Origin of the sequence: Photobacterium pectinilyticum (assembly GCF_024357955.1) — a bacterium.
Taxonomy (GTDB): domain Bacteria; phylum Pseudomonadota; class Gammaproteobacteria; order Enterobacterales; family Vibrionaceae; genus Photobacterium; species Photobacterium pectinilyticum.
Genome location: NZ_JANEYT010000037.1, coordinates 1 through 48,858 on the forward strand (window position 1 = coordinate 1; position 48,858 = coordinate 48,858).

Below are 48,858 nucleotides of genomic sequence, written 5' to 3' on the forward strand. Positions count from 1 at the left end.
TGATCAGTCTTGCAGGTTAAAATCGCTGTTCTCTGCGTTAGAGATTTTGTAATTAGAGCCACTAGTTACTGCAATATATGCCTTGATAACAACGATTATTCCAGTGCAAATACTTGATCAACTACTTATCCAGATTGGTATCATCAGTAAGTCTTGCAGCTAACGGCTTCGGGGCGGCAAAACATATCATCATGATCACTGCTGCACTGATTAATCACATTGCTTACCGCATGGATTGGCGTAGTAATGATTAGGCTGAGTGCCAACAGGGGGAGTATTTTCTTGAACATAGGTAGCTACTCTTATTAACTAAACGATGTTTTATTTTATTCTTATGTAGAAAAATACCCCCTTGGTTTGCAATGTTAAACACCCTGATTAGGTAGGCTAACGGGGTAGGATTGACTCTAAATTGACAAAAATAGCTGCGAAAAAGATGTGTTAGATGGTATCTTGTGGCTTTTTCAGGTTGAGTAAAATCGGAGTCACCATGCCGCACCTGCGTTTTCGAGCTGTTGAATTTGATCATGTGAAGGCGTTGTCGACCAAATTGGTTGATTATTTGGAGCCGTTAATGGCTTGTCCGCGAGAGGATTTTACTCTCGAGCATGTTTCAACCACTTTTATTTTTGACGGTGAGGTGTCGGATGCTTACCCATTTGTGGAAGTGCTGTGGTTTGATCGTGGCCAAGAGGTTCAGGATCAAGTCGCTCAGTTGATCACCGAGGCAGTCCGCGCTGAATTTGAAGAACCAGAACAGGATGTTGCAGTGATTTTCACTGCGCTGACAGCGTCAGCATATTATGACAATGGTAGTCATTACTAATACTCAAAGCGGCCGAAAGGCCGCTTTCCTTCATATCGTATCTCGTTAGTAATTGTTGTCAGTTAGGTAAGTTTGATGTCGCGTTATACCAAGGTTGTAGCAGGATTGGGGGTTGTCGCAGGAGCGCTGGGGATCAGTACAGGGGCCCTGAACTGGTCGTTTGAAGTGTCTGAAGTGCCTGAAGTTAGTGCCAATGTGTTGGCACCGCAGTTCTCGTTCAACTGTATAAAAAGCGATGTTGCACTGCCGCTGGATCAAGACGGTAATTTTTCGGTTTCAGTCTGGAACATCTACAAGCAACAAAAAGAAAACTGGCGATCAGAGCTTGAGAGGTTCAGCCAAGGTAGCGGGTTGGTTTTATTGCAAGAGGCTAGCCTGACCACGGAGCTGAAAGAGTATTTAGATGATACTCAGTGGAAGGTAAGAATGGCCAATGCCTTCAAATTCCTTAACACGCCGGCAGGGGTGATGAATTTGTCTTCGGTTAATGCCAAGACTACCTGCGCCTATCTGGCAATGGAGCCTTGGTTGCGCTTGCCAAAGTCCGCTTTGTTGTCCGAGTTCAACCTTTCGAATGGCCAAACACTGGCGGTAGTTAACCTGCACGGGGTGAACTTTGCTCTGGGGCTGGAAGAGTACAAAGAGCAGTTCCGTACTCTGAAACGGGTATTGGACAAGCATATCGGCCCAGTGATTCTGGCCGGCGATTTCAATACTTGGCGTCAGGCGAGATTGGATGTGGTAGATGATTTTGCCCGTAGTCTTGGTTTGGAGGATGCCGTATTGCGTCGTGATCAGCGGGTAAAGGTGTTTGGCAAGCCGCTCGATCATGTCTATTACCGCGGGTTAGCGCTGGTAAGCGCGGAGGCACCGACAACCGATGCCTCCGATCATAACCCGATCATTGCCAACTTTAGGCTGCAATAATCATGATTGGCCAGACGATCAGGGTCATCAGCCAAGGTAAGGCTGCGACGATGATACATTTGGCTCTATCATAGTCTGTCCAAGCAGCGACGGCGGCATAGCTCAGGGCGATATACCACGGTGCCAGCAGTGGCGCTGTGGTCGCAAAGGCAGACCAAGGATGATTCAACGGTAGCTTCAGGAAGCCATTGAGGCTGTTTAGATCAGCCGCATTAGGCAAGAAGTTACCGGTGTTGAATACGGCATTCAGATAGCTAGCAAAGTCACCGATAACCGCTGGCAGCATGATAAAGCACGCCGCAGCAAGCCATTTGCCGAAATTGTGCTTATATTTACTGCTCTTGGTGGACAGGTTAAGCCAAAGCGCCAAAACAAAAATAGCGGCTGTCCGGCCGAAGAAATCACTGAATACCTCACCGGCTAACAAGACTTCCTTGGTTAGCCAGGCCTCTTGTACTTGCTGCTCCACATTAGGCAGCTGCATCATCAGCGTTTGCTGCAACCAGTTCATATCGACATGATTGAAGTATCCCCCCCAAAAGAAGAACGGACCGATAATGATTATCAAGTACGGTAAGAACGCCCATTTGGGGCGTTCGTGAACGGCTGCAAAGCAGTCGATCGGTGAACGAAAGGTATCGAGAACCGCAATAAACGGGTTTTTGGAAGGTGTCATACACTTACCTTGGTAACATCAACATAAAGTTTTAATTGCTGTCCCGGCTTGAGGTACTTCTGGCTACTGATTTGGTTCCATTTTACCACATCGGCTACTTTTACCTTGTAACGCTGGGCGATAGAACTCAGGTTGTCCCCAGAGCGAACCTTGTAGAAAACCGTACGGATCACCCCACCAGTCTCACTTGACTTCCATAGGGTCAGTTTCTGGCCAACGCGAAGGGGAGAGCTTTTATTGATCCCATTCCATTTGGTGATTTCGTCGATTGAGACTTTTTGTTTGCGGGCAATGGTCCATAAGCTATCGCCGGACTGGACAGTATACGTTGTACGATAACCGCTGCCATGGCTTTGCTGGGTGTTGTTGGCCATACGGGCAGCAACAGTCTCCCCGTCCTGCATCGCGACGGGGATCAGAATATGGCGACCGACACGAATACTGGTACCGTTCATGTTGTTGGCACGCTGGATCTGCTTGGTTGTTGTTTTATGCTTATGGGCAAGTACACTCAGGGTATCGCCAGGTTTAACCTCGTAGCGGATCACTTTCATGCCACGGCGGCCATTTTCATCAAAGGCGTTGTTGAATTTGTCGACTTTACTGATCGGTAGCAGTAGGTGGCTTGGACCTTCCGGTGCGGTTGCCCAGCGGTTGTAGCCCGGGTTCAGGCGCTGCAGTTCATCCAGTGAAACATTGGCGAATTTGGCGGCCATCGCCAAATCCATCTGGGTCTTTGGCTTAACAAGTTTTACAGCTGGTTCATTGTCGATAGCAGGAATACTGATCCCATATTTATCACGGTTTTGAATCACGTCGGAAACTGCGAGTAACTTAGGTACGTAGTCACTGGTCTCTCGAGGTAGGTCCAGCGACCAGAAGTCGGTCGGTTTGCCAGCCGCTTTGTTATTTCTGATTGCACGGAATACTCTGCCTTCACCGGTGTTGTAGGCCGCAAGGGCGTGGAGCCAGTTACCATCAAATTTACGGTTGAGGTATTCAAGTAAGTCCAGCGCTGCGCGGGTAGATTCTACTACGTCACGGCGACCGTCATACCACCAGTTTTGCTCAAGGCCGAAACTGCGGCCAGTTGGCGCGGTGATCTGCCAAAGACCTGCCGCACGGCCGTGTGAATAGGCAAATTGGTCGAAAGAGCTTTCAACGACCGGAAGCAAAGCAAGTTCCAGTGGCAGATCGCGCTTTTCGATTTCCTCGGTGATCATATAGAGGAAAGGTTCGGCTCGTTGGGCGACGGTATTGAGGTGGCTTGGGTGACGGAGGTACCAGTCACGGTAGTGAATGACGCGTTGGTCATTGGGGATATCCGTCTTCAGCTGCATGCTGATGCGTTGCCACACATCCTGCTGTTCCTGAGGGGTAGGAACTTTCTTAGGAATAACCACCTGCGGCTCAGGTGTTGGTGTTTTAGTGGTTGTTGTCGGAGCAACTTGGGCCGCAGGGTTATTATTTGTTGTGTTTGTTTGTTCTTCTTCTACTGTATTTGTCGTTTTTGTAATTTGGCAACCAGCCAGAAGTAGCGCACTCGCCAAAAAAAATCGGGATTTCATGTGTCCAGCCTATAGCCAAAATAGTTGGAGATGATACTTGTCCAACCACCTTAGTGACAAGTGACACAGGTCAAAATTCGTCTTTCCAACGGCGCAGTGCTGCAAAGGTTTCGACATCGCTATCGTTAACTGCTTTATTTGCAACTGATTTTTTAATGCTTGGCTGGTCGCAGCGCAGGAATGGATTGATCAATTTTTCTTGTTTCAAAGTGCTAGGAATGGTGCTAATCCCTTGTGCTCTCATTCGGCCGACCTCTTCACGGTAACGCTGAAGGTGTGGGTTGTCTTGTTCGGCAACAAGGGCAAAGGCCAGATTGCTGCTGGTATATTCATGGGCACAGTAGACTTCAGTTTCATCGGGTAGGGCACTGAGCTTTTGCAGCGAGGCATACATTTGTCCGGCGGTGCCTTCGAATAAGCGGCCACAACCAGCAGAAAACAAGGTATCGCCACAGAATAGCTTGCCGTCCCCGACATAGGCAACATGGCCTGCAGTATGTCCCGGCACACCAAGGACCATGAAGCGCTCACCAAAAATTTCAACTTGGTCGCCGTCATCGACCGACTGTGACACGCCCGGGATTGGTTCGGCAGAAGGGGCGACAATATGGATATTCGGGTAGCGGCGCTTGAGTTCGCTGATCCCGCCTATATGGTCATTGTGATGGTGGGTGATCAGGATGGCGTCTAGTTCAAGCTCTTCCTTTTCGAGGAATGCCAGGACTGGAGTGGCATCGCCGGGATCCACCACGACGCAATGGTTATCCGGACTGTGAATCAGCCAGATGTAATTGTCATTGAATGCAGGTATGCTTTTAATGGTCAGCATCTTTGTTTCTCCGGCTTTTTTGCTATTGAGCATCGACTTAGTTTGGAATTGCTATGAAGCCAGCCCGCATATTAAAACATATCGAACCACCACATACCTGGTCACAAGTTGTCAACGGTGAGTGGGCAGCAGAGCTATTACAGGCCCAGCTTGATGAGTGGTGGCCCAAACTGTTTGGCTACCATATGCTAAAGCTGGGTGGGCTAAGCTGCGAATTGGCCAGTGGCCATTGTAACATCCAGCATCAGATTTGCATTGATAAGTTCAACCCTCTGCATAACGTAGTTGCTGATCCTTTTGCTTTGCCGTTTGTCGAAAAGGCGTTCGATGCCTGTGTTATTACCCATCAGTTGGACTACTGCAGTGATCCCCACCGGTTGCTGCGCGAGGTTGACCGGGTGATTGTCGATGATGGTTATATTCTTATCAGTGGCAATAATCCGGTCAGTGCCTTGGGGGTACGAGGGCTCTTGCCGTGGAACCGTAAGCGCTTTCCGTGGAAAGGGCGGATGTTCATGCCTATGCGGATAAAAGACTGGCTCGGGGTGCTTAACTACGAAGTGGTGTTTCACGAAAATTTTGCGATACTGCCTGCGACGCGTCACCAAGCTTGTTCGGCTTGGGTCGAGGGAATGGTGTCGGACAGCTTATCGTCTGTCGGCAGCATGTACTTGATTGTGGCGAGAAAGCGCACTGTCCCGCTAAAGCCGATAAAGCCAACCTGGAAACTCAGGCGACAGCTGACACCGCTGGGAGTGAACTGCCGCACCAAGGCTTCCCGTAAGCAGAAATGCTAGGCTTAGATACTAACTGGCCTGATAGCCGGTATCATCTTGGGTTGGTGATTCTGCCGCGGCACGAGCCAGCTCATCGCAGCGTTCGTTTTCAGGATGGCCGGCATGGCCTTTTACCCAGTGCCACCTGACTTGATGACGCTGGGTTTCATTGTCGAGCCGTTGCCATAAGTCAGCGTTTTTAACCGGTTTTTTATCGGCAGTTTTCCAGCCGCGCTTTTTCCAGTTATGGATCCATTGAGTGATCCCCTGGCGGACATACTGGCTATCGGTGGTGAGATCGACCTGGCAGGGTTCTTTCAGGCTCGCCAAACCGACAATCGCGGCCAGAAGCTCCATGCGGTTGTTGGTTGTCATGAAAAAGCCGCCGTTGAGTTCTTTTTCATGCTGTTTATAACGTAACACGGTACCATAGCCGCCCGGCCCCGGGTTACCGAGGCAAGAACCGTCCGTGAAAATTTCTACCTGCTTCGTCATATTTGGTAGTATTCGTCTTAGTTAAAACTTGAGTCTGACACAATCGTATCTATGAAAGCCACAAATGAACGCATAATCGTATTCGATACTGAAACAACGGGTATGAATATGACCGGCCCTCACTATGAAGGGCACTGTATTGTCGAGATCGGTGCTGTGGAAATTATTAACCGTAAGTTAACGGGCAATACTTTCCATGTATATATCAAGCCGGATCGCGAAATCGATGCCGAGGCGATTGATGTCCACGGTATTACCGATGAATTCTTGGTTGATAAGCCGACTTACGGTGAAATCCATCAGGAGTTCATGGATTTCATCCGTGGGGCCGAGCTGGTCGCGCACAACGCGTCGTTCGATACCGGCTTTATGGATTACGAGTTTAGGAAGCTCGATCCTTCAATCGGCAAGACAGAAGATTTTTGTAAGGTGACCGATACCCTTGCGATGGCCAAGCGGTTATTCCCGGGTAAACGTAATAACCTTGATGTGCTCTGTTCCCGTTATGGTATCGATAACTCGCACCGAACGCTCCACGGGGCATTGCTCGATGCCGAGATCCTGGCCGATGTTTATCTGATGATGACCGGTGGCCAGACGTCCTTGGCCCTAAGCAGCGGCAGTGAAGATAGTGATGTTGGTGCAGAAAATGCAATCCGTCGGTTAGCTTCTGGGCGAAAAGCACTAAAGGTTATCCGGGCTTCTGCCGATGAAATACAAGCGCATGAAGCGCGTTTGGATATTATCGACAAGAAGGGCGACGTTATGTGGCGTCAGTAAGGGTATGATGAAGCGATTATGGTTGCTAATGCTAGTTTGGCCGCAGCTGTTGTTATGGCCACTATTATCATGGGCTGACGACAGCACGGTAATGTCATGGCTGGATAATCGCTTCCGGGTTGACCCGACGGTGCAGCAAGTCTCTTTTATGGTCACGCGCGATCAGAAAAGTAATTCGGTGGTCTTGGTTCGCCCAGACGGCCACAAATATTATGCCTGGCGCCATCCTGAGAGCGTCTCTTGGTACGAAGAGGCGGGGATGGATATCATTTCTATTGAAAACCCTATGCCAGGCCCATGGCAAGCAGTGGGAAAGGTTAGCCCGAAAAACCATATTACCGTCCTGTCTGATTTAAAGCTCGATGTTGATAACCTGCCCGCCAGGCTCTATCAATCGGAAACCATCAAATTTACCGCTCGCTTGACCCAAGCAGGTCAGCCGCTGGCCTTGCGTGATTTTCTTGATCGCGTGAACTTGTCAGTGGTGTTCTACGAATATATCGAAAACCCTGATGACCTTCCGAAAGAAGCGTTACCTATGCCTATACCAATGGGGACCTTTGCCGATGATGGGTACGGGTTCGATGAGGTTGCTGGTGATGGGGAGTTTACTGTTGCCCTACCGATAGAGCTCCAGCCGGGTAAGTACACGGTTAAGATTAGCTCTGGTAATGGTATTTTTCTTCGTACGGTCGAGCAGGAAGTGTTGGTTTATCCACCCCCGATCAACGCTAGTTTTATTCAAGGTCGAGGCCAAACGGAAGATCATCAAGTGGTCGTTGCTGGTGAGGAAGGCACATTGAAAACAGGCTCATTGGCTGCTCATATTGAGCAAGTGAGTTTTGAAGGAGAGACCAGTATCAGCCAGCAGGCTGCCTTGCCGGATGAAGAAACCTTGACGGTGTGGCTGCCAAATGGTGAGCTGCCCGGACGATACACATGGTCCGGTTGGATTTATGCCACCGATAATTTCAGTAATCGCGAGCTTATTTTCCAAATTCCTGAAAGCCATTTTGCCATTCAAGCTGAGCTACAGCTTGACCGGAATCTTGCGACTTTTCGCGAGCAGCAAGAAGCCAAGGAACGACAGATTGAATTCGCGAGACTAGATGCGGAGCGACAAGCTGCCCGTGCCAGGGCCATGAAAATTATTGCCCTGGCCAATGTACTGGTAATAGTTCTTATCGTTGTGGTAGCGGTGCTGTGGCGTAAGCGTAAAGTGAAGAAGGCGATGGAAAGCGCCGAAATCAGTGTGCCAAGCAGTTAACCCAAGTAGCTAAAGACAAGTAAGCATCTCTGAGATAGCCATATATCAATTTTTATTCTTAGCAGATAACAAAAAGGGAAGCCAGATAGGCTCCCCTTTGTCGTGTTGCGCTGTGGTTAATTTAAGCCGCTATTACCTTTGGTGTCGGCTGGTAGGGCTTGGCCGCCAGCTCTTGCGAGTCGAAGTCATCGACATTGATAGTGCGTAGTCGACCTTCTTCCGCCCGGCATAGTAGCTCGGCTTCTTCCGGGTTTATCACATTAAGCTCAAGCCCTTTTTCTGCCACTTTATCCAATTGCATGAACGGCATGCGTTTACCGGCTGCTTTACAGACGCGATCGTAGATCGGCTCAGCAGCAAGGATATCATTAAGCGTTGCTTCAATCATACCGACCGCATTGTTGGCTGTTGCTTCCAAATATTGGTTGCGGCCAATACGGCTACGGGTTTCGCTTGGGGTCTGGATGATTCGTGCGACTTTATGATCCAGCCTATCCGATGGACGTACACGGCCTAGCCCTAAAGGGAACACTATGGTGCGTAGCACGGCTGCAATTGGGCGATTCGGGAAGTTGCGCAGAAACTCGTCCAATGCTTCCTGAGTCTGGTAGAGCGCATCTTGCAGGCCCCAGTGAACCAAGGGGAGATCTTCAGCCTTGGCCCCTTCGTCCGTATAACGTTTGAGTGTCGCAGAGGCAAGGTAGAGTTGACTCAGCACATCACCCAATCGAGCTGACAGGCGTTCTTTTCGCTTGAGAGACCCACCCAGTACTGCCATTGATATGTCAGCAAGTAAAGCCAAGTTGGCACTGTAGCGGTTCAGTTGCTGGTAGTAGCGAGCCGTTGGATCTTTTCTCGGAGCAGAAGAGCCACGGCCATCAGTCAGGCCGAACCAGAATGAACGCACCATATTGCTGATCACAAACCCGACATGACCGAACAAGGATTGATCAAATTCACGCAGTGCTTTTTCGGTATCTTCGTTGTAGGCGGCGTTTATTTCGTTAAGGACATACGGGTGGCAGCGGATCGCCCCCTGACCAAAGATGATCATCGATCGGGTCAGGATATTCGCCCCTTCTACGGTGACGGCTATTGGCGCCCCTTGGTAGCCTCGAGCCAAGAAGTTGCTTGGACCCATACAGATCCCTTTCCCTCCGACAATGTCCATCGCGTCAATAACACTGCGTTGGCCACGGTGGGTACAGTGGTATTTTACAATCGCTGAAATAACCGAGGGTTTCTCGCCGAGATCAATACCGGCCACGGTCAGATTACTGGCCGCATCCATGACATAGGCATTGCCGGTAATGCGAGCCAATGGCTCCTCGATCCCTTCCATCTTGCCGATTGGTAGTTTGAACTGGCGGCGGATACGGGCATAGGCACCAGTGGCCATCGCCGCAGACTTCAGCCCGCCAGTTGAGTTGGACGGCAAGGTGATCCCACGGCCGACCGATAGACACTCAACCAGCATACGCCAGCCTTGACCTGCCATTTCCTGACCGCCAATAATAAATTCGATAGGGACAAAGACTTTGTCACCTTGGGTTGGACCATTTTGGAACGGGACATTGAGAGGGAAGTGACGGCGGCCGATGTTGACACCATCAATGTCGGTTGGGATCAGGGCGCAGGTAATTCCTAGCTCTTCTTCATCACCCAAGAGGTGGTCCGGGTCAAACAGCTTGAAAGCCAAGCCAAGTACAGTGGCAATTGGTGCCAAGGTGATATAGCGTTTGTTCCAGGTCAGCTCCATCCCGAGCACTTCTTCTCCCTGCCAATAGCCTTTTTTGACGATCCCGAAGTCCGGGATAGAGCCGGCGTCAGACCCCGCTTCTGGACTGGTCAAAGCAAAACAAGGGATCTCCTTACCTTCGGCAAGTCGAGGCAGGTAATGGTCTTTTTGATCTTGGGTACCGTAATGCTGCAGTAGCTCACCGGGACCGAGTGAATTCGGTACCCCGACAGTCGAGGAAAGCACGGCAGATACGCCAGTTAACTTTTGTAGTACCAGAGACTGGGCATAAGCGGAAAATTCAAGGCCGCCATATTTCTTCTTGATGATCATGGCAAAGAACTTGTGATCTTTGAGGTATTGCCATACATCCGGCGGTAGGTCAGCCAGTTCGTGGGTGACCTGGAAGTCGTTGACCATGCGGCAGACTTCATTGACCGGTCCATCAAGGAACGCTTTCTCTTCGGGGCTCAGGCGCGGGGCAGGAATATCGTGTAGCTTATTCCAATCGGGAGCACCACGGAACAAGTCGGCTTCCCACCAAACGGTACCAGCGTCAATGGCTTCTTTTTCCGTCCGTGACATTTCAGGCATGACTTTCTTGAACGCTTCCAGTGCGCGGCGGCTCACTAACGAGCGGCGCAGAGACGTTATATTGAGCGGTAAAGCGATGATCAAAAAAGCTAACCAACTAAACTGGCCAGTAATATCGAGTAGGGTGCCCACAGCCAGTGTAGCAGCAATGGCGAGGGTGAAGGTGCGTAGGTTTGCCCGGTGGTAAGCGAGCACACCGGTTATACCAACCAGCCCCAGTAGGTACACAAGTGTAACCATGTTCAATCTCCTTATTTGGGCGTTGTTTTATTATATTTTAGGTACAATTTATGCATGGTAAGAGGTCTAACCACTTGAGCTAAGTGTAATGTGATCTTTAATGAAATGTAAAATAAATTTCTATTGTGATGGCGTGTGATTACGTAAACATGTCTTGTCACTTGTTGTAAAACAAGGGATTGATCGAGATTGGTGGGAAGGAAAAAACGCCTGAGTTAATTTGTCACATAATTAAGAACGCGTGATATAGTTCACGTATTACGACGAATGCGGCATTGACGCAGCATTTACGTGAATTTTTTGTAGTGCAAGCGAGGCCGTGCAGAGTGGCGTTCCCTCATTATTGCCTTTCCCTAACTCCGACTGACAATTGCCCGCCGGATCCCTATGTCGGGATGATGGTTACTTACAAATTGTTAACTTGATCTCACTAAATGATAACGATTGTGTTTGGCTTTTGTCGTTCCCGTTTGGTTTGTAAGGGGTTTACCGTGTTGTTATTTGATGCGCTCAGACAGGCGTGGCGCGAAGGCTTTTCTCTCCCGGTGTTGCGTGCTGATGTTGTCGCAGGCCTGCTGGCAGGGCGGTGGATAATGTTGCCTGTTATGCCTGTTATGCCTGTTATGCCTGTGCAGAGTCATTACGTGAGCATTTGGCAATAAAGACTCACAATGTTCAGCCGAAGGAGTCGACACTTCCAAGCGTTTCTTTGTACACTGCGAGTTGATAATAATTTTTGACAAGTCAGAGAAGGTCCTATGTATCAAGACAACATCCGCGCCGAGTTGACGGAAGCGGCAGAAGTCCTCAACCGTTTCTTAAATGATGATAAGAACATTGCTGATATCGAAGCAGCTGCCAAACTTCTGGCCGAGTCGTTTAAGCAAGGCGGCAAGGTATTGTCTTGTGGTAATGGTGGCTCTCACTGTGATGCGATGCATTTTGCTGAAGAGTTGACAGGTCGCTACCGTGAAAACCGTCCGGGTTACCCGGGGATTGCGATTTCCGATCCGAGCCATCTGTCTTGTGTCAGCAATGACTTTGGATATGAGTCGGTGTTTTCCCGCTACCTTGAAGCGGTAGGTTCAAAAGGTGATGTGTTGTTTGGCTTATCGACATCAGGCAATTCCGGTAATATCTTGAAGGCTATCGAGGCTGCCAAGGCGAAGGGGATGAAAGTCATTGCCCTGACCGGTAAAGATGGTGGCAAGATGGCGGGTCTTGCGGATGTGGAAATTCGTGTACCGCATTTCGGTTATGCTGATCGCATTCAGGAAGTGCATATCAAGATTATCCATATTTTGATTATGTTGATTGAAAAAGAAATGGCGAAATAACCCAGTGTTTTTTACTGGAACATAGAGGAAGGGCATAAAGGACTATGTGTGAATTACTTGGCATGAGTGCCAATGTGCCGACAGATATATGCTTTAGTTTTACCGGCCTGATGCAGCGTGGGGGCAATACTGGCCCACACCGCGATGGCTGGGGGATCACCTTTTACGAAGGCAAGGGATTTAGGACCTTCAAGGATCCGAACCCGAGCAGCAAATCACGTATTGCAGAGTTGGTACAGGAATACCCGATCAAAAGCTGTGCGGTAGTCAGCCATATCCGGCAGGCAAACCGTGGTGGCGTGAGTTTGGAGAATACCCACCCGTTTACCCGCGAACTGTGGGGACAATACTGGACGTTTGCCCATAATGGCCAGTTGACGGGTTACGATGAGCTCGATACCGGCCGATTCAAGGCGGTAGGTGATACTGACAGTGAAATCGCTTTTTGCTGGCTGCTCAAACAACTTGATGATCAGTTCCCTGATACCCCTGATGACTTGGATGCGGTGTGCCGAGTACTGGCGGAAAGCTGTGATACATTACGCCAGCTTGGTGTTTACAACATGTTGTTGAGTAATGGTGAGTATGTACTTACCTACTGTACTAACAACCTGCATTGGATCACCCGTCGCGCCCCATTTGGTAAAGCGTCATTAATTGACGAAGATGTGACGATTGATTTTCAGCAGGAAACGACACCTAATGATGTGGTAACCGTGATTGCAACTCAGCCTCTGACCAATGATGAAAATTGGCACAAAATGGAGGTCGGGGAATTCAATGTTTTCCATTTTGGTGAGCAGGTATTCAATCGAACGTTGTAATGCTTATCTGAATAAAAAACGCGACCTCAGGTCGCGTTTTTTAACGTTTTGATAGGGCTTCACGCCTTACTCATCAGTCGCATAGCCGGACAGAGGTAATGGCGAACCATCAAGTACCGCTTTTCCGCCGGTCATCACAACACGGCTTTGCAGGCACCAGTTGGCGACCATCGGATAGATACGGTGCTCTTGCTCTTGGACTCGGGCCATCACGTCATCGGCATTATCGCCGGCAAAGATTGGTACCTTGGCCTGGAGGATCACCGGTCCGCCGTCAAGCTCTTCAGTGACGAAATGGACACTGGTACCATGCTCCTCATCACCGGCATCGATAGCCCGCTGGTGGGTATTGAGCCCGGTGTACTTCGGCAGCAGGGACGGGTGGACATTGAGCATCCGCCCTTGGTAGTGGCGGACAAAGTCACCGCTGAGGATGCGCATGAAGCCGGCCAGGATCACCAGATCCGGCTGGTAGCTGTCGATGCGATCGGCCATGGCCTGGTCGAAGGCTGCACGGTCAGCATAGTCTGCTGCACAAAGGTGCAGGGCATCAATGCCAGCTTGGCGGGCACGCTCTAATCCGTAAGCGTCAGCCTTGTTGGACAGCACCGCACTGATGCGGGCGTCCTTGATGATGCCTGACTCGCAGGCATCAATCATCGCTTGAAGGTTAGAGCCGTTGCCTGAGATAAGAACAACGATATTCTTCATCGCTTACAGGATCTCCACCTGCTCTTCGCCTTCGTTGGCATTGGCAATGTGGCCCAGGAGCCAAGCCTGCTCGCCTTCGGCATTGAGGATGCTGATCGCTTGCTCTGCCTGTGCTTTTGGCAGGGCAATCACCAAGCCAACACCACAGTTGAAGGTACGGTACATCTCGTAGGTATCAACGTTACCGGCTTCTTGTAGCCAGTTGAACACAGCAGGCCACTGCCAGCTGTTACCGTCAACAACCGCTTTCGTGCCTTGTGGCAGAACGCGCGGGATGTTTTCCCAGAAACCACCGCCAGTGATGTGGGAAATAGCATGGACATCACAGCTTTCCATCATCTTAAGGGTCGATTTCACGTAGATTTTGGTTGGCTCTAGCAGGTGATCAGAAAGCGCTTTGCCTTCGATTTCCTGATTAAGGTCGGCATTTGAAACCTCAAGGATTTTACGGATCAGCGAGAAGCCGTTTGAGTGCGGGCCGCTAGAGGCAACAGCAATCAGGGCATCGCCTTCTGCTACTTTGCTGCCATCAATGATGTCAGCTTTTTCAACAACGCCAACGCAGAAGCCAGCAACGTCGTAGTCTTCGCCGTGGTACATGCCAGGCATTTCCGCCGTTTCACCACCGATCAGTGCACAACCTGACTGGATACAACCTTCACCAATACCGGCAACAACATCAGCTGCGGTATCAACATCCAGCTTGCCCGTTGCGTAGTAATCCAGGAAGAACAGTGGCTCGCCACCTTGTACGATTAAATCGTTGACACACATCGCAACTAGATCGATGCCAATCGTGTCGTGCTTGTTCAGATCCATCGCCAGGCGCAGTTTTGTACCCACACCGTCTGTACCAGATACCAAAACTGGCTCTTTGTACTTGGTCGGCAGGCTGCATAGTGCGCCAAAACCGCCAATACCGCCCATCACTTCAGGACGGTGGGTGCGTTTTACCACCCCTTTAATACGATCAACTAATGCATTACCTGCATCGATATCAACACCAGCATCTTTGTAGCTAAGAGAAGAGTTATTGCCGCTCACAGGAGTTTCCTCAACGTATTAAAGTAAAAAAAGCGGGGGTATGATAACAGCAGTCTGGGCGGAAAGGAAAACGTTTGCGTCAATATTTGTCACTGAGTATTTCCTGAGCAAATAACCGTTCCACCTCTACCAGAGCACAAATGGTCTAGTGTATAATGGTGCGATTTTTTGAATTTAATTTGCCTAGGAGTCAAAGATGAAAGTCGTTGAGGTTAAACACCCACTAGTAAAACATAAGATTGGTCTTATGCGCGAAGGTGACATCAGCACTAAGCGATTCCGTGAGCTAGCGACGGAAGTAGGCAGCTTGTTGACATATGAAGCGACTTCAGACTTCGAAACAGAAAAAGTTACCATTGACGGCTGGAATGGTCCAGTTGAAATTGACCAGCTAAAAGGCAAAAAAGTAACAGTCGTGCCAATCCTGCGTGCTGGTCTTGGCATGATGGACGGCGTGCTTGAGCACATGCCAAGTGCACGTATCAGTGTTGTTGGTATCTACCGTGACGAAGAAACGCTTGAGCCAGTTCCTTATTTCAACAAGCTAGCATCTAACATTGATGAGCGTATTGCGCTTGTTGTTGACCCGATGCTGGCAACTGGCGGCTCGATGATCGCTACCCTTGATTTGCTGAAAGAGCAAGGTTGTAAGCAATTCAAGGTATTGGTATTGGTTGCTGCGCCTGAAGGTATTGCAGCGCTTGAAAAAGCCCACCCAGACGTCGAACTTTACACGGCGGCAATCGATGAGAAGCTGAACGACAAAGGCTACATCGTACCGGGCCTAGGCGATGCGGGTGACAAGATCTTCGGTACTAAATAAGCACTGTACTGCTAGAGTGAGTATGAAAGCAAAAAGCCGGATAGTTATCCGGCTTTTTTTATGGGCCTACTTAAGTTGACTATTTGCTAGATGTCTCTTCCATCTGAGCATTATCGACCACATGGCTCTCGCCCAAGTCATCAGGCAAGATCAGATTCAGCAAGATAGCCACGATACCACACAGGCTAACGCCCTGTAGGCTGAATTCACCGATACCGAAAGCCATACCACCGATACCAAACACCAATGTTACCGCGACAATCACCAAGTTGCGTGCCTTGTGCAGGTCGACCTGGTTTTTGATCAAGGTGTTGAGGCCGACCGTGGCAATCGAGCCGAACAGCAAGATCATAATACCACCCATGACCGGAACCGGAATGGTTTGTAGCATGGCGCCCAGCTTACCAACAAAGGCCAGTACTAGTGCCGTAACGGCAGCGTAGGTCATGATCACCGGGTTGAATGCCTTGGTCAGCATAACGGCACCGGTGACTTCAGAGTATGTGGTATTTGGTGGTGCGCCAAACATTGAAGCGGCGATGGTTGCGACCCCATCACCCGCCATGGTGCGGTGCAGGCCGGGTTTTTTCAGGTAATCTTTACCCGTTACGTTGGAAATCGCCAACATATCGCCGACGTGCTCAACGGCTGGAGCAATGGCCACTGGGATCATAAACAACACCGCGTTGATGTTGAATTCCGGGAAGGTGAAGTTAGGAAGTGCTAACCAAGCAGCCTGTTGAACCGGGGTGAAGTCAACAACGCCAAAGCCTAGGCTGACCAGATAGCCAGTAACGATACCCGCCATAATAGGAATAAGCTTGAAAAAGCCCTTAGCAAATACGCTGAAGGCAATGGTGACCAATAGCGAGATGGCAGAAATCCATAACGCAGCATCGCCATTAACGAGCTGTACTGCACCGTCCCCGGTTTTACCCAACGCCATATTCACAGCGGCTGGAGCCAAGCCTAGGCCGATAACCATGATCACCGGGCCAACAACAACGGGTGGTAGCAGCTTATGGATAATCGCAACACCACGTACCTTGATAATCGCTCCCATACAGACGTAAATCACGCCGGCCATCATCAGGCCACCCATGGTTGCGGGGATCCCCCAAGTTTGTACGCCATACATAATAGGAGCAATAAAAGCAAAAGAGGAGGCGAGGAAGATAGGGACGGAGCGTTTGGTGATGACTTGAAAGAGGAGGGTACCGATACCGGCACCGAAGAGGGCAACGTTGGGATCCAGTCCGGTAAGAAGCGGTACCAGAACCAATGCGCCAAATGCGACGAAAAGCATTTGAGCACCCTGTAATATCTGCATCATGGTTAAAATCCACCCTAGCTATAAAAAAAATCGCGGAATGTTAGCACAGAGGCAACCGTTTACCTAAAGGTTATAGGCAAAATAGTCCAAAAAGGGATCTCAGCATTATTTTGTGATGTATAAGATAAAAAAATTGCAGAACATTGACGTTGAATAGTGTCTATTGGCAAAGACTTATAAAGCGTTGGGAACAGAAAAATACAATTGAATGAATTTTTTGTGTGTGAAGCAGTTGCTCCGCGAGATACGTTCAATTTATGATCGGGTATTAACTTTAGTGATAACGAGTACTTTATGTTGCGTATTGCATTACTTTTCTTGGCACTATTGGCTCTTCCGCTGAAGGCTGCCACGGTGACCAACCTTTATCAGGCACAGGTGGCCCTGCCTGATACGGATCGCCAATCCGAGCAAGCAGCCAGGAAGCAGGCTCTGGAGCAGGTACTGATAAAAGTATCGGGGCAGAGCAACATCGTAGAAAACGAAATCGTTGCCAAGGCGTTGGGAAGCAGTAACCAATATGTCAGCCAGTTCAGCTATGCCAACCGTGATGGTCAGCGTACTCTATTACTGACTTTTGACCGAAGCCGCATCCGTACTTTATTGACACAGGCCAACTCGACCTTCTGGAGCGAGCTGCGACCGAGTGTTTTGGTATGGCTGGTGGAAGATGCTAACCGCAGCCGTAATATTATCTGGGATCAGTCGAGTAACGATTTAGCTAACCGCATCAAAGATGATGGTGATCGCCGTGGAGTACCGGTATTGATCCCCATCGGTGACTTTGAAGATGTAACGGCTATCAGCACGCCGGATATCTGGGGGGGATTTGTCCAGCCTATAGCGACAGCAAGCCAGCGTTACCAGCCTCAAGCGGTATTGGTGGTGCGAGCCCGTCAGCAGGACAATGAGCAGGTTACCCTGAACTGGCAGCTTTATTCTGGAAATGTTGAACAGCTAGGTCGTAACAAGGTTGCACCGTCAGAAGGCCGCAATAGCGGCGAGACGGCCACGTCAGTCGCTCAGATGATAGATAGCGTGGCAGATATTCTTGCTGCCAAATATGCCGTGCAGCTTGGCGGTGACACCAGCGGTCAGCTGGCGGTGGTGGTTGAGAATATCCAATCGTCGAAAGATTTCTTTACCCTTGAACGTATGATCACTAACCTGACATCGGTTGCTGCGGTTAATGCTTACCGTATTCAAGGTGACCGGGTTGAATTTACCGTTCAGTTGCTTAGTACCGAAGATGTGTTCCAGCGTGAACTGAGCCAGGATAGCCGTTTGTCAGCCGTGACTACGCCGGTGACAGAGCAATATGAACCGGCCCCTCAGCCAGAAGGCATGATAAGAGCAACGGATGTGTCAGCTTCTGGTGAGCCTTCTGTTCAGCCTGCCGACCAAGTAAATCCGGTGGCTGGTGAGGCATCGGGTGTGGATGTTTCAGACACAGAGCAGCTTAACAGCGATGCGCCAGTTGAAACTAAGCCAGCCAAGCAAGCTGCTGTGTTCAGCTGGTCTGATACTACGTCAGCAGCCTTGTAAGTGGTTACTTACCAATACTGACAAGGCAATAAAAAAACGGTGGCTTAGGCCACCGTTTTTGTTTATATCCACATTAGGTTTATACGTCCTAGCCGTTATTGTCCTTCATGCTGGGCTTTTTCTTCTTTCTCTACCTGAGAGAGCTTTTTCAGCTTCAGTCCCAACTCCCTGCCGCGGTAGCGGGTAAATAAAATATTGGCTATAAAGGCACTCGTTGTCAGTATCAGCTCAATCAATGCCAGCCAGCGTTCACCATCGTCGATCCACAGAATGGTCAGGGCGTGGAGGAAGTAGAACATCAGGATGAAGTTGGCCCAGGCGTGGGTATAAGGTTTACCGGCCAAAATGCCTTTGAGTGGAAGCAGTAGCGGTATGACCCAGACCACAGCCATTGCCATGGGGTTAATATGTGGGTGCGGCGATAGGCTTGCTTGCCACAGTACCACCCAGGCCAATAGGCCAAGATTGGCCGATATGGCAAAGTAGCGCAACAAGCGCGTTTTTTTCTGCATGACAGTCATAGCGCTATCCTTGTAATTTGCAGGCAACCTCTGCCAGCCGCTTGCCACAAGCTTGTGCCAGTTCGCATTCTTCAGCGCTTAGTTGACGGCATTGTTCATGGTTGAGGTGGGAAGGGCCGTAAGGGGTCCCTCCTGTACTGGTGGTATGCAGTGCAGGCTCTGAATACGGTAACCCGACAATCAGCATTCCGTGGTGCAGCAGCGGCAGCATCATTGATTGCAAGGTGGTTTCCTGACCACCATGCATGGATGACGAAGCAGTAAAGACACAGGCCGGTTTTCCTATCAGACTACCACTTAGCCATTCAGCACTGGTTGAATCAATAAAGTGCTTAAGTGGCGCGGCCATGTTACCAAACCTTACCGGGCTGCCTAGGGCTAGCCCTGCGCACTGCTGGATATCAGCTTTGGTAACCAATGGGTCACCGAATGTTTCAGGTTTTAGCTGGCCATCAATACCGAGTTCGGCGACAGTACGTAATACCGCTTCGCAGCCGACGACCTGTTCAATGCCACGGGCAATTTGCCGGGCGAGCTGACGTGTTGAGCCATGGCGGCTGTAATACAGAACGAGAATGCTATGCATGGACAGGTATCCTGATCACAGGATGTCTAGCACTTTCTCGGGCGGGCGGCCCATTGCAGCACGTTCGCCATTGACGACGATTGGACGTTCGATCAGCTTCGGATTGGCTGCCATTGCGTTGATCAGTTGCTGTTCGGTAACCTCAGCACCACCCAGATCCAACTCCTTGTATAGCGCTTCTTTAGTACGCATCATGTCACGAGCAGTGGTATAACCAAGCTGGCTCAGCAAGACTTGGATCTGTTCGGCTGAAGGGGTGTCGTCAAGGTATTTGACAACAGTTGGGTTGATCCCTTTCTCTTCCAATAGAGCGAGGGTCTGGCGGCTTTTCGAGCAACGAGGGTTATGGTAGATGGTGACAGACATGTTACTTCCTTCTTAAATGTAACCGGCGAGGTGTCCACGCCGGTTACTAATTGTTTTAATGATGTTGCCCCATTGTAGAACACCTGTCATCAAGAAGGAATGCTATAACCTCGGTTCTTGCTAGCTCGATCAGAGATTGGCAAAGCGTTGTCTGGCAAGACGAAGTTGATCTATGCGGGCATCATAGCGAGCCTGATCCAGTGAGTTGACCTCGACAATTTGGCTTGCTTGGATATACATTTGAATCGCTTTTTCCCACGCACCGCGCAAGGCCATCAACTCTGCTCTGGCGGCTAGTTCCGCATCACGGCGACCATTGGCGGCTTGGGCCTGAGCCAGTAAGTGCCAGCCGTTCGGATCGTTCGGGTTGTCATAGGTATAGCGAGTCAGGATCGGGATACTGTCACTGTTACGGTTCGCTTCCTGCAGGGCATTCGCTAGATTCAAACGCAGTACCTTGTTGTTTGGGTTGGCTTTTTGCGCGCTTTCCAGGCGTGCAATTGCACGATCATATTGTTTTTGGTGCAGGTCGAGATCCGTGGCCGAATCGATGTAGAAGCGGTTGTTGGGCTCTTTGGCCAACAATGGGTCAAGCAAGGCATGGGCTTGGTCATACTTTTCGGAATCAATATACACCAGTGCCTTGCCGTAATTGAGCGCATCTTTCATTGTGCCATTACTGTTTTTCATTTGGCGCTCAAACCAATCCAGTGCCGCTTTGTTATCGATACCGGCGTAGCGGGCAACAATGCGGGCGCGGGCAAGCTGGTAGCGCTTTGACGTCTGCACACTGCTAGCCGGGAACTGGTTGGCTCGGCTGCGGCTGTCGGTGATACGCGATTCAGGCAAGGGGTGAGTCAGCAGCATCGGCGGCGGTGTGCTGACATAGCGGTATTGATCGGCGAGGCGGCCAAAGAAGCGCGGCATCGCTTGCACATCGAAGCCAGATTTTGACAAGGTGGCAATACCGATACGGTCAGCTTCTTTTTCGTTGCTACGGGTATAGTTGATTTGGCCCTGGGCTGAGGCGGCGGTGGTGGCATGAATCGCCGCGATCCCTGCTTCTGGTGAGGCTATCGCCAGCATCATCGAGCCGATAAGAGCCGCCAGTGTGGCCGGCGATTTCCTGGCTTGGTCTTCCATGCTTCTTGCTAGGTGGCGTTGGGTGACGTGGGCGATTTCGTGGGCAACGACCGAGGCTAGTTCACTTTCGGTTTTAGCATGGAGAAACAGTCCTGAATGGATAGCAACATGGCCACCGAAAAAGGCGAAGGCGTTGATATCCCGGTTCTGGATCATGAAGAAGCTGAACGGGGTACGGACGTCGTTGGCATTGGCAACCAGGCGGTGGCCGAGATCACTGATATATTCAGACAGCAGCGGATCGCTGATCACTGGCATACTGGCCCTGATCATCCGCATGTAGGCATCACCGTACTCCATTTCTTTTTCAATGCTGAGCGTCGATGCTGCTGCGGTCCCTATATCAGGTAGACTGCTTAGGTCATTGGCCGGAGCTGCAATGCTAGTGCCGAGTAATGCACTGATGAGAAGATAGGCTGGCGCCTTAGCAAATCGAAACATAGTAATAATTAATACCGCCCTCTGTTGCGTGTTCCTGCATTCGCACTACTGCGAGGCTAAATCTGTCCTGAATAATGCTGTGTTTCACCAAGGTCTGACAGCGAAACCTTTGACAGGTTTCTTTTTTGTCACTCTAATAACCTTTACAATAACCCGATGGATGATAATTGTCAGTATATCGGAATGGAACCTGCATTGCTTAATTTGACGACGGAACGCTGCCCAATGGCTCTGCTTATTGCCAAAAGGGCGGTGCATGCGTTGGAAGTTGGCGACAAGCTTGAAGTTCATATCACTGACACTGGGGCAAGGCAGGATATCCCCCGCTACCTCTCAAACCATGGCTTTCTTATTGATGTACGGTTGGACAACCAACAGGTACTTGAAATTATTGTGACCAAAAGGCAGTAAACATTTTATGCTGGACATGCTGACTCGCTGGTATCAGCGACGCTTTTCCGACCCCCATGCCGTGAGCTTGATTGCTATTCTACTGGGTGGCTTCCTGACCATATACTTCTTCGGCAACCTGATTGCGCCATTGCTGGTGGCAATTGTTCTCGCATACCTGCTGGAGTGGCCAGTAATGCAACTGACCCGGCTGGGGCTGCCTAGAATGCTGGCAGTCATGGGCGTGTTATTTATCTTTGCCGGTTTGATGGTCATGGCAGTCTTTGGTCTGGTGCCGACAATTTGGCATCAGGTCGGCAATTTGATTGCTGATGTACCTAATATGTTCAATGGCCTGCAGGAATATGTCTCCAGCTTGCCTGAGCGCTACCCAGACTTTGTTCAGCCACACCAAGTGTCCACATTCATGATCACCTTGCGCGAAAAAGTGCTGGGTATGGGTGAGAGTGTGGTGAAAGGTTCACTGGCTTCTTTGGTAAGTTTAGCCACCTTGGCCGTTTACCTGATCTTGGTCCCTCTTTTGGTATTCTTCCTGCTTAAAGACAAGGAAGAGATGATGGAGATGCTCAGTGGGCTGCTACCGAAGAACCGTCGTCTGACCAGCAAGGTGGGGGCGGAAATGAACCAACAGATCTCCAACTATATTCGTGGCAAGGTAACCGAAATCTTCATTGTCGGTATTGTCAGTTATGTCACCTTTGCGGTCATGGATCTGCGCTATGCGGTTTTGCTTGGTGTATTGGTGGGGTTCTCGGTACTGATCCCATATATTGGGGCGGCAGCGGTTACTTTACCGGTGGCGATGGTAGGTTTGTTCCAGTGGGGGATCAGCCCAGAGTTTTGGTGGCTGCTGGTTGCCTACGGTATTATTCAGGCCCTAGATGGTAACGTATTGGTGCCGATCTTGTTCTCGGAAGCGGTCAACCTTCACCCAGTGGCAATTATCGTGTCGGTGTTGGTATTTGGTGGTTTGTGGGGCTTTTGGGGGGTCTTTTTCGCCATCCCGTTGGCGACGCTGGTCAAGGCGGTATGGAATGCCCTCCCCTCTACGGAGTTGCAGTCGCAAGAGCAGATCGAAGAGTAGTGGGTGCCTGAATAAAACAGATGCAATATAGGAAAAAGCCGCGTTTGCGGCTTTTTTCATATTTGAAAATCTATTGTGTTTTCCTTGAGGTAAGCAAGCACTACTTCATGGTGATTCTTGGTCTTGAACTTATTGAAGACATGTTCAATCACACCATTTTCATCTATCAGGAAGCTAATACGGTGCAGGCCGTCGTATACTTTTCCCATAAATTGCTTTTTTCCCCAGACACCAAACTGGTCGGCGACTGAGTGATCTTCGTCTGACAATAGGGTGAAGTTTAGATTGTCACGTTCGATAAACTTCGGCAGGCGCTTAACTGCATCAATACTGATTCCGAGTACTTCAACATTGAAGGCATCAAGTTCCGCTTTGCTATCACGCAGGCCACATGCCTGAACGGTACAGCCGGGGGTCATGGCTTTCGGATAGAAATAAGCAAGAACTTTCTTGCCTTTGAAATCGGCCAGGCTAACCGGCTCGTCATTTTGGTTATGTAGTGTGAAGGCTGGCGCAGGCGTACCGGCGGTCAAAGTCTTCATAGTGGATTCCTTATTGATTATGGCCGACAAAAGTCACGTTGCCGCTGACCAGCAGATCTTGGCAAAGTGCTTCAAATTCTTCTTGTAAGCTCATTAGGTTACAGCCTTCAGGTAAATTTGTCCCGATTTGCAGCTGAAATCTATTCGGCGATCCGGTTTGTGTACTTTCTTGGGTGTGGGCGCTGAGCGAGGCGATATCGATGGTGCGCAAGGCGAGGAAGCCGGTAAATTGCTCTATTAGACCAGGGCTGTCATTGGCTTCAATGTGAAAGTCGGCGGTATAGGTAAAATGGCGATATTCATGCTTGGTTGTGCGCTTCATAACCGTTAGCAAGTCATGTTCGCTGGCCTTTAGCGGTAAGGTCGATTCAACCCGGGAGATGGCATTGGCTGAGCCCGAAAGTAACATTATAAGGGTGAACTCTTGACCAAACAGGGCCAGGCGGCTGTCAACAATGTTGCAGTCGCATTGGGTAATAAGCCGGGTGACGTCATCAGAAATTCCAGGGCGGTCTGTGCCAACCGCGGTAACGACGAGATAATGCTCCATATTTATCCATCACATTTTGAATACCTTCTGCATGTTAGCACAGACCCATGGTCCGCCAAGGGATATCTCCAGCAGATGCTAAATGTGGATAAATGCTTGTTTGGCCGTAGTGTTGTTTTACACCCCATGGAAGCGAAAAATAAGATGTAAAAGTGAGCTGTTGGCAGAGAGTTAGCCTTCACTGATTTACATACTTCTGTCTTGAGTTTACTGTAACTGAAACGTAGTATGGTTTTCTTGGCCGCTTGATAATTCGCTAAACCAGCATAAATTCATGATGAAGCCAGGATATATTTTTTCAGGGGAGATGGACATGTTTACAGGAAGCATGGTAGCGCTAATTACACCGCTTGATGAAGCTGGTGAAGTCGATTACGCCAGTTTGGCGTCACTTGTAGAATACCACATTGCCGCGGGCACCGATGCCATTGTTGCGGTTGGTACCACCGGAGAGTCAGCAACGTTGACCGTTGATGAGCATGTGAAGGTGGTATTGAAGACCCTGGAATATGCACAGGGTCGAATTCCGGTCATTGCAGGCACAGGGGCCAATGCGACTCATGAAGCCATCACCTTTAGTAAACTCTTTTCTGGCACTGGTGTTGCGGGCTGTTTGACGGTAACGCCGTACTATAATAAGCCAACACAGGAAGGCTTGTATCAGCATTTCAAAGCGATTGCAGAGGCGACAGATCTGCCTCAGATCCTATACAATGTGCCAGGGCGTACTGCTGTTGACTTGTTACCGGAGACGGTGGCCCGATTGGCGAAGATTGACAATATTGTTGGTATTAAGGATGCGACAGGGGATCTTTCTCGTGTGAAGATAACTCGGGAACTTTGTGGCGATGATTTTATCCAACTAAGCGGTGATGATGTCACTGGGTTGGATTTTGTGGCCGAGGGTGGTCACGGCGTGATCTCTGTAACAGCCAATATTGCGGCAGCGGATATGGCGCAAATGTTTAAGTTGGCCCTGTCCGGCCAAATTGAAGCGGCGAATGAGATCAATCAACGTTTGATGCCGCTTCATAAGCAATTGTTTGTTGAATCCAACCCTATCCCGGTAAAATGGGCGGCACATCAGCTTGGCCTCGTCTCGTATGGCACTCTTCGCCTGCCGTTGACTGAGCTGAACGAATCTGCCCAACCAGTAGTTGCCGAAGCACTCAAGGATGCGAACGTACTACTGTAATTTGCTAGAGCGTAGGAGCGCAGAAGCGTAATGAATTATAAGTATAAGCTGGTGGCGGCTGCCGTTGCGGTTGTTACACTGGCTGGCTGCTCTGATGGCGCGGAGCGCCGCCGTCAGGCAAACCAGGATTTTAATTACCTCGATACTCAGCAGCTAGAGAGCTGGACGTTGCCAAGTGATGCACAGTCTTCGCTAGTTAGCGACTATGCGATTCCGGCAGGGGAATATCAGGGAGCGATTGGTGCCGGGGTTGATATCCGTCCTCCGCAGCAAGTGCTTGCCTTGATCCCAGGGGCGCGAACGCTGCAAGACGCTGACGGTGTGACTTTGGTAATGGTCAAGCAGGAAGATCTTTCTGATGTTTGGTCGGTAACCCAAAAGTTGATCACTGAGCAGAACATCGGTTTGAGAAACCAGACGGCCAATACCATAGAAACCGACTGGATCAGCTGGAATAACGAAGATGAAGACACCGAGATCGGTAGTCGCTACCGTATCGAGAAATCGGCTGAAGCAGGGCGTTACAGCTACCGCATCATGTTGGTTGACTGGCGTGAAGGCGGTACTGAGCAAACTGTAAGCGTTGAGAACAAAGAGCGCTACAGTATTCTGATGACCAATCTGGTGACATCGCGTTTTGATGAGCGAGAGCGTGAGCAAGCACGTTTGCGTGCTCAGGAGCTGGTGAAACAGATCCCGATTTCAATGGGCCAAGATCGCAGCGGTCTACCGGTGATCATTGCCCGTGCACCGTACAATGTGTTCTGGGAACGTCTACCTGACGTCTTGGGGCAACTGGGCTTTACCGTGGAAGGTCGTAACCGTTCACAAGGTGTGGTTGAGGTACAGTTCAAGTCTCCGGATGATGAGTTTTGGGACGATCTGGGTACGCAGCCGGTTGAACTTGATAACCGTGCTTATAATTTACAGCTAGGTGACTTGGGTAACCGTACGTCTATCAGTATTACCGATACCGATGGCAAGCCTGTTACCGAGCAAGCGCTGAACAGCCTTGCGCCAGTTATGGCAGCCGCTATTGAGCGAGCCAATCAAGGCTAAGCGATAAAATAGTGGCAATAAAAAACGCAGCTGATTTATCAGCTGCGTTTTTTTATGTTCTTAATAAGCGATTTTAATTACTCAGCGGCTTGTAGGGAGGGCGCTGGTTATTTCACTTCTTCGCCTTTGGCCTGCATATCTGCATGGTAAGAAGAGCGAACAAATGGGCCACAAGCGGCATGGGTAAACCCAAGCTCAAGGGCGATCTCTTTTAGCTCATCGAACTCTGAAGGCGGCACATAGCGCTCAACCGGAAGGTGGTGGCGGCTTGGTGCCAGGTACTGGCCCAGTGTCAGCATGGTTACACCATGGGCACGCAGATCTTTCAGTACCTGGACGATCTCTTCTTTGGTTTCGCCCAACCCCATCATCACGCCAGACTTGGTAGGCACTTCAGGGTGCATTTCCTTGAACTTCTTCAGCAAATCCAACGACCACTGGTAGTTAGCGCCTGGCCGTGCCTTACGGTACAGGCGGGGTGCTGTTTCCAGGTTGTGGTTGAATACGTCTGGCGGACTGTCACGCAAGATATCCAGCGCGCGATCCATACGGCCACGGAAATCAGGGACTAGCGTCTCGATCTTTATTTCTGGATTAAGGGCGCGGATTTCACGAGTACAATCGGCAAAATGCTGGGCACCGCCATCTCGAAGATCATCACGGTCAACTGAAGTGACAACGACATAACGCAGATTCATGTCTGCGATGGTTTTAGCCAGGTGCTGTGGTTCTTCGGCGCTTGGCGGCAACGGGCGGCCATGGGCAACATCGCAGAAAGGACAACGACGTGTACAAATTGCACCGAGGATCATAAAGGTCGCCGTACCGTGGTTGAAACACTCGGCCAGGTTCGGGCAAGAGGCTTCTTCACAGACTGAGTGCAGCTTGTTTTTACGCATTGCTGATTTAATATCTTGGATACGTTTGCTGTCTGAAGGCAGTTTTATCTTCATCCATTCAGGTTTACGCAGCACTTCTTTCGGCGCTTCCTCAACCTCTACATTGCGAGTAGGGATGAGGGCCATTTTGTCGGCATCACGGTATTTGACACCTTTTTCAATTTTGATTGGTTTACTCATGAATTGCTTTCCGTTTTCCACTCAATGCTCTGGTAATCGAGCAGGTTGACTAACTCTTCTACGAGTACTGGCTGAATTTCCTCTAGTTCAGAAGGCCCATTCAATAACGCGGTTTGCGTCATTTCCATCCCAGCATAACCGCATGGATTGATGCGTAGGAAAGGTGCCAGATCCATATTGATATTGAGTGCCAGACCGTGAAAAGAGCAACCACGTCTAATGCGTAATCCGAGTGAGCATATCTTCTGACCGGAGACATAGACACCTGGCGCATCAGGACGGGCATTGGACTCAATCCCGAAATGGGAAAGGGTCTTGATGATAGTATTTTCTATATGCGTGACAAGATCGCGCACACCCATTTTTTTCCGACGTAAGTCAATGAGGATATAGGCAACCAATTGGCCTGGCCCGTGAAAGGTGACCTGGCCACCGCGGTCGCTTTGCACCACAGGGATATCCCCTGTGTTGAGCAGGTGCTCAGCTTTGCCTGCCTGGCCTTGGGTAAACACGGGATTGTGCTCAACCAACCAAACTTCGTCCGTGGTTTCCGGGCTACGTTCGTCGGTGAACTTATGCATGGACTGCCAAATAGGTTGATAGTCTTGGCGGCCGAGGTTGCGAATTATAATCTTATCTTGCAATGTCACACCCTTTTAGTCGTTTGACGAAGCCGGAACAACTGATACCCCTATATGGGGCCTCAATACCAATGGGTATTATAAAACTTGGCGGCTGAATTTACAGCCGCCAATTTTGTAGGGGAATTGAGAGGTGCTTACAGCACAACGCGGACAATGTCGATTTCACCTAACTCTTTGTACAGAGTTTCTACCTGTTCAATAGAGGTTGCTGTGATTGACACAGACACGGCACTGTAGGTCCCTTTGCCACTTGGCTTGACGTTCGGGGTGTAGTCACCCGGTGCGTGACGCTGGATCACGCCAACAACCAGATCTGGGAGCTCAGGTTTGTTGTAACCCATTACCTTGTAAGTGAACTTACAAGGAAACTCTAGAAGATCTTTTAGTTTTGGCTGCTCTTGCTGCTGCATGCTGAACTCCGAGTATTTTGCATTCATTTTGCGATGTTAGCCGAGCATATTAATGGGTATGTGGCTTTTTCACAAGCCATCTGGTGTCTTCGGTATAGGCGAGAAAAAAAAGAGGCAACCTTAGGTTGCCTCTTCTCTTTATTTATCGGTATGTTATACCGCGCTTAGCTTAACCAGCCCTTGAACAGTAGCATGATGTAATCAATCAGGCGGCTGAACATACTGCCTTCGTTGATATCATCCAACGCCAGCAGCGGGTATTCGGCAATATCTTCGTCGCCGACACGGTAGTAGAGCTTACCAACCACATCGCCTTTTTGGATTGGCGCTTTCAGCTCTTTTTCCAGCACGAAGCTTGCCGTTAGATCTTTGGTTTGGCCACGTGGCAGGGTTACGAAGGTATCTTCGCTCACGCCCAGTGACACTTCAGCCTTGTCGCCCATCCATACTTTTTCAGTCACAAATGTCTCGTTTGCTTTATGCGGAGACACGGTTTCGAAGAAGCGGAAGCCGTAGTTCAGTAGCTTTTTGCTTTCAGCCTTACGGGCATTAGGGTTGCTGGTGCCCATAACAACGGAAACAAGGCGCATTTGACCTTCGGTCGCAGTACTTACCAAGCTGTAACCTGCATTGTTTGTGTGGCCAGTTTTCAGGCCATCAACGTTGAGGCTCTTGTCCCAAAGAAGGCTGTTACGGTTGTATTGGGTGATACCGTTATAAGTGAAAGATTTCTCTTTGTAGATAGCAAACTCATCGGGAACATCACGGATAAGCCCCTGAGCAAGCAGTGCCATGTCATACGGCGTCGTGTAGAGATCTGGATTATCCAGGCCGTGGACATTGGCAAAATGGGTCGAGTCCATACCGAGGGTCTTGGCCCAGGCATTCATCAGGTCAACGAAAGAGCTTTCCGAACCTGCTACATGCTCAGCCATTGCAACACACGCGTCGTTACCCGATTGGATGATGATGCCACGGTTAAGGTCAGCAACTTTTACTTCGCTACCGACTTCGATGAACATTTTAGACGATCCCGGGAAGTTCTTGGCCCAGGCATTTTTGCTGATCACCACGGTGTCATCCATGTTGATATTGCCACGGTTAACTTCTTGGCCGATGACATAACTGGTCATCATTTTGGTCAAGCTGGCTGGTGGGATCTGATCGTATTCTTTATTGCCAGCCAGGATCTTGCCTGAATGATAGTCCATAAGGACATAGCCCTTGGCAGCAATCTGAGGGGCTTCAGGCACTACAGCTGGGGCAGCCGCTGCTGATGCTGAAGCCAGCAAGGTTGCTGAAATAGCAACAGAGCGAAAAAGTGCAGCAGATTTTTTCATGTTGGTTGTAACTTAATTTGTCTAATGTAAAAAACTTCACACACTATATCAGATTGTCAATATGAGACCAGTCTTGGACTCGGATATGTTGTGCGGCAAGGCGACTCTTGGCGAATCTTGACATTATACCAAGCTGTATAATCGTCTGGACGATGAAACAGCTTGGTATAACCAGAGTCAATAAAGCCAAAGTCAAAAAAATACCAGAGTAGTGGTTCGCTCTGGCATTTATTTATGACTGTGAGTTAGGATTTTGGTTCCAACTCGCGTTTAGATGTGATGATGAAGGCCTGTGGATACTGCCCGGCTTTGGCTTTATCACGTTGGCTGGTCGCTTCGTCGCGGTCGATGTAAGGCCCGAGACGCAGGCGGTAAATTTCAGCAGAGTCCGCTTTTTTCAAATCAACGGCGGTATCGAAGTCTTGCTCCAGCTGCTTGGCGATTTGTTCGGCCTTGCCTGCATCGGTGACTGCTGCCAGTTGGACAAAGTAAAGGTTGGGGTTGGCACTTTGCCATTCGTTCGGGTTGTCGGGTTTCGCGACTTGGATCAACTCGATTTTGACTGGTGCGGTGCCGTGTTTGATAACATCCAGCCGTGCCGCCGCTGCCATGCTAAGGTCTATAATTCGCCCGTCGTGGAAAGGACCACGGTCATTAACCCGGACAATCGCGCTCTTACCGTTGTTGGTATTCGTCACTTTGACATAGCTCGGTAGCGGCAGTGTTTTATGCGCCGCTGTCATCGAGTACATGTCGTAGATCTCACCGTTGGAGGTTTTGTGGCCGTGGAATTTCTTGCCGTACCATGAGGCATTACCTTGTTCGGCGAATGGCTGCTCACCCTGCACAATTTTGTAGCGCTTTCCGCGTAGCGTGTAATCCTTGTTACCAGCCAGGCTATGGGGCTCATAGCGCGGTTGAGCGTCTTCAATATGATCCAGTGTCGGTGATGACTCCGGTGCGACATCGTCAGCCAGATCGTAGCGCTCGGTATTGGGTGCCGAGCTACATCCCGCAAGGATAAGAACAAGGAATAAGGATGATATGCGCATTTAGGTCGCCTTGGACAACATTTTTCTGTGGGTGTGGATAGACATCAGGATCCCGAAACCGGCCATCAAGGTGACCATGGAGGTGCCCCCGTAACTGACCAGCGGTAGGGGAACCCCTACAACCGGCAATAATCCGCTGACCATCCCGATGTTTACGAAAATATAGACAAAAAAGCTCAATACAATACTACCTGCCATCATTCGACCGAACGCAGTTTGGGCCCGGCTGGCAAGGAGCAAACCCCGGCCGATAATAAACAGATAGATAGCCAACAGGCAAAGCACACCTATCAGCCCCCATTCCTCTGCGATCACCGCGAAGATGAAATCGGTGTGTCGCTCTGGCAGAAATTCAAGCTGGGACTGGGTGCCTTGCAGCCACCCCTTGCCGGAAAGGCCGCCGGAGCCGATTGCAATTTTTGACTGGATGATATGGTAGCCAGCGCCAAGTGGATCGGACTCAGGGTTGAACAGGGTCAATACCCGAGTGCGTTGGTAGTCACGCATCAGGAAAATCCACAGTACCGGGATGAAAGCCCCAACCAGAACACCGGCAGCCCCGATGATTCTCCAGCTCATACCGGAGAGGAACAGCACAAAGACTCCAGACGCTGCGATCAGGATCGAGGTACCCAGATCGGGCTGCTTGGCAATTAAGATGGTTGGGACAAACACCATCACCAGAGCGATAACAATATTCTTCAGGCTCGGTGGCAGTGGGTTGTTACCGATAAAGCGCGCTACCATCAGGGGGACTGCCAGTTTAATCAGCTCTGAGGGCTGGAAGCGGACAAAACCCAGGTTCAGCCAGCGCTGGGCACCTTTGGATGACTCACCAAAAAACAATACGCCAAGCAGCAGGACTAAGCCGACTCCAAATAAATAAGGCGCCCAGGTTTCATAATGGCGTGGGGAGATCTGGGCCAGGATGAACATGATCCCTAATGACAACACCATACGCATCGCCTGGCGCTCCATCATGGCGATTTCCTGTCCGCTGGCACTGTACATTACCATCAGGGCAAAGCCCATGAGAGCAAGGATCCCCATCAGAAGCGGAAAGTCCAGATGTAGGCGGTCACTCAAGCTCCGCTTGTTGCCTGTGGCGGCCATGATACTCATTGTGATACCTCGGCTATTTTTTTGTCGACTAGCTCTACCAGCGGATCGGGCGTTTCCGGTTTGAGCAACATGTGGTCAAAGATCCTGCGGGCGACCGGGCCACCGTTGGAAGAGCCACCACCGGCGTTTTCCAGTACCATGGATACGACCACTTCTGGCTTCTCAAATGGGGCAAAGGCTGTGAACAAAGCATGATCGCGCAAGTGCTCTTCCAGCTCTTCGGCGTTGTATTCCTGATCTTCGGCCAAACCAAAGACCTGAGCAGAGCCTGATTTACCACCGGCTTTGTATTCACTGCCGTAGAATGACCGGCGTGCCGTACCACGAACGCCATGAAGTACCCGGTACATGCCTTCTTTGGCTACTTGCCAATTCTTCGGATCGACATTATCAATGGGTGGGAAGTCCTCGTACTGAGCGGGCTTTTCCACATCATCATCAATGATGTCTTTTAGCAGGTGCGGAGCTTGTACTCGGCCGTCATTGACCAGTACCGTGGTGGCTTTGGCTATTTGCAACGGTGTCGCGGTCCAATACCCTTGGCCGATCCCAACGGGAATGGTATCCCCCTGATACCAAGGCTGGCGGAAACGGGCTTGCTTCCATTCACGGGTTGGCATATTGGCCTTGCTCTCTTCATGAATATCGATACCGGTGTATTCACCGAAACCGAAGCGGCTCATCCAGTCGGATAGGCGATCAATGCCCATGTCATAGGCGACTTGGTAGAAGAAGGTATCGACCGATTCTTCTATCGCTTTGTAAATATTGACCTTGCCGTGCCCCCAGCGCAGCCAGTCACGGAACGGGCGGCTGTTGGAGTTAGGGATCCGCCAGTAGCCAGGATCGTTGCGGGTTGTGCGAGTGGTGATCACCCCTTCGCTTAGGGCGGCAACCGCAATCATCGGCTTAATCGTCGAGGCTGGCGGATAGATCCCGAGGGTAACCCGGTTGACCAGCGGACGATTTTTATCATTCAGTAATGCCCGATACTGGGGACCGGAAATGCCATGGACAAACAGGTTAGGGTCATAGCTTGGGCTCGAGACCATCGCTAACACTGACGAGTCACTCGGATCCATAACAATGACTGAGCCACGTTTGTACTTGATTTGCTCTTCCCCCGTATCTGGGTCGAGCTTGCGTTCGGTCAGTAGTTCTTTGACATAGAGCTGGAGCTCAATGTCGATATTGAGTTTGATGTCGTTGCCAGGAATTGGCGGGACATATTTCAGGGTGCGGATGATCCGCCCACGGCTGTTGACTTCGACTTCCTGGTAGCCGGAGGTACCGTGCAGCATATCTTCGTAATAGCGCTCAACACCCAGCTTGCCGATATCTCGGGTTGCTTTGTAATTGTTTATTTTCTCGTCGCGCTCAAGGCGCTGGAGATCTCGGTCGTTGATTTTCGCAACATAGCCCAGTACATGGGTCAGGGCTTCACCGTAAGGGTAATGCCGTTTCAGGTAGGCTTTGACTTCGACGCCAGGGAAACGGTGTTGGTTGACCGAAAATAGCGCGACCTGCTCTTCGGTGAGCTGGTTGAGGATTGGAACCGATTTGAAGCGTCGGGTGCGACGGCGCTCGCGCTCGAAGCGTTCGATCTGCTCGTCGGTGACGCCCATCAATGTCTTGAGGCGATCGAAGGTATCTTGCCTGTCAGGCACTTTTTCCGAGGTGATTTCAAGTGAATATACCGGGCGGTTCTCGGCAAGGAGAATACCGTTACGATCATAGATCAGGCCGCGGTTAGGGGCGACAGGAACAATTTTGATCCGGTTATCGTTCGACCGTGTCTGGTAGTCTTCGTGCTCTTGGATCTGGATGTGATATAGGTTAGTGAGCAGAATACCGACCAGCACGACGATGCCGATAAATGAGACAAGAGCCCGGCGAAAGAATAACGCCGACTCAGCCCGGTGGTCGCGGATCTGCGTTCGCTTTTGTCTCATTGCCCATTATTCCCTATGGTACGGGTGGTTCGCTGTGATGCTCCACGCACGGTAAAGGCTTTCGGCCATGACAACACGCACCAATGGATGGGGTAAAGTCAGTGGCGACAGTGACCAGCTTTGATCGGCCGCTGCCTTACAAGCCGGTGCCAAGCCTTCCGGACCGCCGATCAGGATAGACACATCTCGGCCATCCAATTTCCAGCTTTCCATTTGATCGGCCAATTGCTCGGTATCCCAGCGCTTGCCCGGGATATCCAAGGTGACAATACGGTTCCCTTTTGGCACCGCGGCCAGCATCGCCTCGCCTTCTTTTTGCAAGATACGAGCGATATCGGCATTTTTACCGCGCTTGCCAGCTGTGATTTCAACCAGCTCGAGCGGCATGTCTTTTGGGAAACGGCGGCTATATTCTTTGTAGCCTTCCTCGACCCATTTCGGCATCTTGGTGCCGACAGCAATTAGTTGAAGCTTCATTGTCGGTTAGCCCCAAAGCTTCTCCAGTTGGTAAAGGTTACGTGCATCTTCTTGCATGATATGTAGCATGACACTGCCCATATCAACGATTACCCACTCACCGTCTTCTTCGCCGCTGATCCCAAATGGCGGGTAATCAATTAGCTTCGATTCCTTGTTAACGTGATCGGCAATCGAGGCTACGTGGCGGTTTGAGGTACCAGTGCAAAGCACCATGAAATCAGTGATGCTGGATTTACCGCGAACATCTAGGGTAATGATGTCCTGTGCTTTGATGTCATCTACTTTATCAACAATAAAATCGTGTAGTTCTTGAACCTGCAAAAGGGGATCCTCTTTTGTGTATTTGGTGTCATTACTGTAGACCCAGATAGTGCTGGGTCCCAATGTAGCGGCGCAGTATACCATGCTCAAGCTTGTCGATGACAAGTTGGCAGTAACTTTACATAGCCTGCGCCTAACTTGTGCCGGATGGCTAAAATTTACCCGGTATAGCGGTCGTCACACCGCACATTTCGGCACACAGGGCCGATAGGGCATCCCATGGCTGGTAGTCAAAGTCGGTTTTTACCCGCAACTCCAGTTCAGCCAGTTGCCGGAGCAGTCTGATTATCGTGGGTAGTGGCAAACGGTGTAGCGCGCCAATGTACACTTCCCGCCGGCTTTGCCAAATCCGAAAGTTCTCGAAGATATTGTTGAGCGAGGTGCCCTTGCTACCCATTTCCTGCATTTTATACAGCTGGGTCAGTTCGCGCTGTAAAGTACGTAACAAGATCACCGCTTCAACACCTTCGCCCTGCAACTGGCGCAATACACGCTGGCTGCGCTTGGCTTGGCCTGCCAATACGGCGTCAAGTAATTGGAATGGGGTGTAGTGGTTATGGCGGCTCAGTGCGTCTTCAAGGCGGATGATAGTCAGGTCGCCATCAGGGTAGAGCAGCACCAGCTTTTGCAGGCTCTGGGCCAAGGCTAGCAGGTTGCCCTCATGCCACTGGGCCAGTAGTTGTACCGACTCATGATCCGGCTTCAGCCCAAGCTGCTGGCAGCGTCTCTGAATAAACCGCGGCAGATGGCGGGCATCGGGGGTGTTGCAGGGAATATACAGCCCTTGTGCGTCAAGCGCCTTGAACCACTTGGTGCTTTCCTGCTTTTTGTTGAGGCGGGGCCCCTGGATCAGCAGCAAGATGTCCTCGTGCAGAACGTCAATCACTTCCTGGAACGACTTGACCTGCTGGGCATTGAGGCCGTTTTCTGGTAGTTCCAACTCAATGATCTGGCGAGCAGAAAATAGACTCATGGCCTGGCAGCAGTCGAGCACTGTATTCCAATCCAGTTGGGCGTCGATAGTAAAGCTGTGGCGTTCATCAAAACCCGCTTGCTGGGCTGCCTGCTTGATGTGGTTACTTGATTCGAGTTTGAGCAGCGGTTCATTACCGCATAGCAGGTAGGCTTGGCGCAGCCCTTTACTTAACTGCTGCGCCAGTTGTTCCGGGAAAATCCTCATTGCGCCGTTTCAACCTGCTCAATCTGCACATCTTGCATTGTCGCCTGGTTGGCATTGTCGCTCGCAGGATCGCTCTCGGCTTTGATGTCCAAGCCAAGATCTGTGGTGATGCGTTCCTCATTGCTGTCGGCGTTCTTGCTTTGTTCCAGCAGGGCTTGTAACTCTTCTTCTTCCATCTGGTTGAAGACTGCTGTCAGGCGGGCTAGCTGACGCATGATCTGCTTGGCGGCCTGCTCGCGCATTTCTTGCTCTATCATGTCGCGCTCGACAGATTTTGCCAGTGCTGTCAGTGGGTTATCAAGGAACGTACGGTTGACGCGGGTGGTAAACGTCTGGCTGCCTTTTTCTGGCACCACAATACGGTAGCGTACGGTATAGGTTAGCTCGTATTCGGCAGCACGAGCATTTTGGTACAGCGACAGGGTGCGCTCACCGGTCGATTCGCTGATCAAATGCAGGTTCGGCACTTTACTTGACGGTGCAACGGGCTCGATACCGTGCAGTTGGAATTGTGACTTTACCTGACGGTGTAGCTGGCCGTATCGGTCAAAACTGGTCAGAGAAAGCTTGGCAATGTCGTCGGGCAACATATAGTTACCACGGAGGTGAAAACCGCAAGATGCAGTTGCCAGCGCCATGAGGACAACAAAGAAGGTTCGGATAATGCTTTTTGGAGAAATGAAAGCTCTCACCGAGTCTGCTCCATGAAAAAAAGTGAAAACTGACCGGCTGACGTGGATGGTTCTAGTTAGGGTGTGTGAGCCGGATTAAACTGTGGCTCCAAACTGGAGCCACAGGTTAGGCACTAGGAAATTGCTTTAGTTCGATGCGAAATTAATTCGCAACGATGTTCAGCAGTTTGCCCGGTACATAAATCACTTTACGAATGGTTTTTTCGTTTGTGAATTTGGTCACGCCTTCATCGGCCATCGCCAAGGCTTCGACTTGCTCTTTGGTTGAGTCTGCCGCAACCGTTAGTTTAGCGCGAAGTTTACCGTTCACCTGTACGATGATCAGTTTTTCGTCTTCAACCATGGCTTTGTCGTCGGCAACTGGCCACTGTGCGTCATCGATGTTGCTCTCGCCCAGCGTTTCCCACATTTCGAAACAGATATGCGGTGTCATTGGGTATAGCATACGAACGATAGCTTTCAGGGCTTCGTCAAGTAGGGCACGGTCTTGTGCTGATTCTTGAGAGGCTTTAGCCAGCTTGTTCATCAACTCCATGATAGCGGCAATTGCGGTGTTGAACGTTTGGCGGCGGCCAATATCGTCACCCACTTTAGCAATTGTTTTGTGCACATCACGGCGTAGGGCTTTCTGATCGGAAGACAATGCCGCTACATCGACAGCGTCCGCTGCACCATTGCTCGCATGTTCGTTAACCAGTTTCCACACACGTTTCAGGAAGCGGTTGGCACCTTCAACACCAGACTCTTGCCACTCAAGTGTCATGTCTGCAGGTGATGCAAACATCATGAATAGACGGACGGTATCTGCACCGTATTTGTCTACCATCTCTTGTGGGTCGATACCGTTGTTTTTCGACTTAGACATTTTGATCATGCCTGAGTGAGTTACATCGCGGCCTTTGTCATCGGTCGCTTTTTCAATGCGGCCTTTGTTGTCACGCTCGATTTCAACGTCAGTTGGTGCGATCCACTCTTTAGTGCCTTTATCGTTAGTGTGGTAGAAAGCATCGGCCAGTACCATACCTTGACATAGCAGCTGCTTGAACGGCTCGTCTGAGGTTACGTAACCTGCGTCACGTAGCAATTTGTGGAAGAAGCGCGAGTACAATAGGTGCATACAAGCGTGCTCGATACCACCAATGTACTGATCGACGGGTAGCCAGTAGTTCGCTTTTTCTGGATCTAGAATGTCGTCAGCCTGTGGTGAACAGTAACGCGCGTAGTACCAAGACGATTCCATGAACGTATCGAAGGTATCTGTTTCACGCAGTGCCGGCTCGCCGTTAAAGGTGGTTTTTGCCCACTCTTTATCCGCTTTTATTGGGCTGGTTACGCCGTCCATGACCACGTCTTCCGGTAGGATTACCGGTAGCTGGTCGGCTGGAACAGGGCGAACTTCACCGTCTTCAGTGGTTACCATTGGGATTGGAGCGCCCCAGTAACGCTGACGAGAGACACCCCAGTCACGTAGACGGAAGTTTACGGTCTTCTTACCTTTACCTTCCGCTTCAAGTTTCGCTGCAATAGCATCGAATGCTGCTTGGAAGCCCAGGCCGTCGAATTCACCAGAATCAAACAGAACGCCCTTCTCGGTGTAAGCCACTTCAGATACGTCTAGCTCGCTGCCGTCTTCAGGCTTGATCACAGGGATGATGTCTAGGCTGTACTTAGTCGCGAATTCGTAGTCACGTTGATCGTGAGCTGGAACCGCCATTACCGCACCTGTGCCGTAATCCATCAGTACGAAGTTCGCTACGAATACCGGTACTTCACGGCCGTTAAGTGGGTGGATAGCTGTTAGGCCGGTATCCATCCCTTTCTTTTCCATGGTTGCCAGTTCAGCTTCAGCAACCTTGGTGTTACGGCATTCTTCAACGAAAGCCGCTAGCTCTGGGTTATTCTGAGCGGCTTTCTCTGCAAGAGGGTGACCAGCAGCGATACCTACGTAAGATACGCCCATAAGCGTGTCTGGGCGCGTTGTGTAGACTTCCAGTGGCGCTTCTTCACCGTTAACAGCGAAAGATAGCTCAACACCTTCAGAGCGGCCGATCCAGTTACGCTGCATGGTTTTCACCATATCAGGCCAACCTTCAAGGTTGTCTAGGTCATCAAGCAGCTCTTGAGCGTATTCAGTGATCTTAATGAACCACTGAGGGATTTTCTTTTGTTCTACCGGCGTATCACAACGCCAGCAGCAACCATCTTCAACCTGCTCGTTAGCCAGTACGGTCTGGTCATTCGGACACCAGTTTACTGAAGAGGTCTTCTTGTATACCAAGCCTTTTTCGTAAAGCTTAGTGAAGAACTCTTGCTCCCAGCGGTAGTACTCAGGTGTACAGGTTGCGAATTCACGGTCCCAGTCGTAGCCGAAGCCCAGCAGTTTTAGCTGGTTCTTCATGTATTCGATGTTCTCGTATGTCCAAGGCGCTGGCGCAGTCTTGTTCTTAACCGCGGCATTTTCAGCCGGTAGACCGAATGCATCCCAACCGATTGGTTGCATCACGTTCTTGCCTTGTAGGCGTTGGTAACGAGAGATCACATCACCGATGGTGTAGTTACGCACGTGACCCATGTGCAGTCGACCACTTGGGTACGGGAACATGGAGAGACAGTAGAATTTTTCTTTATTAGGGTCTTCACTTACAACAAAGGTCTTTTTGTTGTCCCAATGTTCTTGAACTTTCTGTTCAATGTCCTGTGGACGATATTGTTCTTGCATCGATGACATCCGGGATTTTGTGAGTTGAGTACAAACACATTCAATATAATCGACATAGAATAACTAAAGGTAAAGGTGTCAACAATAGCTGAAACCACTTCGGGGACGAATTGTTGGCCTATATTGGTGCCAATTACGCAGAAGGCAGGCGGATGCCGGTGAATTAGCGGATAGGAGGTGACCTATGACAACAAAGAAAACGGATTATGAGGGGCTACTCGAGCAAGTCACAGAAACCCTCAAGCACAGTCCTGATGAGCTAAAACACTGGGCAGAAGTGACGGAAAAGTACCGTCAAGCGGCCAGTGACATGACCAAAGACGAGCTGGCATTGATTTCTGCATACCTCAAACGGGATTTGCAGGAGTTCGGCCAGAATGCTGACGAGAGCCCGGCGCCGTTCAGCGACAGCCCATTCTACCGGGTCGTGAAAGAGACGATTTGGGAAGGACTTGCCGAGGCAACGGACAAAACCCAGATTGAGTGGCATGAGGTGATGGATGATCTCAAGCATCAAGGGGTCTATGAAGCTGGTGAGATGGTTGGTCTGGGGCATTTGGTGTGCGAAAAATGCGGCCACGATGAGGTCATCACTCATGTTAAAGAGATTTCGCCTTGCCTCAAATGCGGCCATAACCGCTTTACCCGCAAGCCGCTGTCGCCTTAGGCCGTATATTTACTGACATGAAGTCAACAAAAACGGGCTGAAAGGGCCCGTTTATTTGTCGTAGATGACTCTGATAGGCGCAGAGTATTACTCTATAGGCTCTACTGTCTCAACCACAACGGTTGTCGGTGCCAGTTCTGGGAGTTGAGCAGGGACGGCTGCCGAAGGTTGAGAGGCTCCTTGGATCGGCGTGACACTGAATTTTTGACCAGCAATGGCAGCTTCCACCATCATTCCACCTTTGGCAGCAGTGAAGACGGCCACACCGTTGGTGTAGTCGGCATCGATAAATTTATCCCCGGCACTGGCACGAAAGCCTGACGTGCCAGCATTGGCTTGGGCGCCCTCGGTCAAAGCCACCGCAGAGGCTGAGGCATCAAGCTCGAAATTACCGTTCATGAAACGCTCGTAAGCTCGTTTGTCCTGGAAGAAGATAATCTCGCTGTACGATTGACCACCAAACTGCAAACCGAAAGACACTTGATATAACTTGGCATGGCCGGTGATATCGCCATTTTTGAAGACGGTGCCGCTGCCATAGGCGCCACCGACCCAGAATCCGCCTTTACCGACAGAAGGAAAAACCGCATAGCCATAAGCGGTGTGGAAAAAGGGCTGGGTTTGCGAAGCGGCTTGGAACTGGGTGAGGGCCGCTTGGGTCTCAAGACTTTCTTTGGCTACCGAGCCTGTTGCCACGCAAAGCATCGCGACGCTGTATAGCATGGCAAAGAGTTTGTTGATCGATTTCATTGGCATTCCCCAAATAGACATTGTGCTGTTGTTATTCCAAGCTTTTGATCGGTACGGGCTGTACGTACACAGCGCTTTGGCGAACTCTAATATACACCACTTGGTTATCTGTCCAATATATTAACAAGGTGAATGAAAAGGCGAAGGGGTTACCTTCGCCTTTCGGGGGAATTGTCAGCGTTGATTCAGCGTTATGCTGGCTAGCCGTTAGTCGTGGTAATTGACTTGCGGCTGTTCGTCACGGAATCGACCAGCCCGGCGACGGATCAGGATCCATGACATGGCGACAGACCACAGGATGTAGATATACAGTGGCCAGCTTCCGAGGGTGGTAAACGGCGTCATGCCAATTGTCGGTACCACTTCAGCCCTGAGGACTCCGGTCTCGAACTGCGGGATCTGCTCAATGATCTTGCCCTTGTGATCGACAATACCCGTCAGGCCACTGTTGGTTGCGCGCAGCAGTGGTTTGCCAAGCTCAAGCGATCGCATCTGGGCAATTTCCATATGCTGGAACGGGCCAATGGATTTGCCGAACCAGGTATCGTTGGACAGGGTCAGCAAGAACTCGGTATCGATATTGACGTTGCGACGTACCTGTTCGCTGAACGCGACTTCGTAGCACAGTGCCGGTGCCAGCGAGTAGCCATTGGCCTCGAGGTTCGGCTGGATGTAATCACCGCGACTGAACGAAGACATCGGCAGGTTGAAGAACGGCGCGAGTGGACGCAGGATATCGCCGAACGGTACGAACTCACCGAACGGTAGCAGGTGGTGCTTGCTGTAGCGCTCTGCCTGATCGTACTGGTACGGGCCGACGGCATTGACACCAAGGGTCAGGATGTTGTTGTAAAATTCCCCTTGCTCATTCTGATCCAACACACCAGTGATCACTGTGCTGCTGTTATTGCGCGCCGCTGCATCGAGGTTCTGCAAGAAGGTGGTGACCTGGTCCTCTAACGCTGGGATCGCCGCTTCTGGCCAGATGATCAGATCGGCGTCCCAGTTCTCACGGGTCAGGTCCGTGAACTTCATCAGGGTCGGCCAGCGCTGGCTTGGCAGCCATTTGATTTCTTGCGGCACATTACCCTGGATCATTGCGACATCAAGGGGATTGTCAGTGTCCGGCTTGACCCACTGTTTTTGGCCTGCAAACAAACCCAGCGCCAAAATGCATACCGGTACCAGCAATGGACGCCAGTTCCGGTAGTAAGTGGCTGCCACGAGGGCGCCGCAGCTAAGCAGCAGTGCCAAGGTGATCCCTTCTACGCCCAATATAGGAGCGAAGCCGGCATACGGGCTGTCAATTTGGCCGTAGCCCAACCACAGCCATGGAAAGCCGGTCATCAACCAGCCGCGGATCCAGTCGAGCAACAGCCAGATCACCGGGCCGCTCAGCATCAGCTGGTGGAATGGGCGGCCACGGTTGAATTTGTTGAATAGGGCACCGAAAACGGCAGGATACATGGCAAGGTAGCCAATCAGCAGGGCCATCAACGCCCAACCGGCCAACCATGGCATGCCGCCGAAGTTGGCGATACTGACATGTACCCAGCTGATCCCGGTTCCAAATAAACCCAAACCCCAGAGCAAACCGATCAGGGCGGAGCGCTTGACGGATTGATTCTGCAGCAGGTACAGAAAAATAAAGAGGGAAAGTGGGGCAAGGTACCAGTGATGGTAGGGAGCAAATGATAAGGTGGCTAAAGCGCCTGCTGGGACAGCCAGCAATGGCTGTCCCAACTTCTTAAAGGTATTTTTCGTCATTCGTTATGATGTTGTCGTCGGTTGAGGTGCTTCGTGAGGAACGGTCACTTGCAACTGGATAACCCGGCGGTTGTCGGCTGACGTTACCTTGAATGAGTAGCCCGCCAATTCAACGATTTCCCCTCGGGCAGGCAGGTGACCAAAGCTGGTCATCACCAAGCCGCCGACGGTATCGACTTCTTCATCGCTAAATTGGGTATGGAACATTTCATTGAACTCTTCAATGGTTGTCAGCGCTTTCACCGCATATGTGTGTTTGCTTAACTGACGAATATCCTGCTCTTCCTCGTCGTCGAACTCGTCCTCGATTTCGCCAACGATTTGTTCAAGGATATCTTCAATGGTGATAACACCGGATACCCCACCAAACTCATCGACCACAATCGCCATGTGGTAACGTTCTTCACGGAACTCCTTGAGCAGGCGGTCAACCCGCTTGCTTTCTGGCACAACGACCGCAGGTCGCAGTACTTTCTCCATGTTGAACGGTTCGCTGTTCGGCTGTAGGTAACGCAAAAGATCTTTGGCCAGAAGGATCCCTTCGACGTGGTCTTTGTCGTCACTGATCACCGGATAGCGTGAGTGCTGGGCATCAACAATTAAATTAATTAGATCCTCTACCTTCTGAGAACGCTCGATAGTGACCATCTGAGAGCGCGGGATCATGATGTCACGGACACGCATCTCGGAAATTTCCATGACCCCTTCGAGCATGTCGCGGGTGTCGTGGTCGATCAAATCGTTTTCTTCTGAATCACGGAAAACTTCTACAAGCTCTTCGCGGTTCTGTGGCTCGCCCTGGAACAGCTGGCCAATTCGTTCAAAGAAGGACTTTCTACTCGGACCTTCAGAATTTTGTGAGTTATCTTCGTTCATTGTTTGTAAGAATTACTTCTCTCAGTTAAGTGGCTGTGCCACGGGAATATACGGCACCTCAATGTGCCGTATTAGTTTGACAACAATATAATGAAAAGTTTACTGCTTTTCTTCGGCATACGGATCGGCATAGCCCATTTGCTGCATGATTTCCGTTTCCAAGCCTTCCATTTCTTCTGCTTCGTCGTCCTCTATATGGTCATAACCTAGCAGATGAAGACTGCCGTGTACAACCATGTGCGCCCAATGGGCATTCAGAGGTTTATCCTGCTCCTTGGCTTCTTTTTCGACGACCTGTCGGCAAATGATCAAGTCGCCCAGTAATTCCAGCTCCACGCCCGGAGGAGCTTCGAACGGAAAAGAGAGGACATTGGTGGGTTTGTCCTTGCCGCGATAGTCATGGTTCAGGGTTTGGCTCTCTTCCTCGTCCACCAAGCGGATAGTCAGTTCGGCATCGGCTTGGAAAGGAGTCACTGCGGCATCCAGCCATTGCTGGAATTGCGCTTCGCTAGGCATACCGCTTGTATTTTCAGTGGCTACCTGGAGATCAAGATAAATCGCCATTAGTTTGTTTTTTCCGTTTCGACTGCTGGTGCGGCAACTGGTGCTGCGGCAGCAGCTTGCATGGCGGCTTGTTCTTCACGTCGGCGTTGTTCTGCAAGCTTACGTTGCTTCTGATCTGCGCTCTCCCATACCTCGTAGGCCTGTACAATTCGTGCAACTACAGGGTGGCGGACGACATCGTCGGCCTGGAAGAAGTTAAAGCTGATCTCATCGACATCGGACAGTACCTCAATCGCATGGCGCAGGCCTGAACGGGCACCGCGAGGTAAGTCGATCTGGGTAACGTCACCGGTGATCACTGCACGGGAGTTGAAACCGATACGAGTCAGGAACATCTTCATCTGCTCGACGGTGGTGTTCTGGCTTTCATCAAGAATGATGAAAGCGTCATTGAGGGTACGGCCGCGCATGTAGGCGAGCGGTGCGACTTCAATTACGTTACGTTCAATCAACTTCTCAACACGCTCGAAACCCAGCATTTCAAACAGGGCATCGTAGAGCGGACGTAGATACGGGTCGACCTTCTGGCTCAAGTCACCCGGTAGGAATCCCAGCTTCTCACCGGCTTCAACGGCTGGTCGGGTCAGTAGAATACGACGGATTTCCTGACGCTCTAGCGCATCAACCGCTGCGGCGACGGCGAGGTATGTCTTACCGGTACCTGCTGGGCCAATACCGAAGGTAATGTCATGGCGGACCATGTTGGCAATGTACTGGGCCTGGTTAGGCGTACGTGGTTTGATCACCCCTTTTTTGGTTTTGATCACCACTTCCTTGCCATAAGGAATACTTGATTCGGTCGACTGCTCCAGGACACCGGATTCTTTGATCGCCAAGTGAACTTGATCAGGTTCGATGTCAGGAATGGTGTTGCGAACCGGGGCGGTATCGACATACAGGTTTTTGATAATATCGGCGGCGGCTTCGGCTGTGTGGGGTTGGCCGACCACGCTGAAACTGCTGCTGCGGTGGTTGATTTCTACACCCAAACGGCGTTCAAGTTGTTTGATGTTATCGTCGAAAGGGCCACAAAGGCTGGAAAGGCGCAGGTTATTGGCGGGTTCCAGATTAAATTCAATAGTTATAACTTTGCTCAAGATTTGCCTCTCAATAGGGCCACCCGTGTGGGTGGCCTAGGGTTCAGGGCGCGTCCTACTTGTGTTCAGACGGGCGTCTTACTATGGAGTATATACGCCAACACCCAATTCATCTTCTTTGCGTGTTTTTTCCATCACTTCAGCTGGAGACATGGCTACACGTAGATCCATTTCCGCTTCGGTGCGAACCAGCTCACCACGAAGTGAGTTGGTGAAGACATCAGTGATTTTCACGTCAACGAACTGGCCGATCAGCTCTGGAGAACCTTCAAAGTTCACCACGCGGTTGTTTTCGGTACGGCCACGCAATTCCATCACGTTCTTCTTCGATGGGCCTTCAATCAAGATACGCTGCTCGGTACCTAGCATCTGGCGAGAATAGCGCATAGCCTGAGTATTGATCTGTTGCTGCAATTCATACAAGCGTTCTTTCTTTACTTTTTCAGGCAGATCACATGGGTAATCGGCAGCTGGCGTACCAGGACGGGCTGAGAAGATAAAGCTGAAGCTGATATCGAAGTCCACATCGCGGATCAGTTTCATCGTATCTTGGAAGTCCTGATCTGTCTCACCCGGGAAGCCAACGATGAAATCAGAGCTGATGGTGATATCCGGGCGCGCTTTGCGCAGCTTGCGGATCTTCGACTTGTACTCGATCGCTGTATGTGGACGCTTCATGTTCGTCAAAATACGGTCTGAACCACTCTGTACCGGTAGGTGCAAGAAGCTCACCACTTCAGGGGTGTCTTGGTACACTTCGACAATGTCATCGGTAAATTCGATCGGGTGGCTGGTGGTATAGCGGATACGGTCGATACCGTCGATAGCCGCAACCAGACGCAACAACTCCGCGAACGTCGCGATCTCATCGTCGTGGGTCGCACCACGGTAAGCATTGACGTTCTGGCCAAGTAGGTTGACCTCACGTACGCCTTGTTCTGCCAGCTGGGCGATTTCGAATAGTACGTCATCCAGCGGACGGCTCACTTCTTCACCACGGGTGTAAGGAACCACACAGTAGGTGCAGTACTTAGAGCAGCCTTCCATAATCGAAACGAACGCCGTTGGACCTTCAGCACGAGGCTCTGGTAGACGATCGAATTTCTCGATTTCCGGGAAGGAAATATCCATGACTGGTGCATGGTCGCTCTGCGATTGTTTGATCATCTCAGGCAGGCGGTGCAGGGTCTGTGGGCCGAAAATGACATCGACATACGGTGCACGCTTGCGGATTGAATCGCCTTCCTGGGTTGCTACACAACCACCCACGCCGATCACGAGCTCAGGTTTTTTGTCTTTTAGGGTTTTCCAGCGACCAAGCTGGTGGAACACTTTTTCCTGGGCTTTTTCACGGATGGAGCAGGTGTTAAGCAGCAGAACGTCTGCTTCTTCTGGTTCTTCCGTTAACTCGAAGCCATTGGCTGCATTAAGAAGATCGGCCATTTTCGATGAATCGTATTCGTTCATCTGGCAACCCCAGGTTTTGATAAGCAGTTTCTTAGCCATGTCTAACTCTTCACTCGTAGTGTTTATTCATTGCATTTCACATTGCTTCATTCCGCATCGACGGTCAAAAACAAGGCCGCCTGCGGGAGCAAGCCGCGTATTGTACTGCTTTAAGGCGTGCCTGACTAGATCATCACCACCCCGAATATTTTGTGGTTTTTCATTCTGCCGCTACCGGTTTGAGTTTATTGAGGGTTTGGGGACCCAATTGACGCATTTGTTGACGGATCCATTGGCTGCGCTGCTGAATATAGGGAGTCATGGGGGCGGGTTGCATCCGATAAGGGTTGGGTAATACCGCAGCCAATTGCGCAGCTTGCTGAGCGCTAAGTCGACGGGCGGAAATACCGAAAAAGGTCTGGCTGGCCGCTTCCACGCCGAACAGGCCGGGGCCGAACTCAACGATGTTGAGGTATACCTCTAAGATACGTGTTTTGTCCCAGAGTAATTCCATCCACAGCGCAAAGTAGAGCTCGACGCCTTTGCGCAGGAAAGTACGGGATGGAAATAGGAATAGGTTTTTGGCAGTTTGCTGGGTGATAGTGCTGCCTCCCCGAGTGGGACCCTCACTGCCGGTTTGCTTGAGGATCGCCAGGATGGCATTGATATCAATACCACTATGTTCGGGGAAGTGCTGATCTTCAGAGGCAATCACCGCGAGCTGGGCATTGGTTGATATCGCCGCCATCGGCACCCACTGGTGGGCAGCGCGCGATGGGTAGCCTTGCGGGGGAAAAATGGCACGGTGAAGCTGCCAGCCCCAGACTGGGGGATTGATATACTTACCGACCAACACCAACAAGATCGGTAGCAGAAGTGCAAGCATTAGCAGTCTGAAAAGCCAGCGTTTGATTAATCCAGTCATCCCCTTCATCCTTGTGTGGCCATATATTAATCACTGATGCGCTTGTGAATTTTGGTAGAATATTGGCAGCAACGCGCCAGTGGGCGCGGCACTCTTTTCTTGAGCATAACAAATGGGAACCGATATGGAACAGTTTGATGTGGTTGTGGCTGGCGGTGGTATGGTCGGAGCGGCAACAGCAATAGGTTTGGCCCAGCAGGGGCTATCTGTTGCGGTGTTGGAAGGGATCACCCCAGCTCCGTTCGAATCTTCGCAGCCCATGGATCTGCGAGTGTCGGCTATTTCCCCACATTCTGTGTCATTACTGGAACGGTTGGGAGCGTGGGAGGCGGTGACGGCAATGCGACTTTGCCCGTATAAACGACTGGAAACCTGGGAGCACCCAGAGTGCCGTACTCGCTTTAATGCTGAACGCATGCACCTCGACCACCTTGGTTATATTGTCGAAAACCGGGTGATCCAGCTGGCGTTGTGGCAGCAATTCGAACTCTACCCGAACCTGACGGTGAAGTGTCCGGCCCGTATGGTCTCAGCCGTCGAAACCGATAATGGTTATGAGATTGCGATCGAGGACGGTAACCCATTGCATGCGACTTTGCTGGTCGGCGCCGACGGTGCTCAGTCTCGTGTTCGCCAACAGGCGGGGATTGGGATCACGGCATGGGATTACCGCCAGCACTGTATGCTGATCAGTGTCGAAACCACCCTGCCACAGCAGGATATTACTTGGCAGATGTTTACCCCTCACGGTCCGCGTTCATTTCTGCCATTACCAGGCCATCAGGGCTCATTGGTATGGTACGACAGCCCGGCGAAGATCCAGCAGCTATCGGCGATGACCCCAGCTCAACTTGAAGAACAGATCATTACTCATTTCCCATCAGAATTGGGTGAAATCAACGTGCTCAACCATGGCCGTTTCCCGCTAACCCGTCGTCATGCACAGCAATATTATAAATCTGGCGTAGTGTTGTTAGGTGATGCAGCCCATACCATTAACCCCTTGGCTGGGCAGGGGGTCAACCTTGGCTTCAAGGATGTTGATGTCCTGCTGCATGAAATTGAGAAAGCAGGCCAGGATTGGTCTAGCGTGCGGGTACTCCAAGCTTATGAGCGTCGCCGGCGTCCGGATAACCTGTTGATGCAGAGCGGCATGGACTTTTTCTATACCGCCTTCAGTAACAACCTACTGCCGGTGAAGTTTTTACGCAATGCGGGTTTGAAGCTGGCCGAGCAGGCCGGCCCGATTAAGCAGAAAGTGCTGAAGTATGCGATGGGGATGTAATGCCCATTGGGGATAAGCGAGTAAAGAAAAAAGCCGAATGTTTGTAAAAACATTCGGCTTAACAACCAGAGAGATACGATCATTGAGTTGGTTGTAAAATCTGTTGTCTGTTTATCTGGATGGTCTTATCTATGAGTATCCAAGTGCCAGACATAAGAAAACCCACCAAAAGGTGGGTTTCTAAAGATGGTGCGGAAGGAGAGACTTGAACTCTCACACCTTGCGGCGCCAGAACCTAAATCTGGTGCGTCTACCAATT

At 50.6% G+C, this 48,858-nt stretch carries 50 protein-coding genes; 16 read left to right on the forward strand and 34 right to left on the reverse strand.

Annotated features, from left to right (window positions below):
- Positions 1-143 precede the first annotated feature (143 nt).
- Positions 144-290 carry a hypothetical protein gene (locus tag NHN17_RS15435; protein ID WP_255043476.1) on the reverse strand — a complete coding sequence of 49 codons (147 nt, stop codon included), beginning with the start codon at positions 288-290 and terminating at the stop codon, positions 144-146.
- A gap of 200 nt (positions 291-490) precedes the next feature.
- Here NHN17_RS15435 and NHN17_RS15440 point away from each other — a divergent pair, with 200 nt between their 5' ends.
- Together NHN17_RS15440 and NHN17_RS15445 are read left to right on the forward strand one after the other, a co-directional pair.
- The gene (locus NHN17_RS15440; protein WP_255043477.1) at positions 491-826 is read left to right on the forward strand and encodes a DUF1904 domain-containing protein; all 336 of its coding nucleotides are present in this window, start codon (positions 491-493) and stop codon (positions 824-826) included.
- Between the two features lie 75 nt (positions 827-901).
- Positions 902-1,753: an endonuclease/exonuclease/phosphatase family protein gene (locus NHN17_RS15445; RefSeq protein WP_255043478.1), complete on the forward strand. Its 852-nt coding sequence runs from the start codon at positions 902-904 to the stop codon at positions 1,751-1,753.
- Here the strand turns inward: NHN17_RS15445 and NHN17_RS15450 are convergent.
- The 3 genes from NHN17_RS15450 to gloB all read right to left on the reverse strand — a co-directional run bounded on the left by NHN17_RS15450 (position 1,740) and on the right by gloB (position 4,826).
- Complete coding sequence (locus NHN17_RS15450; protein ID WP_255043479.1) at positions 1,740-2,429, reverse strand: Yip1 family protein; 690 nt, start codon at positions 2,427-2,429, stop codon at positions 1,740-1,742. The two genes, NHN17_RS15445 and NHN17_RS15450, sit on opposite strands and share 14 nt — an antisense overlap.
- Positions 2,426-3,997, reverse strand: a complete 1,572-nt coding sequence (locus NHN17_RS15455; RefSeq protein ID WP_255043480.1) for a LysM peptidoglycan-binding domain-containing protein — start codon at positions 3,995-3,997, stop codon at positions 2,426-2,428. Before NHN17_RS15455 ends, NHN17_RS15450 begins: the two co-directional genes overlap by 4 nt.
- Positions 3,998-4,067: 70 nt before the next feature.
- Positions 4,068-4,826 (reverse strand): hydroxyacylglutathione hydrolase, encoded by a 759-nt coding sequence (gloB, locus tag NHN17_RS15460; protein WP_255043481.1) that lies wholly within the window; start codon positions 4,824-4,826, stop codon positions 4,068-4,070.
- Between the two features lie 53 nt (positions 4,827-4,879).
- Here gloB and NHN17_RS15465 point away from each other — a divergent pair, with 53 nt between their 5' ends.
- Positions 4,880-5,623 carry a methyltransferase domain-containing protein gene (locus NHN17_RS15465; protein ID WP_255043482.1) on the forward strand — a complete coding sequence of 248 codons (744 nt, stop codon included), beginning with the start codon at positions 4,880-4,882 and terminating at the stop codon, positions 5,621-5,623.
- Positions 5,624-5,632: 9 nt separating this feature from the next.
- On the opposite strand, the gene rnhA is transcribed toward NHN17_RS15465, so the two are convergent.
- A complete protein-coding gene (gene rnhA, locus NHN17_RS15470; protein WP_255043483.1) occupies positions 5,633-6,097 on the reverse strand; it encodes a ribonuclease HI in 465 nt (154 codons plus the stop codon).
- 51 nt (positions 6,098-6,148) lie between these two features.
- On the opposite strand from rnhA, the gene dnaQ reads away from it, so the two are divergent.
- Both dnaQ and NHN17_RS15480 read left to right on the forward strand, forming a co-directional pair.
- Complete coding sequence (gene dnaQ / locus NHN17_RS15475) at positions 6,149-6,877, forward strand: DNA polymerase III subunit epsilon (protein WP_255043484.1); 729 nt, start codon at positions 6,149-6,151, stop codon at positions 6,875-6,877.
- 4 nt (positions 6,878-6,881) lie between these two features.
- A complete protein-coding gene (locus NHN17_RS15480) occupies positions 6,882-8,144 on the forward strand; it encodes a TIGR03503 family protein (RefSeq protein ID WP_255043485.1) in 1,263 nt (420 codons plus the stop codon).
- Between the two features lie 121 nt (positions 8,145-8,265).
- Here the strand turns inward: NHN17_RS15480 and fadE are convergent, their stop codons facing one another.
- Positions 8,266-10,716: an acyl-CoA dehydrogenase FadE gene (gene fadE, locus NHN17_RS15485; protein ID WP_255043486.1), complete on the reverse strand. Its 2,451-nt coding sequence runs from the start codon at positions 10,714-10,716 to the stop codon at positions 8,266-8,268.
- A gap of 434 nt (positions 10,717-11,150) precedes the next feature.
- Here fadE and NHN17_RS15490 point away from each other — a divergent pair, with 434 nt between their 5' ends.
- From NHN17_RS15490 to NHN17_RS15500, 3 genes are all read left to right on the forward strand, one after another.
- A complete protein-coding gene (locus tag NHN17_RS15490) occupies positions 11,151-11,378 on the forward strand; it encodes a hypothetical protein (protein WP_255043487.1) in 228 nt (75 codons plus the stop codon).
- Between the two features lie 96 nt (positions 11,379-11,474).
- Positions 11,475-12,053: a D-sedoheptulose 7-phosphate isomerase gene (gene lpcA / locus NHN17_RS15495; protein ID WP_255043488.1), complete on the forward strand. Its 579-nt coding sequence runs from the start codon at positions 11,475-11,477 to the stop codon at positions 12,051-12,053.
- 44 nt (positions 12,054-12,097) lie between these two features.
- Positions 12,098-12,877, forward strand: coding sequence for a class II glutamine amidotransferase (locus NHN17_RS15500; protein WP_255043489.1), 780 nt, complete (start codon positions 12,098-12,100; stop codon positions 12,875-12,877).
- Positions 12,878-12,943: 66 nt separating this feature from the next.
- Here NHN17_RS15500 and purN read toward each other — a convergent pair whose 3' ends face one another.
- Both purN and purM read right to left on the reverse strand, forming a co-directional pair.
- A complete protein-coding gene (purN, locus tag NHN17_RS15505; protein ID WP_255043490.1) occupies positions 12,944-13,588 on the reverse strand; it encodes a phosphoribosylglycinamide formyltransferase in 645 nt (214 codons plus the stop codon).
- A 3-nt stretch (positions 13,589-13,591) separates the two neighbouring features.
- Complete coding sequence (gene purM / locus NHN17_RS15510; RefSeq protein WP_255043491.1) at positions 13,592-14,632, reverse strand: phosphoribosylformylglycinamidine cyclo-ligase; 1,041 nt, start codon at positions 14,630-14,632, stop codon at positions 13,592-13,594.
- 196 nt (positions 14,633-14,828) lie between these two features.
- On the opposite strand from purM, the gene upp reads away from it, so the two are divergent.
- On the forward strand, positions 14,829-15,455 hold the full coding sequence (gene upp, locus NHN17_RS15515; RefSeq protein WP_107350335.1) for a uracil phosphoribosyltransferase: 627 nt from the start codon (positions 14,829-14,831) through the stop codon (positions 15,453-15,455).
- Positions 15,456-15,534: 79 nt separating this feature from the next.
- Here the strand turns inward: upp and NHN17_RS15520 are convergent, their stop codons facing one another.
- Positions 15,535-16,788 carry a uracil-xanthine permease family protein gene (locus tag NHN17_RS15520; protein ID WP_255043493.1) on the reverse strand — a complete coding sequence of 418 codons (1,254 nt, stop codon included), beginning with the start codon at positions 16,786-16,788 and terminating at the stop codon, positions 15,535-15,537.
- A gap of 294 nt (positions 16,789-17,082) precedes the next feature.
- Between NHN17_RS15520 and NHN17_RS15525 the strand changes: the two genes are divergently transcribed.
- Positions 17,083-18,333 carry a DUF2066 domain-containing protein gene (locus tag NHN17_RS15525; protein ID WP_255043494.1) on the forward strand — a complete coding sequence of 417 codons (1,251 nt, stop codon included), beginning with the start codon at positions 17,083-17,085 and terminating at the stop codon, positions 18,331-18,333.
- Positions 18,334-18,428: 95 nt separating this feature from the next.
- On the opposite strand, the gene NHN17_RS15530 is transcribed toward NHN17_RS15525, so the two are convergent.
- The 4 genes from NHN17_RS15530 to bepA all read right to left on the reverse strand — a co-directional run bounded on the left by NHN17_RS15530 (position 18,429) and on the right by bepA (position 21,390).
- Positions 18,429-18,854: a DUF2069 domain-containing protein gene (locus tag NHN17_RS15530; protein WP_373689571.1), complete on the reverse strand. Its 426-nt coding sequence runs from the start codon at positions 18,852-18,854 to the stop codon at positions 18,429-18,431.
- 4 nt (positions 18,855-18,858) lie between these two features.
- Positions 18,859-19,440: an NAD(P)H:quinone oxidoreductase gene (wrbA, locus tag NHN17_RS15535; RefSeq protein WP_255043495.1), complete on the reverse strand. Its 582-nt coding sequence runs from the start codon at positions 19,438-19,440 to the stop codon at positions 18,859-18,861.
- A gap of 15 nt (positions 19,441-19,455) precedes the next feature.
- Positions 19,456-19,806, reverse strand: coding sequence for an arsenate reductase (glutaredoxin) (arsC, locus tag NHN17_RS15540; RefSeq protein WP_255043496.1), 351 nt, complete (start codon positions 19,804-19,806; stop codon positions 19,456-19,458).
- A 129-nt stretch (positions 19,807-19,935) separates the two neighbouring features.
- Positions 19,936-21,390: a beta-barrel assembly-enhancing protease gene (gene bepA, locus NHN17_RS15545; RefSeq protein ID WP_255043497.1), complete on the reverse strand. Its 1,455-nt coding sequence runs from the start codon at positions 21,388-21,390 to the stop codon at positions 19,936-19,938.
- 183 nt (positions 21,391-21,573) lie between these two features.
- Here bepA and NHN17_RS15550 point away from each other — a divergent pair, with 183 nt between their 5' ends.
- Entirely contained in the window at positions 21,574-21,801 is a 228-nt protein-coding gene (locus NHN17_RS15550) for a sulfurtransferase TusA family protein (protein WP_255043498.1), read from the forward strand.
- A gap of 7 nt (positions 21,802-21,808) precedes the next feature.
- The gene (locus tag NHN17_RS15555; RefSeq protein WP_255043499.1) at positions 21,809-22,885 is read left to right on the forward strand and encodes an AI-2E family transporter; all 1,077 of its coding nucleotides are present in this window, start codon (positions 21,809-21,811) and stop codon (positions 22,883-22,885) included.
- Between the two features lie 56 nt (positions 22,886-22,941).
- Here NHN17_RS15555 and bcp read toward each other — a convergent pair whose 3' ends face one another.
- Together bcp and NHN17_RS15565 are read right to left on the reverse strand one after the other, a co-directional pair.
- Entirely contained in the window at positions 22,942-23,427 is a 486-nt protein-coding gene (bcp, locus tag NHN17_RS15560; RefSeq protein WP_255043500.1) for a thioredoxin-dependent thiol peroxidase, read from the reverse strand.
- 10 nt (positions 23,428-23,437) lie between these two features.
- Positions 23,438-23,977, reverse strand: a complete 540-nt coding sequence (locus NHN17_RS15565; protein ID WP_255043501.1) for a glycine cleavage system transcriptional repressor — start codon at positions 23,975-23,977, stop codon at positions 23,438-23,440.
- A 313-nt stretch (positions 23,978-24,290) separates the two neighbouring features.
- On the opposite strand from NHN17_RS15565, the gene dapA reads away from it, so the two are divergent.
- Positions 24,291-25,172 (forward strand): 4-hydroxy-tetrahydrodipicolinate synthase, encoded by an 882-nt coding sequence (gene dapA / locus NHN17_RS15570; protein ID WP_255043502.1) that lies wholly within the window; start codon positions 24,291-24,293, stop codon positions 25,170-25,172.
- Positions 25,173-25,202: 30 nt separating this feature from the next.
- Positions 25,203-26,231 carry an outer membrane protein assembly factor BamC gene (gene bamC / locus NHN17_RS15575; protein WP_255043503.1) on the forward strand — a complete coding sequence of 343 codons (1,029 nt, stop codon included), beginning with the start codon at positions 25,203-25,205 and terminating at the stop codon, positions 26,229-26,231.
- Positions 26,232-26,338: 107 nt separating this feature from the next.
- On the opposite strand, the gene lipA is transcribed toward bamC, so the two are convergent.
- The 12 genes from lipA to leuS form a co-directional block, all read right to left on the reverse strand.
- Positions 26,339-27,310 carry a lipoyl synthase gene (gene lipA / locus NHN17_RS15580; protein WP_255043505.1) on the reverse strand — a complete coding sequence of 324 codons (972 nt, stop codon included), beginning with the start codon at positions 27,308-27,310 and terminating at the stop codon, positions 26,339-26,341.
- Positions 27,307-27,954 carry a lipoyl(octanoyl) transferase LipB gene (lipB, locus tag NHN17_RS15585; RefSeq protein ID WP_255043506.1) on the reverse strand — a complete coding sequence of 216 codons (648 nt, stop codon included), beginning with the start codon at positions 27,952-27,954 and terminating at the stop codon, positions 27,307-27,309. Before lipB ends, lipA begins: the two co-directional genes overlap by 4 nt.
- A 134-nt stretch (positions 27,955-28,088) precedes the next feature.
- Positions 28,089-28,364 (reverse strand): DUF493 family protein YbeD, encoded by a 276-nt coding sequence (ybeD, locus tag NHN17_RS15590; protein WP_107350349.1) that lies wholly within the window; start codon positions 28,362-28,364, stop codon positions 28,089-28,091.
- Between the two features lie 164 nt (positions 28,365-28,528).
- Positions 28,529-29,704 (reverse strand): serine hydrolase, encoded by a 1,176-nt coding sequence (locus NHN17_RS15595; RefSeq protein WP_255043507.1) that lies wholly within the window; start codon positions 29,702-29,704, stop codon positions 28,529-28,531.
- A gap of 245 nt (positions 29,705-29,949) precedes the next feature.
- On the reverse strand, positions 29,950-30,756 hold the full coding sequence (locus tag NHN17_RS15600; protein WP_255043508.1) for a septal ring lytic transglycosylase RlpA family protein: 807 nt from the start codon (positions 30,754-30,756) through the stop codon (positions 29,950-29,952).
- Positions 30,757-31,878, reverse strand: coding sequence for a peptidoglycan glycosyltransferase MrdB (mrdB, locus tag NHN17_RS15605; RefSeq protein WP_255043511.1), 1,122 nt, complete (start codon positions 31,876-31,878; stop codon positions 30,757-30,759).
- Entirely contained in the window at positions 31,875-33,830 is a 1,956-nt protein-coding gene (mrdA, locus tag NHN17_RS15610) for a penicillin-binding protein 2 (RefSeq protein WP_255043519.1), read from the reverse strand. The genes mrdB and mrdA overlap by 4 nt, the downstream gene beginning before the upstream one ends.
- Before the next feature lie 6 nt (positions 33,831-33,836).
- Entirely contained in the window at positions 33,837-34,307 is a 471-nt protein-coding gene (gene rlmH / locus NHN17_RS15615) for a 23S rRNA (pseudouridine(1915)-N(3))-methyltransferase RlmH (RefSeq protein ID WP_255043523.1), read from the reverse strand.
- 6 nt (positions 34,308-34,313) lie between these two features.
- A complete protein-coding gene (rsfS, locus tag NHN17_RS15620; protein ID WP_107350486.1) occupies positions 34,314-34,631 on the reverse strand; it encodes a ribosome silencing factor in 318 nt (105 codons plus the stop codon).
- 151 nt (positions 34,632-34,782) lie between these two features.
- Positions 34,783-35,811 (reverse strand): DNA polymerase III subunit delta, encoded by a 1,029-nt coding sequence (gene holA, locus NHN17_RS15625; protein ID WP_255043528.1) that lies wholly within the window; start codon positions 35,809-35,811, stop codon positions 34,783-34,785.
- Positions 35,808-36,503 carry an LPS-assembly lipoprotein LptE gene (locus NHN17_RS15630; protein WP_255043529.1) on the reverse strand — a complete coding sequence of 232 codons (696 nt, stop codon included), beginning with the start codon at positions 36,501-36,503 and terminating at the stop codon, positions 35,808-35,810. Before NHN17_RS15630 ends, holA begins: the two co-directional genes overlap by 4 nt.
- A 142-nt stretch (positions 36,504-36,645) precedes the next feature.
- Positions 36,646-39,222 (reverse strand): leucine--tRNA ligase, encoded by a 2,577-nt coding sequence (leuS, locus tag NHN17_RS15635; RefSeq protein WP_255043531.1) that lies wholly within the window; start codon positions 39,220-39,222, stop codon positions 36,646-36,648.
- Between the two features lie 184 nt (positions 39,223-39,406).
- Here leuS and NHN17_RS15640 point away from each other — a divergent pair, with 184 nt between their 5' ends.
- Positions 39,407-39,889, forward strand: coding sequence for a zinc ribbon-containing protein (locus NHN17_RS15640; RefSeq protein ID WP_255043532.1), 483 nt, complete (start codon positions 39,407-39,409; stop codon positions 39,887-39,889).
- Between the two features lie 87 nt (positions 39,890-39,976).
- Here the strand turns inward: NHN17_RS15640 and NHN17_RS15645 are convergent, their stop codons facing one another.
- The 7 genes from NHN17_RS15645 to mtgA all read right to left on the reverse strand — a co-directional run bounded on the left by NHN17_RS15645 (position 39,977) and on the right by mtgA (position 47,314).
- Entirely contained in the window at positions 39,977-40,639 is a 663-nt protein-coding gene (locus NHN17_RS15645) for a lipid-binding SYLF domain-containing protein (protein ID WP_255043533.1), read from the reverse strand.
- 207 nt (positions 40,640-40,846) lie between these two features.
- A complete protein-coding gene (gene lnt, locus NHN17_RS15650) occupies positions 40,847-42,406 on the reverse strand; it encodes an apolipoprotein N-acyltransferase (protein ID WP_255043534.1) in 1,560 nt (519 codons plus the stop codon).
- 3 nt (positions 42,407-42,409) lie between these two features.
- Entirely contained in the window at positions 42,410-43,282 is an 873-nt protein-coding gene (gene corC, locus NHN17_RS15655) for a CNNM family magnesium/cobalt transport protein CorC (RefSeq protein WP_255043535.1), read from the reverse strand.
- A 99-nt stretch (positions 43,283-43,381) separates the two neighbouring features.
- The gene (gene ybeY, locus NHN17_RS15660) at positions 43,382-43,846 is read right to left on the reverse strand and encodes an rRNA maturation RNase YbeY (protein ID WP_255043536.1); all 465 of its coding nucleotides are present in this window, start codon (positions 43,844-43,846) and stop codon (positions 43,382-43,384) included.
- Positions 43,846-44,943: a PhoH family protein gene (locus NHN17_RS15665; RefSeq protein ID WP_303629417.1), complete on the reverse strand. Its 1,098-nt coding sequence runs from the start codon at positions 44,941-44,943 to the stop codon at positions 43,846-43,848. The genes ybeY and NHN17_RS15665 overlap by 1 nt, the downstream gene beginning before the upstream one ends.
- A gap of 81 nt (positions 44,944-45,024) precedes the next feature.
- On the reverse strand, positions 45,025-46,449 hold the full coding sequence (miaB, locus tag NHN17_RS15670) for a tRNA (N6-isopentenyl adenosine(37)-C2)-methylthiotransferase MiaB (protein WP_255043537.1): 1,425 nt from the start codon (positions 46,447-46,449) through the stop codon (positions 45,025-45,027).
- Positions 46,450-46,609: 160 nt separating this feature from the next.
- Positions 46,610-47,314 (reverse strand): monofunctional biosynthetic peptidoglycan transglycosylase, encoded by a 705-nt coding sequence (gene mtgA, locus NHN17_RS15675; RefSeq protein ID WP_255043538.1) that lies wholly within the window; start codon positions 47,312-47,314, stop codon positions 46,610-46,612.
- A 124-nt stretch (positions 47,315-47,438) separates the two neighbouring features.
- Here mtgA and NHN17_RS15680 point away from each other — a divergent pair, with 124 nt between their 5' ends.
- Positions 47,439-48,599 carry a 2-octaprenyl-3-methyl-6-methoxy-1,4-benzoquinol hydroxylase gene (locus tag NHN17_RS15680; protein ID WP_255043539.1) on the forward strand — a complete coding sequence of 387 codons (1,161 nt, stop codon included), beginning with the start codon at positions 47,439-47,441 and terminating at the stop codon, positions 48,597-48,599.
- The last annotated feature ends 259 nt before the right edge of the window (positions 48,600-48,858 follow it).

What these genes read in the sequence shown, in the direction of transcription:
- NHN17_RS15490 (WP_255043487.1), top strand. Translation starts at nt 11,151, where the DNA reads ATGATAACGATTGTGTTTGGCTTTTGTCGTTCCCGTTTGGTTTGTAAG.
- mrdB (WP_255043511.1), bottom strand. Translation starts at nt 31,878, where the DNA reads ATGAGTATCATGGCCGCCACAGGCAACAAGCGGAGCTTGAGTGACCGC.
- rlmH (WP_255043523.1), bottom strand. Translation starts at nt 34,307, where the DNA reads ATGAAGCTTCAACTAATTGCTGTCGGCACCAAGATGCCGAAATGGGTC.
- lpcA (WP_255043488.1), top strand. Translation starts at nt 11,475, where the DNA reads ATGTATCAAGACAACATCCGCGCCGAGTTGACGGAAGCGGCAGAAGTC.
- NHN17_RS15530 (WP_373689571.1), bottom strand. Translation starts at nt 18,854, where the DNA reads ATGACTGTCATGCAGAAAAAAACGCGCTTGTTGCGCTACTTTGCCATA.
- holA (WP_255043528.1), bottom strand. Translation starts at nt 35,811, where the DNA reads ATGAGGATTTTCCCGGAACAACTGGCGCAGCAGTTAAGTAAAGGGCTG.
- NHN17_RS15445 (WP_255043478.1), top strand. Translation starts at nt 902, where the DNA reads ATGTCGCGTTATACCAAGGTTGTAGCAGGATTGGGGGTTGTCGCAGGA.
- mrdA (WP_255043519.1), bottom strand. Translation starts at nt 33,830, where the DNA reads ATGAGACAAAAGCGAACGCAGATCCGCGACCACCGGGCTGAGTCGGCG.
- ybeY (WP_255043536.1), bottom strand. Translation starts at nt 43,846, where the DNA reads ATGGCGATTTATCTTGATCTCCAGGTAGCCACTGAAAATACAAGCGGT.
- NHN17_RS15520 (WP_255043493.1), bottom strand. Translation starts at nt 16,788, where the DNA reads ATGATGCAGATATTACAGGGTGCTCAAATGCTTTTCGTCGCATTTGGC.
- purN (WP_255043490.1), bottom strand. Translation starts at nt 13,588, where the DNA reads ATGAAGAATATCGTTGTTCTTATCTCAGGCAACGGCTCTAACCTTCAA.
- bepA (WP_255043497.1), bottom strand. Translation starts at nt 21,390, where the DNA reads ATGTTTCGATTTGCTAAGGCGCCAGCCTATCTTCTCATCAGTGCATTA.
- NHN17_RS15595 (WP_255043507.1), bottom strand. Translation starts at nt 29,704, where the DNA reads ATGAAAAAATCTGCTGCACTTTTTCGCTCTGTTGCTATTTCAGCAACC.
- leuS (WP_255043531.1), bottom strand. Translation starts at nt 39,222, where the DNA reads ATGCAAGAACAATATCGTCCACAGGACATTGAACAGAAAGTTCAAGAA.
- NHN17_RS15555 (WP_255043499.1), top strand. Translation starts at nt 21,809, where the DNA reads ATGCTGGACATGCTGACTCGCTGGTATCAGCGACGCTTTTCCGACCCC.
- rnhA (WP_255043483.1), bottom strand. Translation starts at nt 6,097, where the DNA reads ATGACGAAGCAGGTAGAAATTTTCACGGACGGTTCTTGCCTCGGTAAC.
- NHN17_RS15480 (WP_255043485.1), top strand. Translation starts at nt 6,882, where the DNA reads ATGATGAAGCGATTATGGTTGCTAATGCTAGTTTGGCCGCAGCTGTTG.
- NHN17_RS15525 (WP_255043494.1), top strand. Translation starts at nt 17,083, where the DNA reads ATGTTGCGTATTGCATTACTTTTCTTGGCACTATTGGCTCTTCCGCTG.
- bcp (WP_255043500.1), bottom strand. Translation starts at nt 23,427, where the DNA reads ATGAAGACTTTGACCGCCGGTACGCCTGCGCCAGCCTTCACACTACAT.
- NHN17_RS15600 (WP_255043508.1), bottom strand. Translation starts at nt 30,756, where the DNA reads ATGCGCATATCATCCTTATTCCTTGTTCTTATCCTTGCGGGATGTAGC.
- NHN17_RS15500 (WP_255043489.1), top strand. Translation starts at nt 12,098, where the DNA reads ATGTGTGAATTACTTGGCATGAGTGCCAATGTGCCGACAGATATATGC.
- lnt (WP_255043534.1), bottom strand. Translation starts at nt 42,406, where the DNA reads ATGACGAAAAATACCTTTAAGAAGTTGGGACAGCCATTGCTGGCTGTC.
- NHN17_RS15565 (WP_255043501.1), bottom strand. Translation starts at nt 23,977, where the DNA reads ATGGAGCATTATCTCGTCGTTACCGCGGTTGGCACAGACCGCCCTGGA.
- miaB (WP_255043537.1), bottom strand. Translation starts at nt 46,449, where the DNA reads ATGGCTAAGAAACTGCTTATCAAAACCTGGGGTTGCCAGATGAACGAA.
- NHN17_RS15435 (WP_255043476.1), bottom strand. Translation starts at nt 290, where the DNA reads ATGTTCAAGAAAATACTCCCCCTGTTGGCACTCAGCCTAATCATTACT.
- arsC (WP_255043496.1), bottom strand. Translation starts at nt 19,806, where the DNA reads ATGTCTGTCACCATCTACCATAACCCTCGTTGCTCGAAAAGCCGCCAG.
- NHN17_RS15550 (WP_255043498.1), top strand. Translation starts at nt 21,574, where the DNA reads ATGGAACCTGCATTGCTTAATTTGACGACGGAACGCTGCCCAATGGCT.
- dnaQ (WP_255043484.1), top strand. Translation starts at nt 6,149, where the DNA reads ATGAAAGCCACAAATGAACGCATAATCGTATTCGATACTGAAACAACG.
- ybeD (WP_107350349.1), bottom strand. Translation starts at nt 28,364, where the DNA reads ATGCAGCAGCAAGAGCAGCCAAAACTAAAAGATCTTCTAGAGTTTCCT.
- upp (WP_107350335.1), top strand. Translation starts at nt 14,829, where the DNA reads ATGAAAGTCGTTGAGGTTAAACACCCACTAGTAAAACATAAGATTGGT.
- NHN17_RS15680 (WP_255043539.1), top strand. Translation starts at nt 47,439, where the DNA reads ATGGAACAGTTTGATGTGGTTGTGGCTGGCGGTGGTATGGTCGGAGCG.
- bamC (WP_255043503.1), top strand. Translation starts at nt 25,203, where the DNA reads ATGAATTATAAGTATAAGCTGGTGGCGGCTGCCGTTGCGGTTGTTACA.
- NHN17_RS15455 (WP_255043480.1), bottom strand. Translation starts at nt 3,997, where the DNA reads ATGAAATCCCGATTTTTTTTGGCGAGTGCGCTACTTCTGGCTGGTTGC.
- gloB (WP_255043481.1), bottom strand. Translation starts at nt 4,826, where the DNA reads ATGCTGACCATTAAAAGCATACCTGCATTCAATGACAATTACATCTGG.
- NHN17_RS15645 (WP_255043533.1), bottom strand. Translation starts at nt 40,639, where the DNA reads ATGAAATCGATCAACAAACTCTTTGCCATGCTATACAGCGTCGCGATG.
- NHN17_RS15640 (WP_255043532.1), top strand. Translation starts at nt 39,407, where the DNA reads ATGACAACAAAGAAAACGGATTATGAGGGGCTACTCGAGCAAGTCACA.
- corC (WP_255043535.1), bottom strand. Translation starts at nt 43,282, where the DNA reads ATGAACGAAGATAACTCACAAAATTCTGAAGGTCCGAGTAGAAAGTCC.
- wrbA (WP_255043495.1), bottom strand. Translation starts at nt 19,440, where the DNA reads ATGCATAGCATTCTCGTTCTGTATTACAGCCGCCATGGCTCAACACGT.
- NHN17_RS15440 (WP_255043477.1), top strand. Translation starts at nt 491, where the DNA reads ATGCCGCACCTGCGTTTTCGAGCTGTTGAATTTGATCATGTGAAGGCG.
- mtgA (WP_255043538.1), bottom strand. Translation starts at nt 47,314, where the DNA reads ATGACTGGATTAATCAAACGCTGGCTTTTCAGACTGCTAATGCTTGCA.
- NHN17_RS15465 (WP_255043482.1), top strand. Translation starts at nt 4,880, where the DNA reads ATGAAGCCAGCCCGCATATTAAAACATATCGAACCACCACATACCTGG.
- fadE (WP_255043486.1), bottom strand. Translation starts at nt 10,716, where the DNA reads ATGGTTACACTTGTGTACCTACTGGGGCTGGTTGGTATAACCGGTGTG.
- NHN17_RS15450 (WP_255043479.1), bottom strand. Translation starts at nt 2,429, where the DNA reads ATGACACCTTCCAAAAACCCGTTTATTGCGGTTCTCGATACCTTTCGT.
- lipA (WP_255043505.1), bottom strand. Translation starts at nt 27,310, where the DNA reads ATGAGTAAACCAATCAAAATTGAAAAAGGTGTCAAATACCGTGATGCC.
- dapA (WP_255043502.1), top strand. Translation starts at nt 24,291, where the DNA reads ATGTTTACAGGAAGCATGGTAGCGCTAATTACACCGCTTGATGAAGCT.